Annotated in this window: 51 protein-coding genes, 2 tRNA genes and 1 rRNA gene (2 of these 54 running past the window's edge); 45 read left to right on the plus strand and 9 right to left on the minus strand. The window is 35.4% G+C overall.

Features of this window, described 5'->3' with window-relative positions; genetic code table 11:
* Nucleotides 1-718, plus strand: the final stretch of a protein-coding gene (locus IPN70_04035) for a type IV secretion system DNA-binding domain-containing protein (protein ID QQS61028.1). 1,295 nt of this gene lie to the left of the window's left edge; only the last 718 of its 2,013 coding nucleotides appear in the window; the start codon falls outside the window, past its left edge; the stop codon is at nucleotides 716-718.
* 73 nt (nucleotides 719-791) lie between these two features.
* On the plus strand, nucleotides 792-1,073 hold the full coding sequence (locus IPN70_04040) for a hypothetical protein (GenBank protein QQS61029.1): 282 nt from the start codon (nucleotides 792-794) through the stop codon (nucleotides 1,071-1,073).
* Between the two features lie 141 nt (nucleotides 1,074-1,214).
* Here IPN70_04040 and IPN70_04045 read toward each other — a convergent pair whose 3' ends face one another.
* On the minus strand, nucleotides 1,215-2,360 hold the full coding sequence (locus IPN70_04045; GenBank protein QQS61030.1) for a L,D-transpeptidase family protein: 1,146 nt from the start codon (nucleotides 2,358-2,360) through the stop codon (nucleotides 1,215-1,217).
* A gap of 280 nt (nucleotides 2,361-2,640) precedes the next feature.
* On the opposite strand from IPN70_04045, the gene IPN70_04050 reads away from it, so the two are divergent.
* The 11 genes from IPN70_04050 to IPN70_04100 all read left to right on the plus strand — a co-directional run bounded on the left by IPN70_04050 (nucleotide 2,641) and on the right by IPN70_04100 (nucleotide 18,753).
* On the plus strand, nucleotides 2,641-3,594 hold the full coding sequence (locus IPN70_04050; GenBank protein ID QQS61031.1) for an NAD(P)-dependent oxidoreductase: 954 nt from the start codon (nucleotides 2,641-2,643) through the stop codon (nucleotides 3,592-3,594).
* Between the two features lie 220 nt (nucleotides 3,595-3,814).
* Nucleotides 3,815-3,888 (plus strand) — tRNA-Glu (locus tag IPN70_04055).
* Between the two features lie 115 nt (nucleotides 3,889-4,003).
* Entirely contained in the window at nucleotides 4,004-5,074 is a 1,071-nt protein-coding gene (locus IPN70_04060) for a polyprenyl synthetase family protein (GenBank protein ID QQS61032.1), read from the plus strand.
* A gap of 23 nt (nucleotides 5,075-5,097) precedes the next feature.
* On the plus strand, nucleotides 5,098-5,826 hold the full coding sequence (uppS, locus tag IPN70_04065) for a di-trans,poly-cis-decaprenylcistransferase (GenBank protein QQS61033.1): 729 nt from the start codon (nucleotides 5,098-5,100) through the stop codon (nucleotides 5,824-5,826).
* A gap of 116 nt (nucleotides 5,827-5,942) precedes the next feature.
* Nucleotides 5,943-7,520 carry a D-aminoacylase gene (locus IPN70_04070; GenBank protein QQS61034.1) on the plus strand — a complete coding sequence of 526 codons (1,578 nt, stop codon included), beginning with the start codon at nucleotides 5,943-5,945 and terminating at the stop codon, nucleotides 7,518-7,520.
* A 14-nt stretch (nucleotides 7,521-7,534) separates the two neighbouring features.
* Nucleotides 7,535-8,938, plus strand: a complete 1,404-nt coding sequence (gene murD, locus IPN70_04075; GenBank protein ID QQS61035.1) for a UDP-N-acetylmuramoyl-L-alanine--D-glutamate ligase — start codon at nucleotides 7,535-7,537, stop codon at nucleotides 8,936-8,938.
* Between the two features lie 365 nt (nucleotides 8,939-9,303).
* Complete coding sequence (locus tag IPN70_04080) at nucleotides 9,304-10,455, plus strand: ATP-binding protein (protein QQS61036.1); 1,152 nt, start codon at nucleotides 9,304-9,306, stop codon at nucleotides 10,453-10,455.
* A gap of 222 nt (nucleotides 10,456-10,677) precedes the next feature.
* Nucleotides 10,678-11,823 (plus strand): hypothetical protein, encoded by a 1,146-nt coding sequence (locus tag IPN70_04085; protein ID QQS61037.1) that lies wholly within the window; start codon nucleotides 10,678-10,680, stop codon nucleotides 11,821-11,823.
* Nucleotides 11,824-11,873: 50 nt separating this feature from the next.
* Entirely contained in the window at nucleotides 11,874-12,236 is a 363-nt protein-coding gene (locus tag IPN70_04090; GenBank protein ID QQS61038.1) for a four helix bundle protein, read from the plus strand.
* A gap of 415 nt (nucleotides 12,237-12,651) precedes the next feature.
* On the plus strand, nucleotides 12,652-13,629 hold the full coding sequence (locus IPN70_04095; GenBank protein ID QQS61039.1) for an RNA-directed DNA polymerase: 978 nt from the start codon (nucleotides 12,652-12,654) through the stop codon (nucleotides 13,627-13,629).
* Between the two features lie 282 nt (nucleotides 13,630-13,911).
* Nucleotides 13,912-18,753, plus strand: a complete 4,842-nt coding sequence (locus IPN70_04100) for a fibronectin type III domain-containing protein (protein ID QQS61040.1) — start codon at nucleotides 13,912-13,914, stop codon at nucleotides 18,751-18,753.
* Nucleotides 18,754-18,997: 244 nt separating this feature from the next.
* On the opposite strand, the gene IPN70_04105 is transcribed toward IPN70_04100, so the two are convergent.
* From IPN70_04105 to IPN70_04125, 5 genes are all read right to left on the minus strand, one after another.
* On the minus strand, nucleotides 18,998-19,318 hold the full coding sequence (locus IPN70_04105; protein ID QQS61041.1) for a hypothetical protein: 321 nt from the start codon (nucleotides 19,316-19,318) through the stop codon (nucleotides 18,998-19,000).
* A 268-nt stretch (nucleotides 19,319-19,586) separates the two neighbouring features.
* Nucleotides 19,587-19,658 (minus strand) — tRNA-Gln (locus IPN70_04110).
* A gap of 4 nt (nucleotides 19,659-19,662) precedes the next feature.
* Entirely contained in the window at nucleotides 19,663-21,348 is a 1,686-nt protein-coding gene (gene dnaX / locus IPN70_04115) for a DNA polymerase III subunit gamma/tau (GenBank protein ID QQS61042.1), read from the minus strand.
* Between the two features lie 84 nt (nucleotides 21,349-21,432).
* Nucleotides 21,433-22,050 (minus strand): GtrA family protein, encoded by a 618-nt coding sequence (locus IPN70_04120; GenBank protein ID QQS61043.1) that lies wholly within the window; start codon nucleotides 22,048-22,050, stop codon nucleotides 21,433-21,435.
* A gap of 33 nt (nucleotides 22,051-22,083) precedes the next feature.
* A complete protein-coding gene (locus IPN70_04125; GenBank protein QQS61044.1) occupies nucleotides 22,084-22,941 on the minus strand; it encodes a hypothetical protein in 858 nt (285 codons plus the stop codon).
* Nucleotides 22,942-23,872: 931 nt separating this feature from the next.
* Between IPN70_04125 and IPN70_04130 the strand changes: the two genes are divergently transcribed.
* Nucleotides 23,873-25,383, plus strand: a 16S ribosomal RNA gene (locus IPN70_04130).
* Between the two features lie 226 nt (nucleotides 25,384-25,609).
* Here IPN70_04130 and IPN70_04135 read toward each other — a convergent pair.
* A complete protein-coding gene (locus IPN70_04135; GenBank protein QQS61045.1) occupies nucleotides 25,610-26,338 on the minus strand; it encodes an orotidine 5'-phosphate decarboxylase in 729 nt (242 codons plus the stop codon).
* A 140-nt stretch (nucleotides 26,339-26,478) separates the two neighbouring features.
* Between IPN70_04135 and IPN70_04140 the strand changes: the two genes are divergently transcribed.
* The 7 genes from IPN70_04140 to IPN70_04170 all read left to right on the plus strand — a co-directional run bounded on the left by IPN70_04140 (nucleotide 26,479) and on the right by IPN70_04170 (nucleotide 35,115).
* Nucleotides 26,479-27,252 (plus strand): PD-(D/E)XK nuclease family protein, encoded by a 774-nt coding sequence (locus IPN70_04140; GenBank protein ID QQS61046.1) that lies wholly within the window; start codon nucleotides 26,479-26,481, stop codon nucleotides 27,250-27,252.
* Between the two features lie 628 nt (nucleotides 27,253-27,880).
* The gene (locus IPN70_04145; protein QQS61047.1) at nucleotides 27,881-28,309 is read left to right on the plus strand and encodes a hypothetical protein; all 429 of its coding nucleotides are present in this window, start codon (nucleotides 27,881-27,883) and stop codon (nucleotides 28,307-28,309) included.
* A 372-nt stretch (nucleotides 28,310-28,681) separates the two neighbouring features.
* Nucleotides 28,682-29,473 carry a hypothetical protein gene (locus IPN70_04150; protein ID QQS61048.1) on the plus strand — a complete coding sequence of 264 codons (792 nt, stop codon included), beginning with the start codon at nucleotides 28,682-28,684 and terminating at the stop codon, nucleotides 29,471-29,473.
* A 186-nt stretch (nucleotides 29,474-29,659) separates the two neighbouring features.
* On the plus strand, nucleotides 29,660-29,884 hold the full coding sequence (locus IPN70_04155) for a hypothetical protein (GenBank protein QQS61049.1): 225 nt from the start codon (nucleotides 29,660-29,662) through the stop codon (nucleotides 29,882-29,884).
* Nucleotides 29,885-30,076: 192 nt separating this feature from the next.
* On the plus strand, nucleotides 30,077-30,538 hold the full coding sequence (locus tag IPN70_04160; GenBank protein QQS61050.1) for a MarR family transcriptional regulator: 462 nt from the start codon (nucleotides 30,077-30,079) through the stop codon (nucleotides 30,536-30,538).
* A 15-nt stretch (nucleotides 30,539-30,553) separates the two neighbouring features.
* Nucleotides 30,554-31,699 carry an efflux RND transporter periplasmic adaptor subunit gene (locus tag IPN70_04165; protein ID QQS61051.1) on the plus strand — a complete coding sequence of 382 codons (1,146 nt, stop codon included), beginning with the start codon at nucleotides 30,554-30,556 and terminating at the stop codon, nucleotides 31,697-31,699.
* A 5-nt stretch (nucleotides 31,700-31,704) separates the two neighbouring features.
* On the plus strand, nucleotides 31,705-35,115 hold the full coding sequence (locus IPN70_04170; GenBank protein ID QQS61052.1) for an efflux RND transporter permease subunit: 3,411 nt from the start codon (nucleotides 31,705-31,707) through the stop codon (nucleotides 35,113-35,115).
* Between the two features lie 433 nt (nucleotides 35,116-35,548).
* Here the strand turns inward: IPN70_04170 and IPN70_04175 are convergent, their stop codons facing one another.
* Complete coding sequence (locus IPN70_04175; protein ID QQS61053.1) at nucleotides 35,549-36,514, minus strand: RluA family pseudouridine synthase; 966 nt, start codon at nucleotides 36,512-36,514, stop codon at nucleotides 35,549-35,551.
* A gap of 61 nt (nucleotides 36,515-36,575) precedes the next feature.
* Between IPN70_04175 and IPN70_04180 the strand changes: the two genes are divergently transcribed.
* The 8 genes from IPN70_04180 (at nucleotide 36,576) to IPN70_04215 (ending at nucleotide 43,452) form a co-directional block, all read left to right on the plus strand.
* The gene (locus IPN70_04180; protein QQS61054.1) at nucleotides 36,576-37,508 is read left to right on the plus strand and encodes an L-lactate dehydrogenase; all 933 of its coding nucleotides are present in this window, start codon (nucleotides 36,576-36,578) and stop codon (nucleotides 37,506-37,508) included.
* 88 nt (nucleotides 37,509-37,596) lie between these two features.
* Nucleotides 37,597-37,980: a hypothetical protein gene (locus IPN70_04185; GenBank protein QQS61055.1), complete on the plus strand. Its 384-nt coding sequence runs from the start codon at nucleotides 37,597-37,599 to the stop codon at nucleotides 37,978-37,980.
* 86 nt (nucleotides 37,981-38,066) lie between these two features.
* Nucleotides 38,067-38,297, plus strand: coding sequence for a hypothetical protein (locus tag IPN70_04190; GenBank protein ID QQS61056.1), 231 nt, complete (start codon nucleotides 38,067-38,069; stop codon nucleotides 38,295-38,297).
* 287 nt (nucleotides 38,298-38,584) lie between these two features.
* Complete coding sequence (gene aspS, locus IPN70_04195; protein ID QQS61057.1) at nucleotides 38,585-40,369, plus strand: aspartate--tRNA ligase; 1,785 nt, start codon at nucleotides 38,585-38,587, stop codon at nucleotides 40,367-40,369.
* A gap of 191 nt (nucleotides 40,370-40,560) precedes the next feature.
* Entirely contained in the window at nucleotides 40,561-41,241 is a 681-nt protein-coding gene (locus IPN70_04200) for a hypothetical protein (GenBank protein QQS61058.1), read from the plus strand.
* A gap of 177 nt (nucleotides 41,242-41,418) precedes the next feature.
* Nucleotides 41,419-41,994: a dCTP deaminase gene (dcd, locus tag IPN70_04205; protein QQS61059.1), complete on the plus strand. Its 576-nt coding sequence runs from the start codon at nucleotides 41,419-41,421 to the stop codon at nucleotides 41,992-41,994.
* 47 nt (nucleotides 41,995-42,041) lie between these two features.
* Nucleotides 42,042-42,449, plus strand: coding sequence for a hypothetical protein (locus IPN70_04210; GenBank protein ID QQS61060.1), 408 nt, complete (start codon nucleotides 42,042-42,044; stop codon nucleotides 42,447-42,449).
* Between the two features lie 4 nt (nucleotides 42,450-42,453).
* Nucleotides 42,454-43,452, plus strand: coding sequence for a thymidylate synthase (locus IPN70_04215; GenBank protein QQS61061.1), 999 nt, complete (start codon nucleotides 42,454-42,456; stop codon nucleotides 43,450-43,452).
* Between the two features lie 122 nt (nucleotides 43,453-43,574).
* On the opposite strand, the gene IPN70_04220 is transcribed toward IPN70_04215, so the two are convergent.
* A complete protein-coding gene (locus IPN70_04220; protein ID QQS61062.1) occupies nucleotides 43,575-44,111 on the minus strand; it encodes a hypothetical protein in 537 nt (178 codons plus the stop codon).
* 294 nt (nucleotides 44,112-44,405) lie between these two features.
* Here IPN70_04220 and IPN70_04225 point away from each other — a divergent pair, with 294 nt between their 5' ends.
* The 16 genes from IPN70_04225 to IPN70_04300 form a co-directional block, all read left to right on the plus strand.
* The gene (locus tag IPN70_04225) at nucleotides 44,406-44,936 is read left to right on the plus strand and encodes a hypothetical protein (GenBank protein QQS61063.1); all 531 of its coding nucleotides are present in this window, start codon (nucleotides 44,406-44,408) and stop codon (nucleotides 44,934-44,936) included.
* A 178-nt stretch (nucleotides 44,937-45,114) separates the two neighbouring features.
* Nucleotides 45,115-45,849 (plus strand): 3'-5' exonuclease, encoded by a 735-nt coding sequence (locus IPN70_04230; GenBank protein ID QQS61064.1) that lies wholly within the window; start codon nucleotides 45,115-45,117, stop codon nucleotides 45,847-45,849.
* Nucleotides 45,850-46,116: 267 nt separating this feature from the next.
* Complete coding sequence (locus IPN70_04235) at nucleotides 46,117-46,386, plus strand: hypothetical protein (protein QQS61065.1); 270 nt, start codon at nucleotides 46,117-46,119, stop codon at nucleotides 46,384-46,386.
* 211 nt (nucleotides 46,387-46,597) lie between these two features.
* Complete coding sequence (locus IPN70_04240; protein QQS61066.1) at nucleotides 46,598-47,059, plus strand: hypothetical protein; 462 nt, start codon at nucleotides 46,598-46,600, stop codon at nucleotides 47,057-47,059.
* Nucleotides 47,060-47,357: 298 nt separating this feature from the next.
* Nucleotides 47,358-47,795 (plus strand): MgtC/SapB family protein, encoded by a 438-nt coding sequence (locus tag IPN70_04245; GenBank protein QQS61067.1) that lies wholly within the window; start codon nucleotides 47,358-47,360, stop codon nucleotides 47,793-47,795.
* A 9-nt stretch (nucleotides 47,796-47,804) separates the two neighbouring features.
* The gene (locus IPN70_04250) at nucleotides 47,805-48,428 is read left to right on the plus strand and encodes a threonylcarbamoyl-AMP synthase (protein ID QQS61068.1); all 624 of its coding nucleotides are present in this window, start codon (nucleotides 47,805-47,807) and stop codon (nucleotides 48,426-48,428) included.
* Between the two features lie 29 nt (nucleotides 48,429-48,457).
* Nucleotides 48,458-49,423: an NGG1p interacting factor NIF3 gene (locus tag IPN70_04255; protein ID QQS61069.1), complete on the plus strand. Its 966-nt coding sequence runs from the start codon at nucleotides 48,458-48,460 to the stop codon at nucleotides 49,421-49,423.
* 6 nt (nucleotides 49,424-49,429) lie between these two features.
* Entirely contained in the window at nucleotides 49,430-50,155 is a 726-nt protein-coding gene (locus IPN70_04260; GenBank protein QQS61070.1) for a TIGR00730 family Rossman fold protein, read from the plus strand.
* Nucleotides 50,156-50,191: 36 nt separating this feature from the next.
* The gene (locus tag IPN70_04265; protein QQS61071.1) at nucleotides 50,192-51,274 is read left to right on the plus strand and encodes a mechanosensitive ion channel family protein; all 1,083 of its coding nucleotides are present in this window, start codon (nucleotides 50,192-50,194) and stop codon (nucleotides 51,272-51,274) included.
* Between the two features lie 345 nt (nucleotides 51,275-51,619).
* A complete protein-coding gene (gene mraZ / locus IPN70_04270; protein ID QQS61072.1) occupies nucleotides 51,620-52,054 on the plus strand; it encodes a division/cell wall cluster transcriptional repressor MraZ in 435 nt (144 codons plus the stop codon).
* Between the two features lie 25 nt (nucleotides 52,055-52,079).
* Nucleotides 52,080-53,051 carry a 16S rRNA (cytosine(1402)-N(4))-methyltransferase RsmH gene (gene rsmH / locus IPN70_04275; GenBank protein QQS61073.1) on the plus strand — a complete coding sequence of 324 codons (972 nt, stop codon included), beginning with the start codon at nucleotides 52,080-52,082 and terminating at the stop codon, nucleotides 53,049-53,051.
* A gap of 20 nt (nucleotides 53,052-53,071) precedes the next feature.
* Complete coding sequence (locus tag IPN70_04280; protein QQS61074.1) at nucleotides 53,072-53,428, plus strand: hypothetical protein; 357 nt, start codon at nucleotides 53,072-53,074, stop codon at nucleotides 53,426-53,428.
* Nucleotides 53,429-53,482: 54 nt separating this feature from the next.
* Nucleotides 53,483-55,252 (plus strand): penicillin-binding protein 2, encoded by a 1,770-nt coding sequence (locus IPN70_04285; GenBank protein ID QQS61075.1) that lies wholly within the window; start codon nucleotides 53,483-53,485, stop codon nucleotides 55,250-55,252.
* Nucleotides 55,253-55,259: 7 nt separating this feature from the next.
* Nucleotides 55,260-56,549 (plus strand): hypothetical protein, encoded by a 1,290-nt coding sequence (locus IPN70_04290; protein ID QQS61076.1) that lies wholly within the window; start codon nucleotides 55,260-55,262, stop codon nucleotides 56,547-56,549.
* A 77-nt stretch (nucleotides 56,550-56,626) separates the two neighbouring features.
* Complete coding sequence (locus IPN70_04295) at nucleotides 56,627-57,550, plus strand: FAD-dependent oxidoreductase (protein ID QQS61077.1); 924 nt, start codon at nucleotides 56,627-56,629, stop codon at nucleotides 57,548-57,550.
* A 39-nt stretch (nucleotides 57,551-57,589) separates the two neighbouring features.
* Nucleotides 57,590-57,671: the beginning of an RpiB/LacA/LacB family sugar-phosphate isomerase gene (locus IPN70_04300; protein QQS61078.1), read on the plus strand. Its footprint extends 1,097 nt past the window's final position; only the first 82 of its 1,179 coding nucleotides appear in the window; it begins with the start codon at nucleotides 57,590-57,592; its stop codon lies beyond the right edge, outside the window.

Consider the following 57,671-nt stretch of genomic DNA (forward strand, 5'->3'; position numbering starts at 1 on the left):
CCCCTCAAAAAGAGAAGAACCAAAAGAGAGAAAATTTGAAATGAAAAGTAATCCCCCTCATTTTGCAAAAGCATCTGTTGAGGAAAATGAAGTACCTACTCATCCTCTCGTTACACCACCTATTGTCGTACAAAAAGAGCTTTTGCATGAAGAGATAACTCTTCCTCAAAGAGAAGCACAGCCAAATGAGCAAAATTTTGAAAAACAAGTGGAGAGGGAGCAAGTTTCTAAAGAAGTTAGCCCAAAAAATATTTTGTCCGAAGAACATAAAACACATCCTCTTCAAGAAGAAAAAACAGTAAGAATTCTTTATGATTCTGTTTGTGAATCTTGTGGTGTTCCTATTCAAGTTCCTTTCAAACCAGATGTAACAAGACCTACTTTTTGTAGAGAACATTTGAAAGAACACCAGAGACAAACAGCACTTGCTCGAGGAGCGACAAAGTCTCACAGTAGACCCCGCATTGTTCAGCAATCTGAGCCTCCAAGAAAAGAAGAAGAAATTACTTTAGAAAACAAGAACACTTCTTCCAAGGTGTATACTTCAAGTGAACCGGCAATGTCTCTTTCTCAAATGCAATATGTAGCACCAAAGAAGTTTCGATCATTACAGAAACCAAATTCTAATGATATTCGAACATTGCTTGAGAGCCTTAAGCGAAATGGACCCCAAGAAAATGAAGATACAGATTTTTCTCAAAAGAAAAATTCTGAATAGTACTTGTAGAAGAAATTTTGAAAAAACTATTTTGTTTTTTTAGCTTATTTTATTTGATGATAGAAATTGATGTATGTATCTAAGAAGTTATGAGAATTTAGAGCAAAACGAGCGAAGAAAATTAATGGCTGAAATTGAAAATGAATTAGTTATAATAGAATCTGATTTGAAACGAAATGCGAGAAAAAAAGAGGATCTTCTTTTGGAAAAAAGGCGTTTAAATGATCAGATTTTGGTACTTCAAGCTCGTTTAGAAGATCTTTCAAAAGAGCTTAAAAATAGTTTGAAAGAAGAATTTTACTTTCAAACTGAAATTGATCGATTAAAGAAAAAGAGAAACGTTGTAGGGAATTAGATTTCTTTAACTTCGAGTAAAAATTTTAAAAATCTTCGAAGAGGTGTCGATATATTTTAAAATAATTTTGGTAATTTACAGCCGAAATTATGAAATTTTGAGTGATAGAAGAAACCATTCTCGCTTTAAAGAGAAGGGTTTTTAGTATATGATCACGGGCATTCCAATATATGACCATTCATAAACCTTTTGAGCAGGGCCAACTCCCAAACGAACACAGCCATGAGAAACGGGTATTCCAAGATGATTCGCCCCTTCTTTATAACCTCCTGGCCATTCTGGAAGTTCATGAATGCCATACTTTCCATCCGGAGTTATCGCCATCCAATGAGGCATAAAAAGAGAATATTGTTTTGACCAGGGTCTAGGGAACTGATTGTGAATAGCAAATGTTCCTTTGGGCGTATCCATACCTCTTTTTCCAGAAGAGATAAGATAGGAGTCAACAAAACTTCCATTTTCAAAAAGTGTCATTATTTGAGCGCTAATATTAATATCAATATATTTTCCTTCTAATACTTTCGGATTGGTATATTTTCTTACTTCAGAGAGGCGATCATTGAGATTCAAAGACCATGTGGAGGGGCGAGGAGGGAGTGTGGTAAAAGAAAAAGTAGTAATCTTTTTTTGATATTCTTCATTTGGGAAATCAATAGGATAAGCGACAACATCCACAGTATATGGCACACCACTTTCGAATGTTTCTTTTGGTAGTATTTCAAATCTTGATCGATTGTCATTGCTTTGATAGATAACCTGACGCTTGGGATTGAGAGAAAAGTCTATCCAAAAATCTCCAGCACCGCGATCAAGTTTAACGGATAAAGGGTCTTCAATTCCCACAACAACATCTGTCGCATTATTTTCAGGCCAAACTTCTTCCACTTTCGGATAAGGAATAGTTTTAAAAGAAAGTGTCTTTCCTGGAAATGTCGACATGAATTTTGTTTTTCCTTCGGGGAGGGTTATGGTGTAGTCCATTTCTGGTTTCCAAATAGATTTTGGTTTTATGACGAGGGTGTTGTTTTTTTCCCATGAAACAAAAACATTTGTCTTGGGTGTAATGCGAAGAGATTCTCGAAAATTTTCTGTCGTTATTGCTTCTGTAAAATGAATAGTTATCGATTCGGTAAGACCTAGATACGAAGGCATGTCTTTAAACTCAGCAATAACGTTTTGAGCTGCTGAATAAGAAAAAAAACCAAAAATAAAAAGAAATATCAATGAGGGTGTACCAAGAATAAAAAATAAAATTTTTTTGAGAAGAACGTTTGCTTTTTTTGTCATGGAAACGATGTTAATATAAATCTTTCTCTAGTATATCAATTTGCGGTTTCTTTGAGAAGGTGTCATTTTTAAAGAGAGTTTGTTACACTAAAATAGTATAAGGGAGCTATTGCCAATCTCCATTTTTTATTACAATCTTCAAATTTTTACTACAAATTCGGTAAAAATTTGACAGAATATCCAGATATTCCTTACAAATTTTTACAATTTTCGCAAAAAAATTTGAAAATTTCATATACGAAAGGAGATTGCCAATAGTCCTATAAGAGAATAAAATAATATGCAATCAGTACTTATTCTTGGTGCCAAAGGAATGTTAGGACAGGAACTTGTTAAATCTTTTTCTAAAAAAGAATCTTACGAGGTTATTGCTTGGGATAGAGATGATTTTGATGTGAGTGATGAAAAAATTCTTCGCGAAAAAGTTTCAGATCTCTGGCCTGATATTATTCTTAATGCTTGTGCTTATAATGCGGTAGATGTGTGCGAAATTGATGATGAGGAATATGAAAAGGCCAAAATTCTTAATACACATGTTCCTGGTGTCTTAGCAGAAATCGCTAAAGATCTTCGTTCCATTTTTGTACATTATTCGACTGATTATGTTTTTGATGGAAATCGCCCTCAGTATCGTTTGGGAGGTCGGGCCCCTGGATGTTGTGGAAGTGGCTGTTCTGGTTGTTCTTACAAAAGTCCGAGTGGAAAATTTGATGGGTACAGAGAAAATGATTTACCCAATCCGCTTTCTCGGTACGGTATGACAAAATATGAAGGAGAGCAAAAAATCGAGAAAGTAGGGGATCAATATTATATTTTTCGACTTTCTAAACTTTTTGGAAAGTCTGGTTTTGGAAATTATTCAAAACAATGTTTTTTTGAAAGTATCGAAAAATTGGCAAAAACTCAAAATGAAGTTCGAGTTGTTGATGGAGAAATAAGCTGTTTTACCTATGCTCCTGACCTTGCTTTACAAACTGAAAAAATACTTTCTTCAGGTTTGGCTTTCGGAATATATCATCTTGTGAATAAAGGAGAAGAAACGTGGTACAGTGCTACGAAAAAACTTTTTGACGAAATGGGTATTCATACAAAACTTACAGCGGTATCCCCAAATGAATTTAAAAGGAATGCTACTCGTCCTGAAAGGTCAGTTCTCGTTTCAACAAAAATAGAGGCTATGCGAAATTGGGAAGAGGCATTAAAGGATTATATAAAGGAAAATAAGAAGGTATAATAATACTTTCCCTAAAATTAAACCGTAAGAGACTTATCGTAGAGGTTACAAGGTATACGGAGATTTTTTTAAACCCTTTTATTTTTAAAAGTTTCGAAAAATTTTTTAAGAAAAATCTTTATTTTTTTCGTTTTACGCTCTGTAAATTCTTTTTTAGAACTTTTCTCTTGCGAGTTTTTTCTTTTATGTTATACTTTCGCAAGTATTGAGTGAGAAAAATGCCGCCATCGTCTAGCCCGGTCAGGACGCCAGGTTCTCATCCTGGTAACAGGGGTTCGAATCCCCTTAGCGGTACAATGCGGCAATAAAATTGTTGTATTTTTAGAATAAAGTGTTATTATTTTGGAATTTTTTAGAGAAAACAAAAAATCTAAAAGATCAATTTTAGTGAAAAATCGAACGAATTTTTATGAATATTCATGAAGAATTAGCTCTTTTTAAAAAGAGGTTGGATATTGAATTGAAACTGTTTCTTGATCGGGAAATTGCTTTAGCAAAGAAACAAGACCATTTAGTTTCTCTCGCATTAATACAGGCGAGAGAAATTCTTCTTTCAGGCGGAAAGAGAATTCGTGCTGCTATGATGTATATTGGATATCTTGCTGCAGGAGGAAAAAATACTGAGGAAATAATAAAAGCTTCGATGAGTATTGAACTTGTCCATGCTTTTTTACTTATTCATGATGATGTTATGGATCGTGATGATGTTCGGCATGGGAAGAAAACTATCCATGCTCACTTTCGCGAATACGGAATAAAATATTTTCCAGAAAAAGATACGACTCATTTTGGTAATATTATGGCAATATCTATTGGGGATATTCTTACGGCTTATGGAGGTCAATGCATTTTTTCTTCTACGTTTGATCCTAATGATATCGTAATAGCCCTCAAGCGACTTCAGTCTATTGTTCTTTCAACGGTTATTGGTCAAATTAAAGATGTGAAAATGGGATTTTCTTCTAAAATTGCAACTGAAGAAGAAATTCTTCTGATGTATGAACTTAAAACAGCGAGATATACTTTTGAAGGACCTCTTTGTTTGGGTGTCACTTTGGCTGGAGGATCACAAGAGCTTCTGGATGATATGAAAGAATATTCAATTCCTATGGGTATAGCGTATCAAATACAAGATGACATTCTCGGTATTTATGGCGAAGAAACTTCTGTAGGAAAAGTGATGGGATCTGATTTGGAAGAAGGTAAAATGACTCTTCTTGTAGCGGGAGCTCATCAACGAGGAAATAAAAATCAAAAAAAAGAATTGAAAAGCCTTTGGGGGACAACTCTTACTCAAGAGAAGCTCTGTCGTATTCAGCAATTATTCAAAGAAACAGGCTCCTTTGACTATGCAAACAATCTTCAAGAAGAATTATTACAAAAAGCACGTCAAGTAGTGCAAAGAATGGTAACTCAGGATACGTATTCTCGAGATTTTCTTTTTTCAGTAATTTCTTATCTTGCAGAAAGAAAAACATAGTAATGAATAGGCAATAAATATATATGGAAAAAAAGGAGCACGTTCTTCCTATATCTGTCGTTCCCAATCATGTGGCTATCGTTCCAGATGGCAATCGTCGTTGGGCAAAAAACAGAGATCTTCTTCCTTGGGAGGGTCATCGTTTCGGTGCTGAGAATACAGAAAAGCTTATAAAAACTGCAAATAATTTAGGAATAAAATGTCTTTCTTTTTGGGGATCATCGCAAGATAATCTAACAAAGCGACCAATTCGAGAGAAGAAAGAGCTTCTTGATGTCTATAAAGTATACTTCGAGCGATTGTTAAGAAGTGATGAAATTCATAAAAATGGTGTAAGGATTCGTGTCTTGGGTGAATGGGAAAAACAATTTCCAGAATCTCTCAAATCACTTCTTTTGGAATGTATAGATATAACGAAAGAGTATACTGATCGTATGCTTAACTTTTTTTTGGCTTATAATGGTGATAGAGAGATGCTTTTTGCTATACAAAAAATGATAGAAGATGGTATATCTGCACGAGATATTCATCCTGAAACTATAAAAAAATATCTTTTTACAAAAGATATTCCTTCTGTTGATTATCTTGTTCGAACGGGAGGAGAGCCTCATTTAAGTGCTGGTTTTATGATGTGGGAAGTAGCAAATGCTCAACTTTTTTTCTCAGATACCTGCTATCCAGATTTCGGGCCGGAAATGTTTACGGAAGCTATAGAAGAATTTTCACGGCGAAAAAGAAGACTAGGTGCTTAAATTAAAGAGAGACCATTGTTAATTTCTGTTTTTTCCCACAATTTTCAAACTTCTCTTGTAATGGGATGAAAAATTGATGAGACAGTAAGATCTTTATAAAAAATAAAATTAAATATATGTACGACATTCTTCTTCGCGGGGGTTTGGTATACGATGGAACTGGAGCAAAACCCGTTCGTGCTGACGTGGCAATCAAAGATGGTTTTATCCATGAAATGGGGGAAATTTCAAAAAATCAAGCAACAAGAGAATCTATTGATGTCGAAGGAAAGGTTGTTTCTCCAGGATTTATCGATGTAAATAATCATAGTGATACACACTGGAGAATGTTTTTTGATCCAAAATTAGAAAGCCTTCTTTCTCAAGGAATAACAACCATCATTGGAGGCTCTTGTGGTTCATCTCTTGCACCACTGCTCAATGAAAAGGCCATAGATTCTATACGAAAATGGATTGAAGTTCGATCTGTTCATGCAAATTGGGGACATCTTTGTGAATTTTTCTCTTACCTTGCTCTTCGTGGCATTCCTCTCAATTTCGCTACGTTGGTGGGACACAACACTCTTCGACGTGCTTTAGTTGGAGATGAAAATCGAGCCTGTACAGAAGAAGAGTTAGCTCAAGCAGTGCGGGCAGTTCAGACTTCTCTTCAAGAGGGTGCTCTTGGATTATCTTTTGGTTTAGCGTATACACACGCAAAGGCTGCGGATGAAAGAGAGATACAATCTCTTATGAAAGCAGTTTCTGCGAAGGGTATTATAACAGTTCATCTTCGTAATGAAGGACCTTTTATTCAGGAATCTTTGGGGGAGATGCTGGAATATGCAAAAAACACTCAATCCCGTTTGCATATTTCTCATCTTAAAGTGATGGGAAAAAGAAATTGGCAAAGTTTTGATGGAGCGCTTTCTCTCTTAGATACTGCATCTCAAGAAGGTGTTGATGTGAGTTTTGATGTATTTCCTTATGATTTTTCTGGATCCGTTCTCTATACATTACTCCCTGATTGGGTTTGTGAAGGGGGAAGAATGCCTATGCTTGAAAGATTGCGAGATTTCCCCACAAAAAGACAAATTGTTTCTGAGATGAAACAATCTTCTTTTGAATTTGAAAAAATGCATATTTTAAGTGCAACATTTCTCAATCAATCACTTACAAAGAAAAACATTTCAGAAATTGCAAAATCTAGAGGTATCGAGTCAGAAGAGGCCTTTATTGAAATTCTTCTTGCAAGTGAAGGAAGAGCGCTGGCACGAATGAATGTTCTTAGTGAAGAAAATATGGAAAAGGCTATGAAACATCCTCTTTCTATGATTTGTTCTGATGGTTCGGGATATAGTTTGAAACATAAAATTATTGGGGAAGAAATTCATCCTCGAAATTTTGGAGCATTCCCGAGGTTCCTTGGTCATTATGTGCGAGAGAAAAAACTCCTTTCTCTGGAAGAAGCTTTGTATAAAATAACGGGATTTCCAGCGAAACGTTTCGGTATTTCTCAGAGGGGAGTCTTAAAAGAAGGAAACTATGCAGACATTGTTGTATTTGATCCGGATAAAATACGAGATGAAGCTACCGTACAAAATCCTTATCAGTATGCAAGTGGGATTGAATACGTTGTGGTAAATGGAGAGTTTGCATGGAGGGATTCCCAATGTGTTGCGAAAAATTCTGGATTGATTGTTAAACGGAAATAAAGAATATACAGAGTATGTCTTGGAAAGAACAATTCTCGGGAAAGAAAATAACAGTATATGGTTTGGGTCTTCACGGAGGAGGTGTAAGTACCGTTCGTTTTTTTGCAGAGGCCAATGCTAAAATAACAGTTACGGATCTAAAAACAAAAGAACAGCTCGCACCGTCTTTGGAGCAATTAAAAAAATACAAAAATATTCAGTATGTACTCGGAGGACACCGAGAAGAAGATTTTATTTTTGCTGATCTGATTATAAAATCCCCAGCTATTCCTTGGGAAAATAACTATATTCGTCTAGCTTTGGAAAAGAATATACCCGTAGAAATGGATTCGAGTTTGTTTTTTCATTATAGCTCTTCTCCTATTATTGGTGTTACAGGAACGAAAGGAAAAACAACAGTATCTCTTCTTACAAGTAGGCTCCTTGAATTGGCAGGAGAAAAAGTTGCTCAAGTGGGTATAGGGCAGGTTCCCGTTTTGGATGTTTTAGGAGAAATTGAAAAATATTCTGTTTGTGTTTTTGAACTTTCAAGCTGGCGTTTGAGTGCTTTCAACAAGGTGAAATTCAAGAAGAGTCCTCATATAGCGGTGTTTAAAAATTTTCTTCCTGATCATTTAAATTATTATTCTTCTATGGAAGAATATTTGGAAGACAAAAAAAATATTTTTCGTTATCAAAATGAAAATGATTGGCTTCTTCTTAATTATGATGATGATGTTGTAAGAGAACTCTCTAAAGAAGCGCGATCAAAAATTATATATTTTGGATTTTCTCAACCAGAAGAGGGAAAGTTTGTGAGTATTGAAGGGGATTATCTGGTATATGGAGATGGTGAAAAAACATACCGTATTGTGGAGAGTCGAGATCTTACCTTGAGGGGTAATCATAATGTTCTTAACGTTATGGCAGCTGTCGGTGCTTGTATAGCGTATGGAATGTCTTTGGAAGATCTTCGAAAAAATATACCTTTACTTGAAGGCGTTCCTCATCGGCTTGAATTTGTAAGAGAGATGAGAGGGGTTAAATTTTATAATGATACGACAGCCACTATACCTGAAGCGACTATATCTGCACTTCATTCTTTTACTCAACCCGTTATCCTTATAGCAGGGGGATCTAATAAAGGCCTTCACTATGAAGGTTTTGCAAAAGCGCTCCTTCATAAAGCAAAGGCAATTGTTTTTCTCTCTGGTACGGCAACACAGGATATGATAAAGGCGCTCGAAGATAATAGGCAAGAAGGAGAAAAGAAGTTTATAGAAACACAATCGATAACAGAAGCAGTAACGCAAGCTTTGAGCCTAGCAGAGACGGGGGATATCGTAGTGTTATCTCCAGGAGCAGCGAGTTTTGGTATGTTTGAGAATGAATTTGATAGGGGAAATAAATTTCGTCAAGCGGTAAGAGATCTTCATTAATTTTTTTTAAGAGAATAGAATCTTTTCCATCTTTTCGACTGATGAATCTTCGAGGAGTGGAGACTTGGTCCGCCTTTGGCGGAAATCTCGCGGAGACGGAAAAAGAGTCCTTGCGAGGAGTCCGCGAAGTGACGAAGCAATTCAGAGTATATTCGAGAAAAAAAATAGAGGGTATATATTTCAAAAAAATAAAGTCTTCACCGTATAATCCTGGATTGCCACGCAGAGCCTCGAAACGACGGAGGGAAAGATCTTGCAAACAGAAAAAAGAGAGAAAAAAAGAGGATATTTGCTTATTTTGTTAATTTTGTGTATTGTAAATACATAAATTAATGTAATAATTTGTATTATAAATACATAAATATATGATAAAGCGATTTTTTAGCCCTCTCGAGCCATTATTATGTCCGAATAAAGTATTGGTACTGTATGGACCACGAAGAGTTGGAAAAACAACACTTCTCAAGGAACTTCTTGAAAAAACTTCTTTAAAGTATCGTTTTGATAGTGGTGAAAATTTACGAGTTCAAGAACTTTTTGCTTCTGGTGATTTTGAAAAAATGAAAGAATATGTTGGTGATAATGAGCTTATTGCTATTGATGAGGCTCAGCAAATACCTTCTATCGGAATGGGATTAAAAATCATAGTTGATCAGATTCCTAGGATAAAGATTATTGTGACAGGTTCTTCGAGTTTTGAATTGTTTAATCAAATTGGAGAGCCTTTAGTGGGGAGAAAAAACACTCTTACTCTTTATCCATTCGCTCAAGTTGAACTTAAAAATGAATTCAATATTTTTGATCTTAAAGAAAGACTTGAAGAATTCTTGATTTATGGTTCCTATCCAGATGTTTTTCTTGCTCCGAGTAAACAGGAAAAAATAATATTTCTCAATGATATTGTAGATTCTTATTTATTAAAGGATATTCTTGCTTTAGATGGCGTAAAAAAATCTCGAGTCTTAGTTGATCTTGTTACATTACTTGCTCTTCAAATTGGGAGCGAAGTTTCTCTTAACGAACTCGCACAACAACTCAATGCTAATGTGCGGACTATCGAAAAATACCTCGATATACTAGAAAAGGGCTTTGTTATTACTTCACTTTCGACCTTAAAACGTAACCTCCGAAATGAAGTAAGGGGAAAGCGAAAATATTATTTTCTTGATCTTGGTGTTCGTAATGCATTACTTTCACAATTTAATGAAATTGCTTTACGAAATGATGTAGGAGCTCTTTGGGAAAATTTTCTCTTTATTGAACGATTGAAAAAATGTTCCTATCAGAAAATTTTTGCCAATCGATACTTTTGGAGAACGTACAATCAAAAAGAAATTGATCTTGTAGAAGAACGTGGAGGTGAGTTTTTTGCCTACGAATTCAAATGGAGTATGGACAAAAAACAACCACCAAAAGAATTTATAGAAGAATATACGCAATCTCATTTTGAAAATATTACTCGAGAAAAGTATTGGGACTTTATCGCGGGAGAAAATGAAGACAAAGAGGGTGTATAAGAGAGGATTTCCCCGTTCTTTCGAGTGATGATGTTTTGTTTTTTCTGTCTTTGCGAGCGTAGCGAAGCAATCCAGAAATTCGGATGGACCGCCACGTTGCGGACTCCTCGCGGAATCGGAGATCCAGCATTTCACAAAAAACACAAAACATCCTATACTAAAAAAAGAAAAAAGATTATTTCACAAACAAAAAAAAGAACATTTATTATACAATAAAATAGTATGATGTTTACGAAAAAAAATACTCCCCCCAAACTACAAAGAACTCTTGATGGAATACGAAAAGAAAAAAACAATACTTATTCTATAAAAGAAAAAAAAGAAATCTCTCTTTCTTCTTTTTTTTCTTTCCTCTCCAAAAAAAGAAAACTCACTTCTACTTTCCTCTTAACCATTCTTATCTTAGGAGGAGTCTCTTTTTTCTTTTCAAAAAATATAAAAGGAGCAACGTATGGATGGATTCAAAGTAGTTGGATAGGAGGAGTAACAGTAAATACTGCTACACATACCAATAATCAAGAAAACTGGACGGAGTTTGCTTCGAAAGATACAAACATTGATACAACATCTACTCCTGGAGAAGTAAAAATTGTGGGAGTAAATAATAGCTGGATACAAACAAGTGATGCGGATTTCAATGCGGGAACGAATGACGGTATTGTGGTGAGTGGAGGAGCTGTTTCTTCTCTCCGCCCTCCTGGAGCAAGTTGTACAAGTTATACGCAGTGTACGAGTTATTCTTGTACTGGGAATCTTTGTGGATCGGATAATGGCTGTGGCGTGGCTCAGGATGCGGATGGCAATCGTTATGGATCTATCTGGGTGGGGACACAATGCTGGCTCAATAGAAATCTTAATGTAGGAACGATGCTTGCAAGTGCAAGTACCCTTCCTACCAATAATGGAACGATAGAAAAATGGTGCTATGATAATAATAGTGCGAACTGTATTTCAGAAGGGGGTTTGTATCATTGGAGCGAAGCAATGAGTTGGGTAACGACAGAGGGAGCTCAAGGCATCTGCCCCACAGGTTGGCACATACCAACGGATGCAGAACAAAACACGCTTGATCAGTACCTCAAAGACACGCTTGCAACCTGCAATGCTTCACGTTCAGGAGCGTATGATTGTATCAGTGCAGGAACCAAGCTCAAAGTAAATGGAATATCAAATATGAATATACCGCTCGCTGGTAACCGTCTTACCTCCGGCACGTTTGTCGTTCGAGGGGCGTACACGTACCTTTGGTCTTCGTCAGTTTCAGGCTCGGATGCTTGGTATCGTAATTTGAATTCTGGGTCTGATGGTGTCGGTCGCGGTCCTTATTCCCAGGCTTACGGGTTTAGTGTCCGTTGTCTCAAGAACTGATATATTTTCTTTTATTCTTTTTTTATTTTATTCTTTTTCCGAAAAAAAATATGGCAATGCATCATAATCTCCCAGTATATCGAGCGAGCTATGATTTTCTTAGAGATTTTTTTCTTTTTTCCAAACATATTCCAAAAGAGTATAAATATACCGTTGGGGAGAAAATAAAAAATGAAGCCGTTGAAATGACTCTTTGTATTGTGGAAGCAAATGCATCCAGAGAAGGAAGAAAAGAAAAAATTCAAAAAGGAATCCTTCATTTAGAACGAATACGGCTTCTAATGAGGCTTTTAAAAGATACTAAAAATATAAGTTTAAAATCTTTTGCTCAATTATCTTTGGATCTAGAGACAGCCAGTAGACAACTTACAGGATGGAAGAATTATCAACAAAATGGCCAGAGTCGCGAATAGTCAAGGCTTTCGCGAGTGCGCCAAAATCAGTTCCATAGCCCTCTCGTTTTTCGGGAAATATAAAAATGAGGAGTAGGAATAAGGTATTCCATTGGACAAAAGCGTGTAGCATTTGTTCAAGAGTAATAGTGGCTATTTGACATAACGCTCGCTGGTAACCGTAATACCTCCGGCACGTTTGACAATCGAGGGACGAACACGAACCTTTGGTCTTCGTCAGTTTCAGGCTCGAATGCTTGGAATCGTAATTTGAATTCTGGGTCTGCTGGTGTCAATCGCAATCCTAATTCCCAGGCTAACGGGTTTAGTGTCCGTTGTCTCAAGAACTGATACGCGATGATGTATGAAAAAAGAGGATGTGGAGATTTATATTTACATCCTCGTCTCGCGTTTTTTTGAATCCCAATATTTTTCTATGAATAAACAAGAACTTTTTGAAAAAATTCTTTCTGCCTACTATGACGCTCGAAAGAATAAAAGAAAAAGTCACGACGCAATTTTTTTTGAGATGAATTATGAAAAAGAATGTATGCGATTGTGTGAAGAGCTTATGGATAGAACGTATAGAATTTCACCCAGTTCTTGTTTTATTGTGAACAGACCAGTAAAAAGAGAAATTTTTGCCGGAGCTTTTCGTGATAGGGTTATTCATCATTTTCTTTTTAATGCTGTAAATCCCTGGTGTGAAACAATGTTTATCCGTGATACGTATAGTTGTCGAAAAGGAAAGGGAACCTCCTATGCCGTATCTCGTGCAATACATTTTCTTCGCTCTGTTTCAAAAAATTATTCTTCGGATGCTTGGGTAATACGACTAGATATAGCGGGGTATTTTATGTCTATTCGAAAGGATATTTTATTTTCTATCTTTGTAGATCTTTTAGAACGTCATCGAAACGCTATGTTATATGACTTTGATCTTCTTTTTTGGTTAGGACAAAAAATTATTGATAATAATCCAATTTTTTCTGCTAAAGTGAAAGGAAAGAAAGAGGATTGGGTTGGGTTGCCGAGAAATAAAAGTCTTTATTGGGCTGAAAAAGGTTGCGGATTACCTATCGGAAATTTAACAAGTCAACTTTTTGCAAATGTATATTTGAGTGATTTTGATTACTATGTTCGATCTATAGTTTCTCGTCTTGGGGGATGTTATGGGCGATATGTAGATGATATTCTTATTTTTATACCTAAGAATAAGAATATTCGGACAGTTGTGCAATTACTCGAACAGCATCTTTTTAAAAAAAGACGGCTTTATATACATCCGAAAAAAATTTTCACACAACCGTATAAAAACGGTTTTTCTTTTGTTGGTAGATATATCCTTCCTTATAGAATATATATAAAACGAAAAACAAAACAGAATATGAAAAAAATTTTATTAAGAAGATGAATACAATTTCAAAACGAAAGACAAAATAATAGAACTTGTGAAATTCATTCATTTCATGCTTGTTGGATATCGTATGAAGGTATATTTGAATATTGTAATGCTTATAAAGTAAGAGAAAGATGGACTTGTGTTTATAAAAAGAAGAAGAAAGAATTGGAATTGATAGAAATGAATACTATAAGAGTGTAACTGATGCAAGTCATTGGGTTCTTATTAGAGGGAAATAAAGAAGATTTTTTGAAAATTTTTTTGAAAATAAAAACTATGGTATACTTGGAGGGTATGAAATTTCTCAAACAAACAGCACAAAAAAGGAAAATACAGTTTTTTGTAGGAATGTTTTTTGTGGTGCTTGTGAATGTTTTTTCTGTGGGAGAGGCGAAGGCATATACTTTTGATACTAACTGGATATCGCCGATCAGATCGTATCCAACAGCGGTTGGTTTTGGCACTCTTTCTTGGACGGAAACTCCTGCTGTGGATGCAAGTGCTTTGATGTATATTCGTGCAGGGAATACAGCTATTCCTGATGGTTCATGGACGGATTGGACGGCTATTTCCAATGGAGGGAATCTTGCTGTCTTGGGGGTCAAAAAATATGTGCAACAAAAAATTAATTTCTTTGGAAATGGCTTAGCTGTTCCTGTTATTTCCGACATTACTTTATCTACGTATTCTGGAGAGCTTTTTTCTTCGTCTTATGATACTAAAGCTTCTCTCAATCAAATCCTTTCTTTTCATTGGAATGCATTAGAATCTGGCTGGGGGAATACGGCGTTTCAGATACAAGTTTCTCGAGACAAAACAACATGGAATTCATGGTGTAGTGGAATGGAAAATCCAAGCGGAAATTGTGATACTTCGGTGTGGTTTGAAAATGATTCTGGAACGAATGAATCGACGGTTGTGATGGATAATGCACAGTATCGTTATATTCGATATAGACTTTTTTTTACAGGAAATACTGAAAATACGGCTTCCATAGGGGATGTTCGTATAGAGTATGATAAAAAAATATACCAAACACATTTTACCAGCCCCGTCAAAGACTTTCTTTCCCCCTCTCTTTTCCAAACGCTTTCTTGGAATGAAACTCCGGGACTTGAAGCAGCACTCACTATGAATGTCCGATCAGGAAATACTCCAACACCTGACGGAACATGGTCTTCATGGATTCCCATTTCCAATGGGGGAGATATATCCCAATTTACAGGCAATCGCTATCTTCAGTATGAAGCAACGTTTTCTTCGTATGATGTAGATACATCAGTTATTCTTTCCGATGTAACAGTTGCTTACTCCCAATACCCCGTAGGCTCCTATCTTCTCACCTCTTCCCCCTACAACTCCACCGATACTGCGAACCTCCTCTCTAAAATAGAATGGAATGAAACCATTCCTCCTCAAACAAATATACGTTTCCAACTCCGAACCGCACCAGATCTAACAGGATCTCCTGATTGGAACAATGGTTCCAAATGGTGTGGACCTACAGATTGCGCCCTCACAACAAATAGCAATGACTTTGCTTCGAGTTTTTACGAAACAACACCACAAGGAGAATCTACCAATCCCATACATCTAGAAGGAAACAATGATCAATGGTTACAGTATGCTACCTGGCTTTCTAATGAAAACACCGGAGCCACTCCAACACTTTCTCAAGTAACGCTTACCTATCTGGTAAACGCTTCTCCTATGATTCAAAATGTAACTGCTACTCCCAATACAGATAAAACAGTAGATATCACCTACGAAGTCAAAGATCCTGATACAACTACAGGAACCAATACTCCAGGATTTATTACTCCGAGCTTTTCCTATTGGGATGGAGATTCATGGGAAAGCATTGCTTCTAATACTCTAGCTCCCGAAGATGTACAAAACAAAGCAGTGAATCAAGATTCGTACACAACACACACAGCTACCTGGACTCCTTCACTTTCTCACTCAAATCTCTATCTTTCTGGATCAGCCAAGATTCGTGTCACTATAGGGGACAATGAAGGAGCAAATAATACAGCAAATGCAGAATCCAATACCTTTACATTGGATACAAAGATTCCAGAGAACCCTTCTCTTTCTATAGACGCATCCACTCAAGATCTTCTTGATACCAACACCACATCACTCCTTACTCTTTCTGTATCTGAAGACTCTCAACGATTCATGAAAGTTTCTCTTTTTCCTGATCTCTCTGATACTGATTGGGAACCCCATACTCTTAACAAAACTATCAAACTCCAAAGTGATCCTGATACCGTCTACGCACAATTCAAAGATCAATACGGAAATGAAACACAAATCATTGCTACTGAGAGTATAGAGACTCCTTCTCATATCATGACACAAGATACTTCTAATCTTTATCTTACTCCTCCTGAATATCGAGTCTTTCTTAGTTTCAAACCATCAGAAATCTCTTCTCAAGAATTCTCTCGTTATGAACTCTTCAGAAAAGAAGAAGGGGGTTCTTATGGTACTGACCCTCATGATATACGAACAGTTCCTCAAGAAAACTTTCTTACTGATTCAGGAGGAGGTGTTGATCCTAATACTCTCTATACGTATAAAGTACGAACCAAAGATACACTCGGAAATATTTCTTTCTTTTCTCAAGAAGTAACTGCCAAAGCAAATGGCATCCAAGATGCAGGAGAGGGTGGTGGTGGAGTTGATGATAGTTCTCCTTCTATTGCCAACGTAACCGTAGAATCTAAAGACACCACAACCGTAACTATCACATGGGAAACAGATGAACTCTCTGACTCTCGTGTAGAATATGCAACCACTCCCAACACCTATACCAAACAAACAGGAGTCTCTACCTATGCTGACACCCAAGCACAATCAGGACTTCATAGAGTCACTCTTACCAACCTCACACCAAACACTCCCTACTTCTTTAGAGTTGCCTCTACTGATCCTCAAGGCAATACCGGAGTCAATGACAATAATGGCAATGGATATGAAGTCACAACGAATCCTGGACCTTCTATCAGTGGTGTAGCGGTATCAAGTGCTTCTAACACACAAGCAACCATATTCTGGAATACGAATGTCCCTGCAGACTCTGTACTCCATTACAGTGAAAACAAGAATGGATCTCTTATCGATCCTATCACTCTCTCCGGATCAAGTGTTCTTACAAAAAATCATCAAGTAACCTTAGATGCTCTTACTCAAGGAACCACCTACTATTTCTACGTTACCTCCACCGACTCACAAGGAAACATTGCCAATGACAATAATGGAGGAAACTATTTTCAATTCTCTACAACACTCGACGAAACACCTCCTACCATAACGAATCTTCAAACATCTCTTATCTCAAATGACAAAGCAGTTATTACAGCAAACACAGATGAAGAAGCATCCTTCCTCCTTCAGTACAGAAAAAAAGGAAGCCTTACCTTCACACAAACAGAACAAGGAACAACATACGATAGATCTCACTACAGGGTACTCGATACTCTTACTCCTGATACAGAGTATGAATATCAAGTGAGTGTTAAAGATATCAATCAAAACGAATCACAGAGTGATATACAAACAATGAAAACAACCTTAGATCCAGAATACAATCATGCACCTCTTTCAAAGATTCATACTATCAGTGATCCTCCTAAAGTACTCACTGATCAAAAAGCAGTCATAACCTTCCAGACGGATCAAGCAGCAAACTGCATCCTTGAATATGGAACCCAATCAAGAAACTACCAAGAAGTTCCTCAAACAGAAGCGACAGGAATCTATGACACACTCCATTCCCTGCATCTTGGAGGACTCATCTTTAACACAACCTACTTCTACAAACTTCTTTGTGAAGATAATCTTGGAACCCTCATAGAGAGTGAAGAAAAAAGCTTCACAACAAAACTCAAACAAGTAGACAGTGGAAGTGAACAAGCAGAATCTACTCCTCCCTCTATCTCAGGAGTCAAAGTCAAAGACATTACAGGAGAGAGTGCAGTGGTGAGTTGGGAGACGGATGAAGTTTCAAACTCACAGGTGAGGTATGGGACGACGGAGGAGATGGAAGAATTAAGAGGAAATGCTTTGATAAATACAGACATCGCTAAATTCTCAACAGCCCATTCTGTAACCTTGCGAGGACTCATTCCTTCAACAAAGTATTTTTTCAGTGCAAGCTCATACGACACCGCCGGAAACATAGGCACCTCCTCCCAACAAACCTTCCAAACGCAATCTCCTTCTTCCATCTCTTCCATTAAAGCTTCTTCCAAACAAATAGGGGAAACAACTATCACATGGAAAACTTCCACTCCCACTACCTCTATTGTTGAATATGGAAACACAGAAAACTATGGACAAACAAGAAAAAGTGAAGAACTCAAAAAAGATCATGAAATTATCATAAACAATCTTTTAGAAAACTCTACCTACCACTTCCGAGTAAAAGGAGAAGATGAATCAAAAAATCTCTTCTCTTCTTCCGACTCTACCTTTGAACCAAAGTCTCCACCACAAATCAAAGAAATCAAGATAGAAGTTCTTTCAGACAGAGAAGCAAAAGTAAACTTCCTTACTGATACTCTTACCGACTCTCTTGTAACCTACAAAAACAAAAACAAAGAAGAAGATCAAAAGAGTGAAGGAAATCCCTCCCTCCTCCAAACTCACTCCCTCACCCTCAAAGAACTCACTCCTGGAGAAAACTACGTTCTTACTGTACGAGTCAGAGATGATATGGGAAATGAAACTCTCTCTGATGAGATAGAATTCACTATGCAAAAAGATGAAACTTCTCCTACAGTAGAAAGAGTCTCTACCGACTCCGCTCTTTCACAAAACGGAAAAGTACAAATGATTATTAACTGGCAAACAGATGAAGATGCTTCTTCCTCCCTCATCTACAAAGAAGGAAGAGCAGGAGAAGAAAAAACAGTGAATGTAAGTTCTTCCCCAACAAAGAATCACATCATTGTACTCACCTCTTGGAAACCAGGAACTCTCTACTCTTACAAAGTCATAGTAAAAGATCTGAGTGGGAATGAAACCATAACCAAAGACTACATCACCCTTACACCACAAACAAAAGAATCTGTTGTAGAACTCATCATAAAGAACTTCAAAGAAATCTTTGCTTGGACGGGAGGGTAGGAGGGGAGGGGAAAACTCTCTGAACTCATAAAAAAAGAGAGATCGTCAAAACAATCGTGACTGGTTTTCTCTTACATTAAAATTATCAAGATATAATTCTTGCGGTGACGGAGGGAGGGAGGTTCCTATAAAAAAGTGTATTTGATGTAACTAATGACTTTACTCGACTTTAATAAAAGAGTATTACCCAAACGACAAGAGAACTAAAAATTTGCTGAGGCTCTGGGACAAAGTTGGAATTTTATTAAGAATTTATAGATTGCTCAATTGCAGCTTTAAGCTCTTCGGGGACATCCGTTCCTATGCGATAGACTTTCCCATTTTTCATAGTTATCTCAACCGCATAAAGACCGGAAACACTGTAAATCCACATATATGGCCAGAACCAGATTTTTATTCCCCATCCGTAGTACCAGTGATTCTTTACTGTTTGAGTTGAATCTATCTGATCAAGTGCAAATTTCTTGGCAAAAATTCCGTAACCAAACCTGATCCGAAGATAGCTTTCATCGATTGACACTTTCAGTGTGGCAAATGATCCAAGAATAAACAGAATCAATGCCATTATGGCAGAAACGGCAAAATTTGTTCCGGAGTCGACCGAAGGAGCCTCGGCTCTAGCCGTAATTTGAGCCCATGTAAAAAGTACTAGTATGGCTAGTGTAACAACTAGCATTAGGTACCCAATTTGGGTGTGTTTGTACGAAGTCATAAATCTATGAGTTTATTTTTCCAGACTACTACTTTACCGGCAGATGGGTCTTTCCTTGTTTGATCCTTTTCATCATAACACAAACAAAAAAGCCCTTAAAGGGACTTTTTATTTGCGTATGCTGGGCCGGTAGGATTCGAACCTACGCATGACGGGACCAAAACCCGTTGCCTTACCGCTTGGCTACGGCCCAAAATTTATGATGTTTCTACAAGAGAACCCCCAAATATTTCAAGAGCGTCTGTAAGTGTTTCTTTGGAAGTATTCTTGTATTCAGAATCAGATTTACTTAATCTTTCATACCCAGATTCTTTATCGGTGAGACAGAGAATTATAGCGGGTAATTTTGCAAGTTTAGTAAGTATTGCCTCTGCTGTCAAACGATTCTTTGCATCATTGATTTTATCACGATGAAGAGCGAATGGTGTTGTGAGTATAAGGGTTTTTTCTTCCATCCGAAGGGGAAGTGTATTGGAGAAAAGAAGGGAGAAAGAAATATTTTGCTGCTTTGTTTCCAAAAGAAAATCACTCCAAACAGAGTGGGCTTTTTCCAAAGAAAAGACTAATTTTTTGGGTAATTCTTCTTTTATCTCAAGAGAATCATCTGTATGTTTTTCCTTCTTACTCTTTTCAATTTCTTTAGGGGTAATTATATTTTTAGAAGGAGTACTTATTTCTGAAGGAATTTCTTTTTTAGGAATTTCTTTTACATCTTCTATTTTTTTGGTAATTTTTTCTTGTTGGGGTAATGATGTATTCTCTTTTGGGATTTCTTTTTCGAAAGTTTCCTTTGAAAAGTTGGAGGAAGAAATTTTTACAGAGGCTATTTCGAGTGGTAATTGCGTTAAGAAGGAATCCTTTGTTTTTATCTGAGCAATGGAAAGAATTTCTATAACCTCAAGAAGCCTTTCTATATCAGTCTTTTTTATTATAGTATCGATACATTCACGATACGATGTACCCGGAGAATATTCTGGGTCAATATATTGGGATCCAAGTTTAATATGAAGTGCTTGACGAAAAAAATAAATAAGATTTTTTAAAAAAACTTCATAGTCCCTTCCTTTTTTTGTGAGATGGTCTATAAGAGAAAGATTTTCAGCACTCGATTTGAAAAAAAGAGCGAAAGCAAAATCAGATATTATGTGGAAATCGCTAATACCAAATATTTCCTCAATAGCTTCTTTGGTAAAAGATTTCTTTTTTCCTAATGGGATAATTTGAGAAAAGAGGGATTCAGCATTTCGCATACCTCCTTCGGAAAGAAGGGCGATAACACGAAGAGCTTCTTCCTCAATAGAAACATTTTCTTTTTTTGCAATAAAGGAAAGTTTTTCAACTATGATATCTGTAAGAATTCGAGAAAATTCAAATTCTTGACAACGAGAACGAACCGTAGGAAGAACTTTGTGAAGTTCCGTGGTCGCAAGAATAAAAATAATATGCTTAGGAGGTTCTTCTAATATTTTAAGAAGAGCGTTCGAAGCTCCTTTGGAAAGCATATGAACTTCATCAATAATATATATTCTATAAAGAGATCCACTCGGAGGAATGGTCATTTCTTTGCGAAGTTCTCGAATGTTTTCTACTCCAGTATATGAGGCGGCATCTATTTCGACTACATTGAGAGATATGCCTGAATTTATTTCTTTGCAACTCGGACATTCTTGGCAGGGCTCTAAATTTTTAGGATTATGACAATTGAGTATTTTTGCAAAAATTCGAGCAAGAGAAGTTTTTCCTGTTCCTCTTGGTCCAGTAAAAAGATAGGCATGCCCAATTCGATTTTTTTGTACAGCCAAAGAAAGAGCTTTAACGATATGAACTTGTCCTTTTACTTCGGAAAATGAAGAGGGTCGGTATTTTTGATAAATATTAGCCATAGAGGGAATGCTTTTTTGGAGAAATCTTTCTCTAGTATACGAGGAAAGATTTAAAAAGGAAAGATAAAAATATCTTATGCCAAGTTATTTTTTGAAAACAAAAAATTTATACCCAAAGAAATTCCAAGAAATAACAGCAATAGATGCTATCGCAGCTGAAATATTTGCCCAAACTATTGAATTCATTGTCCCACTACCAATAACATTTACCATTAAATGAGAAATACCCACATTGAGAAGCGCTCCAATAAAACTTACCATAAGGAATTGAGAAAATTCATTTTCCATTTTTTTCGTATTTTTACTTTCAAAAGACCAAAATTTGTTCCAAAAATAACTATTGATTACTGCTACAACGAAGGAAATAGCTTTAAATCCTGTAAACCCAATTCCATTTGAAATATGAGATACAAGAATAAGAAGATTGAGTACTCCAAAGTCTATAGAAAAATTAGCAGCTCCAACAGCTCCAAACTTAGCAAGTTGAAAAAAAAAGTTTGCAATATATCGAGAAAGAAGGTATCCGATCGCAATTCCCAATACTGAAAATAAGGTAAATCCAATAAGAATAAGAAGAGGATTTTCTGTAAGAGGGGAATTAAAGTTTTTAAGGGTGAAAACGGCCATGAGTCCGAATATACCACCATTGATACCTCCAAAAATAAGGTCTTTAAGACTTAGTGGAGAAGTATTTTTTTGCATAGTATCGGGAGAATAGAATTGAGAGAAGGTGGATTACTTTTGTTCGCTATCATTTTCTGGATTTTTTCTTAATTCTTCTTCAATTTTTTCAATATCTTTTTTCCATTCCTCAAGGAGTTCAAGTGAGGAGGTTGTATCAGCGACTTCTTCGTCGGTTGTGTTTGTATGAGAATCTGAAGAAAAAGAAATTTCTTCAGCAGAGGAGATTTCTTCCTCTTCATCATCATACACATCTTCTTCTGGTTCTTTTCGATAGGTTTTATAGGCAGGTTGTGGCTGAGGTTGTTGAGTTTGTTGAAAAATAGGGGAATCTCTGTCGAGAACTATAGGTCGTTCCTTAGCTTTGGCTACAATATTCTCAATAGCTCCCCAAGAAGAATCAATATCGCGAGGAAGTACTATAGCAGCCTCATCTCCTGGTTCGGCCCGAAAATAAGTAACAGATGCAAGAAGAACGCGAAAAGGTCTTCCATTGGCAATTACATAATAATTACCTGTCTCGTCTTGCATAACGATACCTAAAGCATGTCGTCGTTCTACAGGACCAACTTGTTTATAGATAAAAGAACCTTCTCCTGTTATAGTAAGTTTTAGGAAGTCACCTTCGACAAGTTTTGATTTAGAAGCATAGTTTGCAGGAACAGGATATTGTTTTCCATCTGTCCCAAACATAATTTGACCATCAAAAGTTCCTTGAACAATGGTAGTACCATCATCAAAACCTTCTATTTTATGACGTCGGCCAACTTTTTTCTTTCCTTCTAATTGTAAAAGCATTGCCTTAGCGCTTTGAATAGTTTTTTCTGCGCTCGTAATCATATCCCGAAGAGAATCTATTCTTTGAGATCGTTGCTGTTCATCTAATTGGGTGGTGTCGTTTGTATTTGTCATACTTTTTTGATTATCAGGCGACGAAAAAACATCGCCGAACTTTTTGTTTTATAAATTGATTACATTTGAGTATAGCATGCTTTTTTAATTTGGCAAGTTTTTTACAGTTCCTCATTATGCTAATCGAGGAAGGATAAATTTTTTCGGTATTTCTTATACTATAGTATATACGAGTTTATCGACGAGTATCTTTCAAATAAAATTTTGGAGGTATTTATAGAGAAAGAAACTACTTAATTATAAAAAGAATTTTTTTAATTTTTTATTTTTACTTTTTAAAATGAAGTGAAAAAATGAAATGAAAAAAAACATAACTATTAATTTTTTATGGCAGATCTTTAGGCACTAGAATAAATGTATAGAATTTTCCTTTTTATTTAAGGAAAATTAAAAATATTTTTTTTCTATTCTTTATGTTGTATTTTGAAAAGAGAATAAGAAATTATAAAGCATAAAAGAGTTCTAATTAAGAAACAAAATATGTATTTTTTTGAGAAAAAAATACGCTTTATTGAAAGATTTGTAGAAGATCTTGACAAGTGTTTGAGAGTCTGTATACTGGGAAAAGCATTGAAGTAGCGGTCCGACTGGACCCATTTACAACACAAGGTACTTGAGGTGTAAGTATCGAAAAGGAGAACACATGAATTGCGTATCTATTTATTTTTATTTTAAAAATAAATAAACGAAGTGATGTGTCCTTCTTTTACGAGAAGCGCCTCACGGCGTTTCTTTCTTTTTTGAAGAAAGAAATTAGACACAAGAACATTAACAATTTTTATCATCATCACAATTTTGTGCGATTAGTCCCAGAACTTTACTTGAGTCTTTTCAGAGAAGTTAGTCAAGTAAAGGGAAGGTTCTCTTCGTCTAAGTTTTACTTGGACGTCGTAAACTTTGTTTTTCATAAGATTTTTCTCAAAAATCTTTTTTTATAGAGAGTTTGATCCTGGCTCAGGATGAACGCTGGCGGCGTGGATAAGGCATGCAAGTCGAGAGGGTTTAGACCCTCGGCAAACGGGTTAGTAACGCGTGGGAACGTGCCCCAAAGTCATGAATAACTCGAAGAAATTCGAGATAATACATGATATGCTCTACGGAGTAAAGATTTATCGCTTTGGGAGCGGCCCGCGTCCTATCAGCTTGTTGGTAAGGTAATGGCTTACCAAGGCTACGACGGGTAGGGGGCGTGAGAGCGTGACCCCCAACATTGGCACTGAGACACTGGCCAAACACCTACGGGTGGCTGCAGTCGAGAATATTCCACAATGGACGAAAGTCTGATGGAGCGACGCCGCGTGCGGGATGAAGGTATTCGTATTGTAAACCGCTTTTCTGTGAGAAGAATTTCGATGACGGTATCACAGGAATAAGAGGTTACTAACTCTGTGCCAGCAGTAGCGGTAATACAGAGACCTCAAGCGTTATCCGGATTTATTGGGCGTAAAGAGTGAGCAGGCGGATATGTTAGTCGGACGTTAAATTTTCGGGCTCAACTCGAAACTCGCGTTCGAAACGGCATATCTAGAGAGTGTGAGGGACCAATAGAACTCATGGTGTAGTAGTGAAATGCGTTGATATCATGAGGAATACCTAAGGCGAAGGCATTTGGTTGGCACATTTCTGACGCTCAGTCACGAAAGCACGGGGAGCGAATAGGATTAGATACCCTAGTAGTCCGTGCCGTAAACGATGCATACTAGGCATTGGGGAAATCGACCTCCTCAGTGTCGAAGCTAACGCGTTAAGTATGCCGCCTGGGAAGTACGAGCGCAAGCTTAAAACTCAAAGGAATAGACGGGGATCCGCACAAGTGGTGGAGCGTGTGGTTTAATTCGATGGTAAGCGAGGCACCTCACCAGGGCTTGAAACTGAACTGCAATATCTGGAAACAGGTATGCCTTCGAGGGTGTTCAGCAGGTGTTGCATGGTTGTCGTCAGCTCGTGCCGTAAGGTGTTCCCTTAAGTGGGGTAACGAGCGCAACCCCTATTGTATGTTATACATGTCATACAAGACTGCCCAGCCTAGAAATCGTGAAACTTTACATTTTTTGTAATGGTTTTCGTGATTTGTAGGCTGGGAGGAAGGAGGGGATGACGTCAAATCAGCATGGCCCTTTGACGCCCTGGGCGACACACGCGCTACAATGGCCGATACAGAGGGTTGCCAAACCGCGAGGTGGAGCTAATCTCAAAAAATCGGTCTCAGTTCGGATTGGAGTCTGCAACTCGACTCCATGAAGCTGGAATCACTAGTAATCGGGAATCAGCCACGTCCCGGTGAATGCGTTCTCGGATCTTGTACTCACCGCCCGTCACACCAAGAGAGCTGGCAACACCAGAAAGCCCCGTTTTATACCGGGGATTACGGTGGGGTCGGTGATAAGGGTGAAGTCGTAACAAGGCATCCGTAGCGGAAGCTGTGGATGGATCACCTCCTTTCTAGGGAGATAATGGTGAACACTTACATATTCTTTATTGGGTATGTAAGACCAACCTACGGTCGAGAGAGTCCCGTGGGGCTGGTCGCACAAAGTTGTGATAAACTTTTTTTGAAAAACAGGGAGAAAATCTCTGTTTTTGTTTTTCTTGAAATATAAAAAAAGAAACGAAATAATGTCGTTTCTTTTAAAAAAAGAACTATACAAAAAGAGGATTTTTGTTTTTATTATGAAAAAGAGAAATTCGGAATATCTTTAGAGATATCCTCGAGATGTTGCATAGGATCGACCGAGTGAATAATTTCTTGTCCAACCATTAAAATGCAATGTTCTCCTCCATTTTGATATATTTTTCGAAGAGAAAGAATTCGATTACTCTGATGAGTTCTTTTATCCGAATAGTTTTCAAAAGGGACGAGAAGAAGAAAATCCTTTTCAATTCCTGGAATTTTTCGAATACCAAGAATTTCTTTTGGAGGACAGATAATACCCTCAAATTGTGATCGAAATGCAATTTTGGCAAGGCGTTGAATTTGAATTTCGGTTTTTGGAAGAAATCCAATTTCGTTGAGATCTTGAGGATCTAAATTTGATAAAACCGTTTCGGCTATAAGAAGAGGCTTAATACTATGCTTCATAGTATTAACATAATTTCTTATAGCATGAAGACCTTTCGTTGAACTGAAAGCACTTACACTTAGCATCCAAATTTCGAGATGAGACAAAGAATGGATGGCTCTTACCATGGTCTCAGGTATATCATTAAATTTGAGGTCAAGAAATATTTGAAACCCTCTTTTGGTGAGGTGTTTTATTATATCAGGCCCTGTTCGGACAAAAAGACTCAATCCTATACGAAGACCTATTTGATTGGGATCAATATACATTGCAAAAGCTAAAGCTTGCGTTTGGGTGTAAAAATGATCAAGATCAACGATGATTTTAGGGTTATTCACGAGAGTATCTCCCTGCTATTGTTTAAGGAACTTGTATATGCTTTTTTAGCATAATGATTACTATAAAGGAATGAACGTATATTGCAAGGTTTTTTTTGGGATGATACTGTTTTAGAATACTATTAAAAAATATAAGAAATATGTCAAAATATTATAGAGCAAAAAGGGTAAAAAATCTTTTTGATCCTGAATCGAAAAAACCTTTTAAAATAAGTCGGTCGAAAATTGATCTTTTTTTGAATTGTCAACGATGTTTTTATCTTGATAGACGTTTGGGAGTGGGAAGACCTCCAGGATTTCCCTTTCAGCTTAATTCTGCAGTAGACCATCTTCTTAAAAAAGAGTTTGATGAACATCGAGTTAAAAAATCAATTCATCCTTTAGCTGAAAATTATGAATTAAACCTCATCCCTTTTTCACATGAAAAGATAGATGAATGGAGGGAGAATTTTAAAGGAGTGCAATTTCTTCATGAAGAAACGAATTTCAAAGTTACTGGAGCAGTAGACGACCTTTGGATAGACGATGCGGGTGTTATTTTTGTTGTAGATTATAAAGCAACAAGTAAAGTGGGTGAGGTAAATATTAATGCTGAGTGGCAAATTGGATATAAAAGACAGATGGAAATATACCAATGGCTTATGAGAAAGAATGGTTTTGAAGTTTCTAACACAGGTTATTTCGTCTATTGTAATGGAAAAACTGATAGAAAAGCATTTGATGGGAAATTAGAATTTGATATAAAAATTATTCCTTATACGGGAAATGATTCTTGGATAGAAGATGTTCTTTTAGAATCTCATGATTGTCTTATGAGAGGCGTGTTGCCAAAGGCTTCTCGAAATTGCGATTATTGTGCGTATATAAAAGCTGTAAAGCAATCCGAACAAGAAGATTTTGTAGAATATATTTAATAAAGTTTTTCTTAATAAAAAAACTATCTACGTTGAGATAGTTGTGTGTGGGGTGTTTATAAAATTATTTTTTGAGAGGGAATTCTCGAAGGGTTTGGGTGATGAGAGAGGATGTGAAAATTGAGAATTTTCTTAGAAAATAATTTTATGAACGTAAAGAACTATCTCTAGTATAATCTCATTATTTTCCTTGTCAAATATTGCTAAAAATACGAGAAGAAAAAGAAAATCGCCTAGAGAAGAAATCTTCAGCATAAGCGATTTTTTTTGGGATTACCACCATAGGTAGTGCGCTCCTAACATAAGGTAGGTAGCACTCGCTAAGAGTGCTATGAGTGTGAAAATCCAAACACAACAAAATTTTTTGTACCTGGACCCTCAGAAAGAACCTTTAAAAGGATAGACATAGTCTCTCTCCTTGTTTTGTTTAAAGAACTTTCAACTCCCATATTGTACCATATTTTAATATCTCTGTCAAAATAAAATTCTCTTTATAATCATAAAATAAGCTTTATTTTAAATAAAAAACGTTCTTTTTCGGACGGTGCATAACTCACCCTTTACAACTTGACAAAAAGAGAGTAAAACAGTCTTTGTAAGAGGTTCTTTTTAATTAGGAGTACTTCAGATGAAACGTTTGATGTTTGATGAATACATGAGGAGTCTTTGGCGGATTCCTGAGGTTCACTTTCTATATCTTATTTTTCTTGCTCAAGACTGGAGAATTTTGAGTCAAGAGAATAGGGAATATGCATGGAAGCGACTTGGGAAAGAACCGGAAATTCTTGACCTTGTGGATCAATGGATTGATCATGGTGGGCTTGAGCATTTTCAACGAGCACACCATCGGCTTTACGAACTTGCGAGAGAAAGAATAACTGAATCACATTTTATTCAGTTTCAAGTCTTCTTTACACTCTCGCACATACCTCTCAGAGAGTTAGCAAAACTTTCTGATGAGAATCCAGATAGTCTTTTCCAGCACTATGAGTGTTGGTTGTCTTCTCAAATGAGAAGAAGATTCTCTGGAATCGTTGCTCAGTATACTCTGAAGTGAGGTGCTAAACTAATGAAAAGCGAAAAAGATATTGAATTCTAAAAGACGGTAAATGTTTTTATACATTCCGTCTTTTTTCTTTTTAACAATAGATGGATGAAGTTAAGAAGAATGAGTTTTTAATACAAATTTTTATAAAATATCTAAAGAAAAACAGGTATAACTATTTATTTCAAAGGAAATTCGGTTATAATTCTTTGATGGTATAAACATTGTTGATATTGACAAAAAAGGTAAAACATTGAAAGATTATATGTTCGAAAGTTCTTTAAGAAGAAAAATTTTTCGGTCAAATAGACTTGCACGAATCCAATCTGCGAGTCTTGGGGCCGAAAAAAAGGCTAATCTAAAATTTCCTCGGAGATCAGTATCATGAAACTGTTGTGTACACTTTTTCTTTTCATCTGCAGTATTGCTGTAAATGGAGCAAATGCTAATTCTTTCGATTGGCATTCTACGTCAGCACCTCTATTTCGTGTGGCTGGAACAGAGTCTTTTGGAGTTATTTCAATCACTTCCAATTTCCCTGTTTCTCACCTTCGAAGAATTCATATGAATGGAGCTGTTATCCAATCGATGGATTTGGTAAAGGGAGTAAATAATGAGACGAGACCACCGACAGGAACTCCTATTTATGAAGGGGGACGATTTGGTGGAATCTTTGGAAGTCCTGCTATAGGTTCGATCTTTATGGGGACAAAGAAGATCGAAGGGGGCGTCGTTTTTTTTGGAGGATGGGCATGTACTTCTCATTGGATATGTACCTACGGAGTATATAAAATTGGATGTAAAGATGAAGTTTGTTCTGGATATACACCTGTACAAAAGGTGAGAGAGTATGCAAATCCTGTGAGTACGAGAGAGGCGTGGATAGATCTTTTGACTCTATCTTCAGACCAAAAAACTTTGGCTTGGCGACGGATAGAGCGAAATAAATCCGATGAAGGAAATCTTGTGACTGAACTTTGGAGAAAAGTTGAGAATGCAAGTCCTGTAAGGATCGCCGTTAATAATGCCGGAGGAGTTTCTTTGGCAGGAAGTCTTGAAATTTTTCCTGGCGTTAACGGGCAAATAACTATCGTCGCACCACCTGGAAATGACACTCTAAATGGAAAAGCGGCCTTGTATTCGACTGCGTATGGATGGCGTGCATTAGCCCCATAAAGAGAAAGTGTTCCTAATAACTCACATTTTTTTCTGTAAAAACAGAATGAATGTGAGTTTTTTTATGGAAAAATTTTCTTTTCATTGGTATTTTTCTTTACTTTTTTATTTTTTATATGGTATAGAGAAAGAGTCACTTGCGTGTAAGTGGTACCACCAAAGAAATCCAAAAGGGAAGATTTGTCAATGAAAAGATCAAGAAGAGTAATGATGGTTATGTTTGATAAGATTCCGTGTGTAGTGAAGAAAGTAGGATGGGCGTACCGATCATCACTCACCGTGAAGTTCTTTGATGAAAGTGGAGAGAAAGAAATTTCTCCAGAGATGAAAATTTCAGTTCAAGGAGAAATCATTGAACATGAAATTCATGAATTATCAGGATGGATGTTTATCGTGTACCATCCTCGATAATATTTTATAAAGCGATCATTTTACATAAGATCGCTTTTTTAATTGAAAAAAATACATATATTTGTATAGAAAGATTTTTTGAAAAATGTTTATAAGATGGCTTTAAGTATGTATTTTTTTTAAAAATTATTTGACAAAAAATAGTTTATTGGTAAACTATTTAAATGGTTGAATAGTTTTTGAAAATGTTCTATGACAAGAAAATTTTTGTTTTCAGGGGAGACGCTTATTCAGACAGCTCATCGACTAGAAACGCTCGCTGAAAAATGTGTTTTTATTCCTATGAAAATGTCTCTTATAAGCTTTCGAATATTAGAAGCTATTGCAAAAGAAGATATTTATATTGCGAGTGATTTGCAAAATTTATTGAAATCGAAAAAATCTAATATTGCGCAAAGGGTACAGATGTTAGAGAAACGAGGATTTCTTCGTCGAGAACGTTCAAAAGAAGATGGAAGAAAAATTATTCTTTTTATTACGCCAAAAGGGAAGAAAAAAGTTGAAGATGTGAGAATTCGATTTGAGAAAGCCCGTATTTGTTTGGAAAGTTTTTTTTCTAAAGAAGAATTAGAAAGTGAATTAAAATTTTTTCAGAAATTAAATTCTTTTTTGGATTTACAAGAAAAGTCATTGAGTAAAATATTTGAGAAATAAGTGAACATAAGAAATATGAAAAAATCTATTCGTTTTATTTTGGGTGTTCTTCTTCTCATTGGAGTTTTTGGTTCTGCGATATATTTTTCTCCAAAACAGGAAGTTTCTCAAGAGCAAGACACAACAACGAAGTCGATTGTTGTTACTACGCAGTCAATAGAAGAAAGTCGTGTATTTCCTCAGCTAGTTACGTATCCTGCTACTGTCATTGGAAACCAAGAATCCGATATTGTTGCTAAATCAGCAGGAACTATTTCCGTTTTGAATATTTCGTTAGGGGACCATGTTCTTCCAGGATCTTTTTTGACAAAAATTGATGATACAGGAAATTCTCGTTCTTCTAACGTCGAAAATTTTCAGAGTAAAGAACTTCAGCAAGCTAATATCAATAAAGAAAAAGCTCAAAAATCTGTTGATATTGCTGAAAGAAATTATCAAAGTCTAAAAAAGATTTATGAAGAACAAGAAGATGATGACACTCTTTTAAAAACAGTTACAAAAGATCAAGTAAGATCGGCAAAACTTCAGATTGATATGACAAAACTTGAAAAAGAAAATGCCGAAATTGCTCTTCAGAGTTTATTAGATAATCACCTTGTCACAAGCCCCCTTGAAGGCTATGTGACGAATATTTTAGTTTCTGTTGGGGATTATGTTACTCCCGGAGAAACATTGGCCACGATAAGCAAAACAAAGAGTGCGAAGCTCCGACTTTATGTAGATCAAAATCATTTTACTTTTTTTCAAAAAGGTACAGTGTTTAGTTTTATGGATGGAAATAGAAAAGTGTATAAAGCACGTGTGGAAAATATCTCACCACAAGCAGATCTTATAACACGACGTTTTCTCGTAGAAGCTTCTCCTGAAGAAAAAACAGAAGAGTTATTATTGGGAACTATTGTTTCGGCAGAATTTTCTTTTGAACAAAAGCCTCAAATGGAAGAAAATATCCTTCTTCCTATTTCTGCAATTACATTTGGACAAAATGAAAATAATATTTTTATCGTAGAGAATGAACGAGCTCGACGCGTTGTTGTGGAAGTGTCTCGTGTAGTCGGAGAAATGGCTGAAATAAAAATAGATCTCCCTCGAGATGCAAAGGTTATTGTTTCTGGAAATAAATTAGTACGGGATGGAGATAATGTCTCTCTCTCGAAATAATATATATGGAAAAAAAATCCCAACAATTTTCTTCCGACTCTCTTTATCTTAAACAGTTAGAGTTTCGTCCAGAATTACGAAAAACATGGCTTAATTTTTTTGTAGAGAACTTTCGCGTTGTTACTCTTCTCGTACTTCTTATTTCTTTTTGGGGAATATATGCTTTTTTGAATTTGCCTCGAGAATCAAATCCGGAGGTAAAAATTCCCGTTGCGGTTATTACCGTTACCTACCCAGGCGTTTCTCCAACAGATATGGAGGAATTGGTGACGAAAAAAATCGAAACAAGTATTTCAAGTATAAGTGGTATAAATAGAGTTACTTCAAATTCTTCTAACTCTTTTTCTTCTGTAGCGGTTGAATTTGAAGCAAATCAGGATGTGGATGATTCTATTCGAAACTTGCGAGATAAACTTGCAACTATTCGTTCAGATATTCCTGAAGAAGCGAATGATCCCCAGCTTATGGAGATTTCTTTTGATAATACTCCCGTAGTTACTTTTGCTCTTACTGGACCATACGATGATTTCTCTTTGCGTACTTGGGGAGAAAAAATTCAATCTGAATTGGAAAAAATTCCTGATGTTCGAGAGGTGACTGTTTCAGGGGGAGATCAAACAGAATTTGAAGTTGCTTATGATCCTCAAAAATTAGCATTTTTTGGTATTAGCGTGGATCAGGCAAATCAAACAATAAGTGGAACAAACCGTGCTGTTCCTGCTGGAAATTTTGAAGGAAAGGAATTTAACTATCCTGTTCGTGTGGAAGGGCGATTTTTTGATGTGAAATCTATAGGAGAAATTCCTTTGTCCCATACGCAAGACGGGGCTATTATTTTTGTAAAAGATGTAGCAACTGTTTCTGAAAAAGCTATTGAAAAAACGATACTCTCTCGAATTTCTGCAGGAGGAGAAGAACCAAGTAGTGCTGTTATTATTCAAGTGGTGAAAAGAACAGGGGGGAATATTATTGATGTAGTGAGTGAGTCAAAAAAGCGTATAGACTCGATGATAAAAACCTTTCCTTCGGGTGTTGCTTATGAGACGACATTGGATATGTCTGAGCAAATTAATGAAGATTTTTCTCAGTTAACGCACGATTTTTTCTTAACAGTGGGATTAGTTTTTTTCATTCTTTTTCTTTTCGTTGGTCTTAAAGAAGCTCTTGTGGCGGGCATTGCTATTCCATTAGTTTTTTTCATTACTTTTGGAATAATGCTTTCTTTGGGAACTTCTCTTAACTTTCTTTCTCTTTTTTCTCTCCTTCTTTCTCTTGGTCTCTTGGTAGATGATGCCATTGTTGTTGTTTCAGCTATAAAACAATATATGCGTACGGGAAAATTTACACCAGAGGAAGCTGTTCTTTTAGTTTTAAATGATTATAAAATAGTTCTTCTTTCTACAACGCTCGCTACAGTATGGGCTTTCTTACCATTACTTATGGCCAGTGGAATGATTGGGGCATTTATTAAATCAATTCCTATTACAGTATCTATAACATTATCATCTTCTCTCTTAGTAGCTATAGCGATCAATCCTCCAATGGCAGCATTGTTGGAACGTGTTCGTTTAACGAAAGGAGTCTTTTTTTCTTTCTTTTTCATTCTTTTTGGAATGGGTATGTTTGGGGCGACACAAAATGTTCTTTGGGGGTATGCTCTCGCTCTTATTTCTTTCATTCTTTCCGTGGGAATGCTCCGATGGTATTTTTTCAAGGGAGTTCGAATCCTTAAAATGAATCAAGATCTTGTAGATAAAGAGTCAATAGATGATGACCTCATAAAAGAAAAACTTGCCTATCAAGGAAATAGAGAAGCGCATAGTTCTTTTAAAGATCGCCTTATTCATGGCATTATTTCATTCGATCACATCCTTCCTTTGTATGAGAAATATCTTCGTAAAGTGCTTTTGACAAAAAAACGTCAGATGCTTTTTCTGGGAGGAGTTTTTGTAATATTTGTTCTTTCTGTGTTATTACCCGTTACTGGCGTAGTAAAAACGGAATTCTTTCCAGAATCCAATGGTAATACTCTTTCTATTTCATTTCGAGCTCCAGCAGGAGTTGTTATCGACCAGACAGATAAGGTGGTTCAAAAAGTTGAAGAACGACTTCTTGGTTTTCAGGAAATAGAGAATTTCTCTACTTTAGTAGGAAATCCAGGAGCTTCTAGTGGTGGTGGGGTGTCTCAGAATACGTCGAATGTTGCTTCTATTTCTGTTCAATTAGTTAATCCCGAAGAGAGAGAAAAAACATCGGAACAAATTGCGCAGAGTATCCGTGATACTATCAAAGATATTCAGGGCGCAACTATCGTAGTAGAAGCACCAAGAGGAGGACCTCCTTCCGGAGCAGCTTTTCAGGCTGAAATTATAGGAGATGATTTACAGACATTAGATAAGATTGCTAATGATCTCAAGTTAATTTTGAAAGAAATACCTGGCGTTGTGAATAGCGATATTTCTCTGAGGGATTCTTCTGCGGAATATACTTTTTCTTTAGATACATCTAAAATGGAGCTATATAATTTGAATGCTCTCTTAGTGGGAAGTACTCTTCGAACAGCTATTTCTGGAACAAAAGTCACTACGGTTATTCGTGAAAATAAAGATATTGATGTGGTTGCACGTTTTGATGAAACGAGGATACCAACATTAGATGCTATACAGAATTTACAAATTCTTAATACACAAAAACAACCAGTATTTTTAAAAGATGTAGCTACTATACAACTTATTCCTTCGGTGGATTCTATTTCTCGTATTGATCAAAAAAGAACGGTTCTTCTTACCTCGGGAGTAACAACGATGATTAGCTCTACACAACTCGTAAAAGTTTTTCAAGAGAAAATGGCTAAAGAATATACACTTCCTGATGGATATTCTATTTCTTATGGTGGAGAAAATGAGCAAAATGCAGAATCGGTACTTTCTATTATTCAAGCAATGGCTATCGCAGGAATATTAATTGTTTCAACCTTAGTAATTCAATTTAATTCCTTTAGAAAAGCATGTATCGTTTTGGTAACTTTACCTTTGGCGCTTATCGGAGTTTTCGTTGGAATGGCACTTCTTGGAGTGAATCTGAGCTTTCCTGGACTCATTGGAATCCTCGCGCTTTTTGGTATCGTGGTAAAAAATGCCATTATTCTTATTGATAAAATTAATCTTAATTTAAATGCAAAAATTTCTTTTTCTGAAGCAATTGTTGATGCGGGAAAGTCGAGATTAGAAGCTATTATGATAACTTCATTTTGTACTATCGCAGGAATCCTTCCTATTACACTTTCCAATGAAACGTGGATGGCTTTGGGATCGGCGGTTATTTTTGGACTTTCGGTATCTTCTTTTCTAACGCTCTTTGTTGTGCCAGTCCTTTATGTCGTTGTGGCGAGTAGAAAAGAAAAAATGATTTTATGAGAAAGGTAAATCTTTAGAGAAGAATGTCTCTAGAAAATTTAAATTTAAAGAAATACTTGGATAGAAAAACCCCTCTTTAAATTTTGAGGGGTTTTTGTGAAAAATGAAAGTAAAAAAGAGGAGAACCTTTTTATTTAACGACTATTGGCGATCCCAAATAATACAAGCGCTAAAAACAAATAGAGAAAACCAAAGGTAATAGCGATTAAAGCCATATCAATGAGTTGAAGTATTTCCTGCATAGTGTTTAAATTATGGATTCTTAGAGAGTATCTTTTTCAAACTGAACCAGATAAGATACATTAAAAATAATAATTTGTCAAGTTTTTTTAAAAGTGAATAGGGAAGATGGGCCTATGGGGGGAAAAGAAAAACAATCCTTTCGCTATAAAATGTTTTTAGAGAAAAGGAGATATTTTTTGTGGAAATATTTTTAAGAAGATATTTTTAAATTTTGAAGAAAAGTTTCGAAGTCTGATGGGATAGGGGTGGTAAAAGAATATTTTTCTTTTTCGAAAATAAACGATATTTTGTAAGCGTGTAAAAGTTGTCGTGGTGCACTTTGATCGTTTTTAAATTCTTTTCGTTTATAAAGTTTATCACCAACTACTGGATGTCCAATAAAGGATGCATGAATACGTATCTGATGCATTCTTCCTGTCTTTGGATAAAATTTAAGAAGAGAGAAGAATTTTGTAGCTTTGAGAGAGGATGAAAATTTTTTGATGATTTGATACTTTGTGATCGCCTGTCGAGGAGTTCCTTTCCACTTTGCACGACCAGTTGGTATAGTTTGTTTTCGAAAGTTGGCAGAACGTGCGATAGATTGATCTATAATTCCTTTTGTTTCTTTTGGAATGCCATAGACAAGAGCAAGATATTCTTTCTGAATATTTCTTGAGGCAAAGAGGCTTTTGAATTTTTTGAAGGAATCATTCGTTTTCGTTATAACAAGAATGCCTGAAGTATCTTTGTCGAGTCTATGAACGATTCCCGGACGAGTTAAATCTTCACCCACAGTTAAAATATCCGGATATTGAGCAGCAACCCAATTAACAAGAGTGTTTTCTTTTTCAGTACTCGAAGGATGAACCTGAATACCTGGAGGTTTATTAATGATGATAAAAAATTCATTTTCAAAGAGAACAGGGATTTTTAGAGTAAAGTTTTTTTTAATAGTGTGCGGGGACACATCTTCTAAAAAAGCAACTTCGAGGAGATCATCTTTTTTTAAGATATAGCTAGGTTTTTTCTTTTCATGATTGATTTTTACAGCCCCTTCTCTTATTTCTTTGACAAGGGATGATCGAGATCGATCAGGATAATGAGTGTGTAAAAAAACATCGAGACGTTGTCCAATGTTTTTGTCGATAGGAATAAAGATGGAAGATTTTTTCATAAGAGAGTATTATGTTTACTGTAAACGGTAAATGATAACCTGTAAACCTATTTTTTTAGATATGAATAAAATAACGATAGTTGGAGCGGGGGTGGTGGGGGCCACAAGTGCTTATAGTCTTATTGCTAAAGATGTTGCTGAAGAATTAGTCCTTGTAGATATTAATAAAGAATTAGCGGAAGCTGAGGCTATGGATTTACAGCATAGCGTTTCATTTTTTGGTTCAACGCAGGTAAGAGCTGGATCTTATGAGGATTTCTCAGATAGTCAAATCGTAGTATTCTGTGCTGGATCTGCTCAGAAAGAAGGGCAATCACGATTGGATTTAATTCAGGATAATGCCAGAATAGTACAAAAAGTTGTCCCTGAAATATTTTCTCGAAATCCAGACGCTATGCTGATAATGGTTACAAATCCCGTTGATGTTCTTACTTATCTAGCAATACAAATGTTTCCAGAAAAAAAGCGACAAATAATAGGAACGGGAACAATGTTGGATAGCTCTCGCTTTCGATATTTATTGGGAGCAAAACTGCGTGTAAATTCTAAGAGTATTACTGCTTATATTGTAGGAGAACATGGAGATTCTGAAGTGCCGTATTGGTCGACAGCTACTACAGGATCTATGAGTCTTGATACTTGTCGATTACTTACAAAAGAAGAAAAGGACGAGATATTTTCCCAGGCAAAAAATGCAGCATATGCTATTATTAAAGGGAAGCAAGCAACCTATTATGCGATCGGTGCTGTAGTATCTCACTTATGTAATGTTATTATTAAAGATAAAAGAGTCATACTTCCAATTTCACATTTTATAGAGGGTGAATTTGGTATATCGGATGTATGCTTGAGTATTCCTGTTGTGGTTGGAAAAGAAGGTGTTGCGGGGCATTTGTGTGTGGTATTTTCGGATGAAGAATTGACGTTACTCAAGAAATCAGCAGATACACTAAAAGAAGTCATTGCTTCTTTGGACTTAACATCAAAAACATAAAAAATATTTTCAAATAGAGGTTTTGTGAATAGGTTTCCTGTAAGAGGAGATGATTCTCGTTATCTTTTATAAGTAATAGTATAAAAATATGTCTGATCAAAAAAAGGTTATCATCTTTATGGGAATTGCTTTAATTTTTTTTGGGATAGGATCATTTTGGTTTCTTAGTTTTCCTCATAAAGCGCAAGAACCTTCCTCGGTGAAAGTGAAAAATAATCAAACTTCTATTACGAATTTTGATGAATGTGTTTTAGCGGGAAATCCGATAATGGAATCCTATCCAAGAGGATGTATGACTCAAGACGGGCGTTCTTTTGTGGAGATTCTAACAGAAGAAGCTCAGTTACCATTGGTAGGGAATGATAGAGATGAATATGGTTGTATTGGTTCTGCTGGGTATACTTGGTGTGAAGAAAAACAGAAATGTCTTCGAACGTGGGAGGAGGATTGTTTTGATGAAGCTCATAAATAGGATCTAGAGAGACCTTTGGAGTAGCGATAATACTTTTAGGGAGTAAAAGTATTTTTGAAGAGAAATAATTTACTTAGTATAGAAAAATGAAGAAATATATTGCATTTAGTTTAGGATCCTTTCTCCTTTTATTTTTAGAAAAGAGTTATATTTTTTCTTTGGGAAAAATAATACATACATATTTTCCATGTGAACAAAATCTCGGAAATTCTCTTCCTTGTTATTCTGGATACGATTTCTATTTTATGGCCATTCTTTTGATAATCTTTATTGTTTCGATGATAGGTCTTTCTGTTGAAATATATAAAAAGGCATAGTTCTTAGAATAGAAGAAGGCATTATTTGATTGAGATGGGTAGAATATAATAGATTTTATTTTTTGAAGTATATCTGAAAGATAGTGTTAAAATTTGAAAATATCTCACAATTTTTATAGGGCTAAAATGAATATTTTTAAATTGAGAAAAGGGAAAATGGTTATGTTCCTTGTCGAGAATAAATTTTTTATTTGCCAAAAGTTAGTTTATTGCGTATACTTTGTCGAGAATATTTTGTTGTATAAAAGCGTTATGTCAAATAAAATGACAGGCGCATTTCAGCTTTTATGAGAACACATACGTGCGGAGAATTACGTGCAAACGATGTAGGGAAAGAAGTAACTTTAACTGGTTGGGTACATAGAAGACGAGACCATGGAGGAGTTATTTTTGTAGATCTTCGAGATAGATACGGACTTACTCAAATAAAATTTGATCCAGAAATACATGAAGTATCATGGAAGAACGCAGAACATATTCGAAGTGAATGGGTTCTAAAAGTAACTGGAAGTATTTTGAGTCGACCTCAGGATATGATTAATCCCAAAATTGATACGGGCTCTATTGAAATTGGTGTAAAAGAATTAGAAATTCTCAATGAATCAAAAGTTCTACCATTTGAAATTGATGAAGAAAAGGCTGAAGAATCAAATGAAAATATACGTTTACAGTATCGTTTTTTGGATCTTCGTCGTCCAGCATTGCAAAAATTATTGAAACTCAAAGATCATTATATTCGACATATGCGTGAATATTTTCACACACGTGGTTTTATCGAGGTGCAAACGCCAATTTTGGCGAATTCTTCTCCGGAGGGAGCTCGAGATTTTCTCATTCCTTCTCGGCTTCATCCAGGAAAGTTTTATGCACTTCCGCAAGCACCTCAGCAATTTAAGCAACTTCTTATGGTAGGAGGTGTGGATCGATATTTTCAAATAGCACCCTGTTTTCGAGATGAAGATCCTCGTATGGACAGGCACTATGGAGAATTTTATCAATTGGATATGGAGATGAGTTTTGTAACTCAGGATGATATTTTTCAAATCATGGAACCATTGATGATAGAATTAACAGAAAATTTTTCAAATAAAAAGGTTACACGCCTTAATCCAGATGGACGCTTCATCAAACTTGCATGGAAAGAAGCTATGACTCGTTATGGTATCGACAAGCCAGACCTTCGTTTTGATTTGGAAATTTTTCCAATAACAGAAATGGTTTCCGGTTGTGGTTTCTCGGTTTTTTCTCAGGCTATTGAAAATGGCGGTGTTGTTCATGCTATGAAAGTGGATGAAGGTTCAAAATTGAGCAGGAAAGATATTGATGAGCTCACGGAAATTGCTAAAACAAAAGGCGCTAAGGGCTTGGCCTATATTATTGTAAGAGATGGCGGAGAACTTCAGTCGCCCATTGTAAAGTTTTTAGGAAACGAATTAGCCAAAGAGATTGTTCAAAAAGTTAAAGCTAAAACGGGGGATATTATCTTTTTTAGTGCGGATTCTTGGAAAACAGTCTGTTCAGCTTTGGGTGCTGTGCGAAATGAGTGTGCTCAGCGTTTAGGTCTTAAAGATAATACAAAAGCTGTGTGGTGCTGGATAGTGGACTTCCCTATGTATTCTCATTCAGAAATTGAGCCGGGAAGACTTGATTTTGAACACAATCCTTTTTCTATGCCTCAAGGTGGAATGAAAACTCTGGAAGAAAAAGATCCATTGGATATTTTGGCATATCAATATGATTTGGTTCTTAATGGATTTGAAGCTTCTAGTGGTGCTATTCGAAATCATGATCCAAAAATTATGTATAAGGCTTTCGAAATAGCTGGATATACTAAGGAAGAAGTTGATAAAAGGTTCGGAGCACTTATTCGAGCATTTCAGTACGGAGCACCTCCTCATGGAGGAAATGCTCCTGGAATTGATCGAATCCTTATGGTCCTTCATGATCTTGATTCTATTCGTGATATCTATGCTTTTCCTAAAGATGGCCGAGGAAGAGATCTTATGATGAATAGTCCTTCGGAAATTGATAGTAAGCAGCTTCGGGAAACAAATATACGTTTAGCGAGATAGCATTAGGTATCTTGTAGCTTGCGAAATAATGCATGGCATTGAAATTTGAATTTCTTTTTATTTCGCTTAAAAAATAAAATTTCTAAATAAGATGATTCTTTTAAGAAATACTCTATCTTATGGTAGAAGGGTATGTTATGAAAGAGGAAATGAAAACCTTTTGTAAAAAATAATTGAGTAAATGAAAATATATGGAGCAAAAATATGAAATAGAGATAAAAACTTTATTAGGATCAAAAGAATCAGCGGATATTTTTTTGGAAAAATTGAAAGAAAAATTTTCAGAAATGAAAGAAATAGGAAAAAACAGTCAATTAAATCATTACTTTTTTGGAGGAGATAAAGAAAAAATTATTCTAGAAATAGGATCAATTTTAGCATCTGGTGATAGTGATCGATTGAGATTTCTTTTGGAAAAAGCCTCACAGATTTCCATACGGACTCGTAAGGCGGATGAAAAAGTTTTATTTGTACTCAAAGCCTCGATTGATGATACAACGAGTTCCAATGGAACAGCGCGGGCGGAACTAGAAGGGGAAGTTTCTCTGTCTCTTCATGAATTAGATCAAAAACTTTTGGAATGTGATTGTAAAGTTCAAGCAAAATGGTCTAGAGATCGTCGAGAATATTCTCTTGGAGAAGGTACGATTGTTTGTATTGATCGAAATGCTGGCTATGGATATTTAGCTGAATTTGAGAGGATCATACAGAATCCAAATGATGCTGAAAAAACGAAAGAAGATTTGAGAAGGATTATGTCTGAAGTTGGAATTGAAGAGCTTCCTCAAGATCGTTTAGAGAGAATGTTTGCTTTTTATAATGAGCATTGGGAAGAATATTATGGAACAGAAAAAACATTTACTCTAGAATAGTTTTTTAAGACAAATACATTTTTTTGATTGAGAATGTAAATGAATAATGCTTAAACAATAACTGAGTAAATATTCCTTTAATATTTTGAATGAAATTCTTTATATTTTTGCTAAAAAAGGAAATTTTGTGTAGTATTTTTTTGGAATTTATTTTTTTAATTATATTCTTTATAAAGTATGTTTCTTTCTGACTGTGATATACAAAGAGGGGTTGAAGACGGCTCTATTGTAATTAAGGATTTTGAAAAAAAACGTTTACAACCAGCGAGTTATGATGTTCTTTTGGGAAATGTTTTTCTTATAACCAGTTCTCATGAAACGAAAGCAATAGATCCCGTTCGTGGTATTTTTCCTAAAAATTCTGAGATTCAAATACCTGATGGAGAGGAATTTATTCTTCATCCTAGAACGACGGTATTGGGTACTCTTAAAGATTATGTAGGTTCTCGTGAATATCTTATTCAGATATCAGGAAAAAGTTCTTTAGCGAGGATTGGTTTGGTTGTTCATAATACTGCTGGAATTATTAATCCTGGTCATTTTCTCCATATAACATTAGAGCTTGCAAACTTTAATATCGCACCTATCATTCTTCGTCCGGGTATGGCAATTGCTCAATTAACTTTTAGCATGCTCTCAACGCCTGTTTCAAAAGATTATTCTCAAACAGGACGATTTAATGGTAATAATTGGAAAAAGAATTTTATCAGCTCTACAGAAAGTTCAAAAAAGAATTCAAAAAAGAAAGTGTAATGTTTTTAGAATAGTAAGACGTTTTTATTTTATATATTTTTGTTTTTATGGAATTAAAGAAATATCAACATAAAGATTATACTATTTCTTGGAATCCTGAGGAGAAGATAATTTATGTTAAATTCTTAGAAACTTTTTCAAAAGAAAGTGCTAAAGATTTTAAGCGCGATGCTTTGGAATTAGGAATGACTGTGAAAGGAATGGAGAAGACGGTCAAAGTTCTTCATGATCTTCGAGAAGTGTCTGACGATTATGACCATCTCGATGTTTCTGGTGAAATGCTTCTTGTGGATGCTATGGAATATGTAGATAAGATAGCGTCATTTGGACTTGGGAGAGCTATTCGAAAGTCTTCATTGGGCGTCTTTGATACGGTTCACTTCTTGACACAAGGCAAAGAAATGCGTTTTTATGAAGATGAGAATTCAGCTAAATCGTGGCTCATGAAACAATAAAGATATGCAAGAGAAAAATAAAAAACACGAAGAATATCAGTATCTTGATTTAATGGAAGACATTTTAGAAAATGGTGTTAAGCAGGTGGATAAGGGTACTGGCGCTGTAACGCATAGTGTTTTTGGAAGACAAATTCGCTTTGATCTTTCTCAAGGATTCCCTCTTCTTACAACAAAAGAGGTTTTCTGGAAAGGTGTACTCTTTGAGCTCCATTGGTTTCTTTCGGGACAATCGAATATTCGTTATCTTGTAGAGAATAATGTGGGAATTTGGAATGATTATCCATACAAAATATATCTGGAGAAACAATCAAAGAGAAAGAATCTTTTGAAACTTACTAAAAAGGCATTTATAGAAAAAATAAAAACTGATAAACGATTTGCGGATACATATGGAGAGCTCCCAAAAATCTACGGAGAATTATGGAGGCGATGGCCAGCAAAAAATGGGCGAACGGTAGACCAAGTTCGTTGGATTGTGGAAGAGATGAAAAAGGATCCTGATTGTCATAATACTTTGGTAAATTCTTGGAATCCAGAATATCTTTATGATATGGCAATGCCAAAGGAGGCTTGTCGCTTTCCAATTTGCCATAATATGTTTCAGGTAAATGTTAAGAATAAAAAACTTTCTCTTCAGCTCTACCAAAGAAGTGCCGATATATTTTTAGGTGTTCCTTTTAATATAGCGAGCTATGCACTTTTGGCTCATATTTTAGCAAAAGTTACTGGTAATGAAGTTGGAGAATTTATTCATACTTTTGGAGATGTTCATATATACGCTAACCATATGGATCAGGTAAAAGAACAATTGAAGCGAAAGCCTTTCCCTTTCCCAAAAATTTCTCTAGATGATGTTGTACGAGATATTGATGACTTTCTTCCTCAATATGCTCATCTTGAAGGGTACATTGCTCACAAGGCAATTCGTGCCGAACTTTCTCCAGCAGGAGGCGTTTCTACGAAAGACTTCAAAAAAAATTGGAAAAAATATACAAAATAATCTTTCGTGACATTGCTACATTTTTTGCTTTACGAAGTAGTATTTTTAAAAAAAGACACTCAAAATTTGAGTGTCTTAAAGAGAGATTTGGATAGAACTTTAGACTTTCTTCTATCGCATTATTATTTGGGGGGAATTATTTGGTTGAGGACCGCTATAATAGGTCGCGCATTTTCTCTCACAAACCTCGAGATTTCTCTTGAGGCTGATTGAGAAATATCTTTCCCGAATGCATTTGATTGTTCGTATTCATTACGTTTTTCTTTCCAGAAACGAAGAGTTTGAATCCCCATTCCAGAATTACCTTTTATAAAGATAGTTTCGGGAGTGGGAATTTTTTCTAATTCTATACCTTTTGGTTGGAATACGTTTTTATTTTGCTCTACGTCGATGAGGAAGCCTTGGAGAACTTTTAAGTTTTTTATGGTTTGATGGAACTGCCCATAATTAACTTCTTCGAGTTCGAGAATGAGGTTTTTAATTTTTCTATCTTGCCAAAAATGTAAGGCAGTGAAGAAAAGAAGAATCCCATCAAAAGGATTCATTCGTAAGACTTGAGAAAGATCCTCTTGGAGTTTTCGAAGCCTTCCTTTTTCGGAAACACATTTTTTGAGAGGTTTTTTATAAAGGGAGCGCATCCATTTTTTGCAAGTACTCATTTTTTTTACCTATGTGCTTTGCTTTGGAGATATAAGAAATTATTTTTATAATTTCTTATGAACTTTGAACGTGAAAAAAAAGAACTTCGCTAAGAAGAATTCTTTTGGTAAAGAAATCCTTTCTTAACGTTTCAACTTATAACATAAAGATAATTATTTGTGAAGCTTTTTTGTAAAAATATGTCAGGAGTAGGGTGTGTTTAGAATAATGAGATATTGACAATAGTATAAAATAATGGTAATTTTTGAACGTCTTATTGGATAGTCCATAAGATAGTGAGAAAGGACAGAAAAATGAAAAAAATAGTAGCAGAATGTGCAGAAATTCCAGATGAATACTTTCATGAAAAAGGTGACTCTGGAAAATGTCACTCCATTCCAAACGATGGATTTGGATTGGAAGAAGAGAATTTCTTTTTTAATGAAAATAAAAAAAAAGCCTTCCCGATTATGGATCCTTGGATGTTCCTTCCTCAAGAAGAAAAAGAAAATGAGGAACAAAAGAAATATCCGAGAAAAATGATTCTGGGAATTGTGGGTATCATTCTTTTTTGTGTGGGCATTCTACTTTTTTCAAGAGTGCTCGGTGTTGATGGAGTAGATATTCCTGACACACTAACACAAGAAGAGCGGGAGCTGGTACAACCAATAATGGAGGAAGAAGATTATCTCGAAGATCCAAATCTTCCTTTACCAGAACCCTGTGTCTATGGAGATTGGGAAAATAAATTGATGTGCCCATCTCCAGAGAGGAATCAATTCCTCGAAGAATTTGAGGAAAAATCATACAAGATTCCCTCCCGTCCGGTTATTCGGAGGGTGTAAAACAATTTTTTTGTATAGAAATATGACTTATATAAGGCTTTTTCTGTACGAATTTTCATAGAAAGCACTTTTGTTGTTATTACACATAAGTGCTTTTTTCTTTTCGTATTACCTTATTGAAGATATAATACATAAAGAAGAAATTAAACAATTACTATTTCAATAAAAATTGACACATATGGCAAAATCAAAACTTGTTTTTTTGGATACGGAAACAACGGGACTAGGATTGAATGATAGACTTTTTCAAGTAGCTTATAAATATAATGGTGAAGTATTCAATTCATTTTTTAAACCACCAGTTCCTATCTCGATAGATTCTATGGTGATATCACATATTACAAATGAAATGGTTGAAAAAGAAAAAACTTTTTTGGATTCAGAAATGAAAACATCAATACAAACACTTCTTGAAGAAAATATTTTAGTTGCTCATAATGCTTCATTTGATATAAAGATGCTTGAAAAAGAGGGTATAAAAATAAATCAATATATAGATACGTATAAAGTTTCTTACTATTTGGATTTTCAAGGGGAAATTCCGAAGCATAGCCTTCAATATTTGCGATATTATCATAACTTGAATATTTTCGATGTTATCGCACACGATGCTTTGGGGGATGTTATGGTTTTAGAAAAACTTTTTGATTTTTATTATTCTTCTTTACTCAGAGAGAAAAAAGAGGAATCTCTCGTTTTTAAAGAAATGATGGATATTTCTTCTCGAGCTCTTCTTATGAAAAAATTTACATTTGGTAAATATAATGGAAGAGAGGTATCTGAGATTGCCAAAGAAGATCGTAATTATTTACGTTGGCTTTTAAATGCAAAAATAATGCAGAGAGAAAATGATGAAGAAGATGATGAGAATTGGATTTATACATTGGATTATTATACACAAGAAGAAAAATAATTTTTAAGAAAGTTGAGTAATAACTTCTTTAAAATATATTTTTTAACCCATTACATGAGTAGAGAAATTTCTCGTTTGACATTCTCTATAAAGAGAGTATATTTTCTCGACTATACGACAAGGGTCTTATAGTGAGTTCTTCTCGAAAATGTTTACATTATTGTATTTTTTGAAACTTTTCTAAGCTCTGTATAGAGGCTTAAAAAGAATGAAAATTATATAATAATTTTTTCTTAACCAACTTTACAAGGTGAGGGGAGGTTGAAAATGAAAAATGAACATAGTCTTGTTGTTGCAGAAATGATTAGGGGATGGGTTGTGTATGAGGGAGAATATTACAGATTTATTCCCAATGCATTCGCCTCAAACGTGAAATTTTGTCTTTTGGGAAATGATATTCCCGAGGAGGCTCATCTTTGTTGGTATGAAGCTGAAAAGCTAAAATATATCCACGAAGAATGGCTTCAGACATGCGGTTATTTTTCTTATCGAAAGAAAGATCATAAAACGATTCACTGCAGGACATGCTGTCAATAATACAATACATAAGAATTTAGTATTGAAGAATACTTTTTTCTTAAAAAGATGCGTTTTAGGCACTTAGTTATTTGAAAAAATAATTCAAGTGCCTTTTTGATTATTGACAAGAAAAAAAGTATGAAGTAGATTTTTTTCGTTATGTGAATATGCATAATAAACAGTAAAAAGTTTTTTCTCAGGTAAGCTTTTTAGGCTATAAGAGGTTCAAATGAAAGCACTATTGGGTAAAAATAATGGTGTTCAGACTCATGTTATTTTCCATTTGGGGATTGATGTTGAAAGAGAAACTATGGAATTGGAAGATCTTCTCAATCAAATTTCACAGAAAGAAAGAGAAATATCTCCTCAATGCAATGTTTTGGCTCATGCTGCACATCTCGCTGTTTCAGGTTCTTTTATACAGGTTGAATCCAACTATGCATGGAAAAAACATACTTTTCACTATAAGTATATTTGGATCATTTCTATTTTTTGGCGGGGATGTAGGGTGGGTAACTGGGTAATTGATCATCACCCTCATTTCAGAAAAATAGAAATGCGAGAAATGGCCATGGAAGTCCGTAGACTGCTTTTCTGTTGGAAGATGGAATGGATTCCAAATAATCACCTCAATGGAATTGAGCATGACAATCTCTTTATCTTGGAGGGAGAAAGTAATCTTTCTTCTTGAGAGTGAGGATTGTTGAGAGTTACAGTGCACCCGTTGATTATATATAATATAATCCGGGTGTTTTTCTTTTTAAAAACTCTTAGAATATCTATTATTTTTTTGAAAATGAAAAAACCCTCAATGCGAGATTGTATTTGGCTCCCGAAGAAAATATATCGGAAAAATATTTTTTCCCTGTAAATCCAGGTGGGTGCCATTTTTTTCAACAATCTTTTCTGAAGGTTTCTTCTTCTCAAGTCTAACACAATGTGATACTGTTTGTATAGGTTTAAATTAAAAAGATAATATACAAGGTTTTATGTTTCTTCCCATTCTCACTTCTCTTATTTTCGGTGCACTTTTGGGCTTGGAAAGAGCTATAGCTGATAAAGGTGCAGGGATGCGAACGTATTCTTTGGTAAGCATGGGCTCTGCTTTATTTATTCTTATTTCAGAAGAAGTGATTGAAAAATATACGTTATCAGGAAATGTTGATTTTGATCCTTTGCGTATGGGAGCCGCAATCGTAACAGGAATTGGTTTTGTTGGTGCAGGACTCTTTATTTTTCGTGAAAACAAAGTTCGCAATATTACTACGGCTGCAGGATTATGGGTGAGTTCGGGAATAGGAATCGCTTGTGGTTATGGAATGTATGAGCTCGCCGCTCTGGTAACGGGATGTACTTTGTTTGTTTTTACCATACTTTGGTTTTTGGAAAAAAAAATTACAAAAGTATCAGACCGAATACTACATTAATTTTGAATTATGAAACTATTTCATCTTGATCAGTCTGCGGTGGCTGAAGAAGTTTCTCATGGGGAAATTGCCATCATTCCTTGTGATACGATATATGGAATAGTGACTTCAGTATTTTTTCCTCATAGCGTAGAACGATTGTACAAAATTCGTTCACGAGATTTTCAAAAACCTTGCATTGTTCTTTTGGCTGAAAGAGGAGATATAAAAGAATTTATTTCCGAAGAAACAGAAAGGGTATATGCAGAATTATTTTCAATGATTTGGCCTGGTCCTGTAAGTATAATTGTCCCTGTTGTGGAAAAAAAGTGGAACCACCTACATAGAGGAAAGGAAACATTAGCATTTCGTGTTCCTGATGATGAAAATTTGAGAAATTTTTTGAAACGATCTGGGCCAGTAATTGCTCCAAGTGCAAATAAAGAAGGAGAAAATACCGCAAGAACGATTCAAGAGGCTTTTGTTACTTTTGGAGAAAATGTTCCTTTCTATGTGGATGGGGGCTTACTTTCAGGAAAGTCGTCCACATTGATTTCTCTTTCATCTGAAGGTATACTAGTTTTACGTGAAGGTGTGCTTGCAGTTGAAGATATTCGTCGTATAACAAAAAATATTTTCCCTGTATCCTTATAAAATAGAAGATAATTAAAAAATATACAGGTATGATAACATCCGAAATATTTTCTCTTGCTGTAGAGCTGGGTATTCATAATGATTTTCGTTCAAAGAAAACTATTAAAGAAAGACTTTCTCGACTTAAAAAAGAATACGAAGCATTATCTGAAAAAGACCGGAGATTTTTTGATAAAGATTCTTTAGAGAATCCATATACAGATTCGGGAATTCATTATATGAGGGAGAAGAAAAGGAAAGTGTCACGAGTTCTTGCAGGTATTGATATTGATGGAGCTGAAATTATTTTGGCAGATATTCTTTCAAAAAATACTCCTGAAAATCCAATAGATTTGATCATTTCACATCATCCGATCGGAAGAGCTCTTGCTGGTTTGGATAGCGTTATGGATTTGCAGGTGAATATCTTCGAACAATATGGTATCCCTGTTAATATTGCAGAAGGACTTATGCATAAACGCATTAGTGAAGTGAGTCGAGGAATTCATCCCATCAATCACTTTCAAACTATTGATATGGCACGTTTGCTTCAGAAAGATCTTATTAATGTACACACACCTTCCGATAATATGGTAGCGACTTTTCTTAAAAATTTTATCGAGAAAAGAAATCCAAGATATGTAGGGGATATAGTAGACGCCTTTATGGATATTCCAGAATATCAAGAAGCAAGGAAACAGGGCGTTGCCCCTAAAATATTTGCGGGAAGGAAGGAAAATCGCGTGGGAAAGATTGCTATAACGGAAATTACAGGAGGAACCGAAGGAAGTCCAGAAATGTATCGTCACATAGCAAATGCGGGGATTGGTACGATTATTGCGATGCATCAAAGTGAAAGACATAGAAAAGAAGCTGAAAAATCACATATAAATGTTATTGTTGCTGGACATATGTCCTCAGACTCTATTGGAATGAATTTATTTTTGGATGAGCTGGAAAGACGGGGGATAGAAATTGTTCCTTGTTCAGGTCTTATTCGTTATTCTCGAAAATAAAAAAATATGGGGGTATATTTTGACAAACTTTTAAAAACCAATTCTCCTTCACCTAATAGTCAATCGCAAGATCCGGGTGCAAAAGCTCGATTAAATCGGATTATAAATGAGATGGAAAGGGGTCTTCGCTTCATTGAAACATTTGATGAATCAAGAGTGGTTACTTTTTATGGATCTGCTCGAGCAACTTCTCATGATTCTTGGTATCATCAGGCGTATAGTTTATCAAAGAAACTTGCTTTTGATGATAATCCAATCGCTGTCTGTACAGGTGGTGGTCCTGGAATAATGGAGGCTGGAAATAAAGGTGCATTTGATGCTGGAGGATATTCCATAGGCTTAGGCATAGAACTTCCAAATCTTTCGGAAGATCCTAATCAATATACAACACATCGAATGAACTTTTATTATTTTTTTGCAAGAAAAATGGTTCTTGTTCATATTGCACAAGCTCACATTTTCTTTCCTGGAGGAGTGGGAACTATGGATGAATTTTTTGAATTAGTGACGCTTATTGCTACAAAAAAAATCACGAATCATCCCATAATAGTTTTGGTCGGAGTAGATTTTTGGAAAGGTCTTTTGGACTGGATGAAACAAGTTGTTTATGCGAAATATCATGCTGTTTCGGAAGATTTATTTGACAAATTTTACATTACGGACAATATGGAGGAAGCATACAAACTTCTCGATACTATCCCATCCCGAATAGAAATAGCTGATGATGTATAAAAAGGATAAGAATGAAAAATAAATAATAAGAAATTTATGATACATTTTCTTGAAACTCAATTTTCTTTTTTCCCTTGGAATTCAGTTTATGGTGGTAATACCTTTTCTGAATATGTAGAATTTTTTCTTTTTTTTCTCTTCCTTTTGTTTTTTTGTGTAATCGGACAAAAGATTTTACTTTTTTTCTTTCAAAAATTAGCCCAAAAAACAAAAACAGGAATAGACGACGCGATCGTTCGAATTATAGAAATGGTGCGTCCTCCTTTTTCGGTTTTTTTAGCTTTTTATATAGCTATTGATTCTTTGGAAATTACAGGAATTTTTTCCAAAATTATTGATGCTGTGATGATTATTTGGGTGACATGGCAAATTATTTCTGCCATTCAAATTACTTTTGAATACGCTCTTAATTGGAACTCCGATTTTTTGAGGGATAAAGGACGAAAAAATGTTATTCTTTTATTTGTGAATATTGGCAAGGGAATATTATGGGCAGTTGGTTTTCTTGTTGTTTTGTCTAATCTCGGAGTCAATATAAGTTCTCTTATTGCAGGACTTGGAGTGAGTGGAATTGTTATAGCATTTGCTTTGCAAAGTGTGTTGCAAGACCTTTCTAGCTCACTTTCTATTTATTTTGATAGACCTTTTGAGCCAGGTGATTTTGTTGTTGTGGGAGGGTCCTATACGGGAACTGTCCAGCATATAGGAATAAAATCAACGAGAATAAAATCTATACAAGGAGAAGAAATTGTTATTTCGAATAAGGAACTTACTTCGTCGGTTATTCAGAATTATAAAAAAATGGAACGAAGAAGAGTTGTATTAACTTTTGGTTTGTCTCATGATACAGAAACGGAGAAAATGAAAACCATTCCTTCTCTTTTTGAAGAGATCTTTTTATCTCTCGATAGGGCCACTTTAGATCGTGTTCATTTTAAAAGTTTTGATGAAAATGCACTTCTTTTTGAGGTGGTATATTTTATCGAAAGCAGAGAATATCCACTCTATATGGATATTCGTCAGGAAATAAATTATCGTTTGAAAGAAATCTTTTCTGAGAAAGATATTTCTTTTATACTTCCTTCACAAAAAATATTTCTTAAGCACGAGGATTCCTAGAAATAAAGAATGTCTTTCCTAGTAGAGGAGATATTTGTAAAATTTAGCTGGTAAAAGTAAAAAATAAACTCTTCTTTTTTAGAAGAGTTGTTTTTTTTGAGGACTATTGTCAATCTTTGTTTTCTCTGTTATTTCGAAATTTCTCCTGCACATTGATCAAAATTTGACGGATACATTTAGATATTTTTTGCAAATTTTTACAATTTTCGTAAAAATTTTGTTATGAAAGGAAGGCGCTATAGTAGCCTCATGATCGGTGGATAACTTTTTATTTGCATAAGTGTGGTTTTGTGGAGTACAATGGTTGCAAGTGGTAAAAAGTGGGGAAATTATAATAGATACTCTATGTTTATAGGTGAATACTCACACACCATTGATACAAAAAATAGACTGGCGTTTCCTTCGCGCTTAAGGGGCGAGCTTGGAAGTCGTGCAGTGCTTACTCGCGGTTTAGATAAATGTCTCTTTGTATATCCATTGATAGTATGGGAGAAAATAGCGAAAAGTATGGGATCTTTCCCCATAGGAGATCCTGAAACGAGAAGTTTTGTTCGATTGTTTCTTGCGGGTGCAGCTGATGTGGAGGTTGATGGACAAGGAAGAATTCTTCTTCCTGAATATCTCAGGCGGTATGCTGAATTGGAAAGAAATGTTACCGTGACTGGCTTGTATGATCGTGTAGAAATTTGGGATGAAAAAAGATGGAATACTTATCGAGAAGATGCAGAAAAGAATACTGATGGAATAGCGAAAAAATTAGGAGAATTAGGCTTGTACTGAAAAGGGTCAGAGATTATGGAATGATATGAAAGAGCGAATACATATACCGGTTCTTTGGAAAGAAGTTTTGGAAAAAGTTTCTCCCCAAGTAGGGAATGTTGTTGTTGATGCAACGCTCGGCTCAGGTGGATATACTCGATCTCTCTCTCAATATATTGGTTCTGAGGGTATTCTCATTTCCTTTGATAGGGATAAAAAAGCAATTGATGATTTTAAGAAATCTTTGGATCTCCAAATATTTCCTGAAATGATTCATCGAATAGAGGGGGATAATATGTTTCTTATTCATGCGAATTATTCAGATATTGAAAAAGAGCTTAAAGAAAGAAATATCCAAAAAGTTGATAGTATCGTTGCTGATTTAGGAATTTCTTCCGATCAACTTCTTGATAAAGAAAAAGGATTAAGCTTTCTCGCAGACACTCCTTTGGATATGAGACTTGATATTCAAGAAGAGGTGGAAACTGCTTTTGATATTATTAATTCATGGGGAGGGGATGAATTAATTCGAATTTTTCAAGTAAATGCTCAAGAAAAATTTTCTAGAAAGATTGTTGAAAAAATTATTGAAAGAAGAAAAAGAGGTTTTATTGCAACAACGAAAGACCTTTCTGAATTGATTGAATCGGCTGTTCCTAAAGGATTTTATAGAATTCATCCTGCTACAAAAGTTTTTCAAGCATTACGCATGGAAGTGAATAAGGAAGAGTATCATTTAAAAGTATTTTTGGAGAAAGCCATAAAAATCCTTCGACCAGGAGGAAGGCTGGCAATAGTGAGTTTTCATTCAGGAGAAGATAGGTTGGTAAAGGAAAGTTTTCGGGTAAATGCGAGGGGATGTATTTGCCCGCCAACATTTCCTTTGTGCCGATGTTATCAAAAGGCAAGAATAAAACAGATACATAGAAAGCCCATCTGCCCAAGTGAAGAAGAATTGAAAAGAAATCCAAGATCTCGAAGTGCAAAACTTCGTGTTATTGAGAAGATAGAAGAATAAAATGTGTAAACAAGATCAAGATGAAAATAAAAGATGAGACAAAAATAATTCCTGAAAAGAAAAGAAAACATTTTTTTCTTCGAGGTTTTTTGATTTCTGGTGTTATTTTTCTTGTATTCTCTGCAATGTTTCATATTATGGCAATTAATGCACTTGCCACAAAGGGATACGAAATGCGTTCCATTGAAAGTAGACTAGAGGAGATTTCTGAGAAACATAAACAAGTACATGTGCAAGAAGCTCAATTAACTTCTTTGTACCGAATTCGTCGCATTGGGGAGCGCCTCGAGCTTGCTTATTCAGATATTTCCCCAGAGACTGTTTATGGTGTAGAAAGCTTTGCGTTTAAAAGCTTATCTTTTTACAATACTCAATAGAATTATTTTTTGATAATTCTCCTGAAAAAGCTTGATTTGATTGATTTTTGGCTTATGGCTTTATTCACAAAGAATGATTCTCATGAAAAAAAAGTTCGTAATACTGAAACATGGCGAATGAATCTTCTTGCATTTTCTTTTTTACTGTTTTTTTTGGTTATTGTGTTTCGTCTGTACGTTCTTCAGATAAAAGACGCTTCTTTTTATGCGGAACTTGCAAAAAATCAACACGCTGTGAGTTCGGATCTTCTTCCGAAAAGAGGAGAAATTTTTCTTCGTGAAAAAGATCAGCTTTATCCTTTGGCAGTGAATCGAGTATATTTTACGGTGTATGCTGTACCTAAGGAAGTAAAAAATGTAGAAGAAACAACTCGTTTTTTAGGGGAAGTTTTTGGGCAGGACAAAAATGATTTTAAAAAATTTTTTGAAAATGAAAATGATCCTTTTGAAGTTATAGAAAAAAAAGTTAGTGAAGAAATATCAACAAAAATTAAAGAAAGTAAGCTCCCAGGTCTTTACACGGTAAATAAACTTTTTCGTTATTATCCTGGAGAAGAGTTAGCTGCTCAAACGGTAGGTTTTGTTAGTGGAGAAGATTCTTCTGTTTCTGGAAAATATGGGATAGAAGCTTTTTTGGAAGAGGAATTAAGGGGGAGCGTAGGATCTATTCGACAAGAAAGAGATTCTCGAGGACGTTGGATTTCTATAGCGGATCGCGAATATTCTCCCGCAGTACATGGTTCAGATATCGTGCTTTCTCTAGATGCTGGTGTTCAATATCATATTGAAAGAGTTCTCCGAGAGCGTGTTCTCAAGCACGAAGCTGATGGTGCTAGTGCTATTGTTTTAGAAGCAGGTACGGGAAAAATTCTTGCTATGGCTAATGTGCCAACTTTTGATCCTAATGTTTTTTCTGATATAAAAGACCTATCATCTTTTATGAATACCTGCGTTTCAAATGCTTATGAATCAGGAAGTGTTTTTAAACCCCTTACTTTAGCTATGGGTATTGATGCTGGAAAAATTACTTCTCAAACAACGTATACAGATACGGGAGCTGTTACGGAAGCGGGATATACTATAAAAAATTCGGATGAGAAATCTTACGGAAATCAAACCATGAAAGAGGTATTGGAAAAATCTTTGAATACAGGTACTATATTTGTTCAAAAACAATTAGGAAATGTTTTATTTCGTGACTATGTGAAACGCTTTGGTTTTGGAGAAAAAACAGGAATTTGGCTTCCAACGGAATCAAAGGGAAGTATAATGAATTTGGAAAATACAAAAAGTACTATCAATTTTTACACGGCGTCATTCGGACAAGGTATTTCTATGACTTTGCTTCAGTTAGCTTTGGCATATGATGTTATTGCTAATGGTGGTATCTTAATGAAACCTCAAATCGTAGATCATTCTATTCAATCTGATGGAACGAATGTTCCTTATCAACCTGAAGAAGTTCGACGGGTAATCTCTGAGGGAGCTGCTAAAGAAGTAAGAGAAATGCTCTATTCTGTAGTAAAAAATGGACATGGAAAAAAAGCTGATGTTCCTGGCTATCGAGTTGGAGGAAAAACAGGAACGGCGCAAGTTGCAAAAAGTGATGCGAGGGGTTATTCAGAGGATGAAACCATTGGTTCCTTTGCGGGCTTAGCTCCCATAGAAGATCCACGATTTGTCGTTGTGGTAAAGATACGAAATCCAAAAGATGTTATTTGGGCTGAATCAAGCGCTGGACCAGCATTCAAAGAAATTATGCAATTTCTCTTAGAATATTATAATGTGGAACCTACAGAAATTTTGGAAAATAATAAAGAATGAAAATTGTATGAAAAGAAGAATTCTTTTTTGTATATTAAAATATTTAGCAAAAATAATTATTTGGCGTTACCGACCAGTGATAATTGGAATTACAGGGTCAATAGGAAAAACAACAACAAAAGATGCTGTTGCTTATGTCCTTTCTGATAAATATCGAATTGGAGCGACACGGAAAAATTTCAACAATGAAATCGGGCTTCCTTTGACAGTACTGGGAGAGAAAACAACCCCAGGAAAAACTTTTGTTGGTTGGTGGGGAGTTTTTTTTCGAGCCCTTTTACACATATTCTATAGCCAAAAATATCCAGAAGTACTCGTTCTTGAAATGGGTATTGATCGTCCTGGGGATATGAAATACCTTCTTTCTATTGTTCGTCCAACTATAGGAATTGTAACAGGTGCATCATCAACTCATTTGGAATTTTTTAAAACAATAGAAGCGATTGCTTGGGAAAAGGGTCTTTTGATACGATCTCTTTCAAAAAATGGAACAGCTCTTTTGAATACAGATAATATGTACTCTTGGTCAATGAGAAAAGATACGGCGTGTCGGACAATTCTTTATGGTTTTTCCAAAAAAGCTACTATACGAGCTTTTAATAAAGCACTTTTATTCGAAGGGGATCAAAAGGGTGTTACCTTTAAATTAGAATATAAAGAAAAAGTTATCCCTATACGATTAAAAAATGTAATCGGTATTCATCACATCGGAGCAATTCTTCCAGCAATAGCTATTGGAGAGCTTTTGGAAATGAATCTTCTTGAGATAGCTAAAAAATTAGAATCCTTCATTCCTCCACCAGGAAGATTTCGTTTGATAAAAGGAAAAAATAATTCATTTCTTATTGATGACACCTATAATGCTTCTCCAGCATCAACTCGCGCAGGAATTATTTCGTTGGGAGATTTTAAGAAAGAAGAAAAAATATTGGTTTTGGGAGATATGTTAGAGCTTGGAGAAGAAGAGAAAAATCTTCATAGCTCTTTATGTGAAGATATTCTTAAAATAAAACCGCATAAGATTATTCTTGTGGGAAAACGTATGAAAATACTTTTTGAGTCTTTGCAATGTTTTGATAAAGAAAAAGATATTTTTCATTGGGTGGAAACTCCTTATGAAGTTTCTGCTCTCATTGTGCCTTTCTTGCATGAAAATTCTCTTATTTTTATTAAAGGATCTCAAGCAATGCGTATGGAATTAGTCGTCGAAGAATTAATGGAAAATCCTCAAGATGCAAAAAAACTTTTATGTAGACAGAATAAAGAGTGGAAAGAAATCCCATTTTTAAAACCATAATAAAGAATTTTTTGTTTTTTCCTTTTTGTGGTGTACAATAAAAAGAGAAAAAATATAAATGCATAGTACTATTTTTTATGTTTGATGTTGTTGTTATTGGAGGTGGTCCTGCTGGAGTAGCTGCTGGAATATATTCGGCAAGGAAGCAAATGAATACTTTATTTCTTTCTGAGTCTATCGGGGGGCAATCCTCGGTGAGTGCGACTATAGAGAATTGGATAGGAGATATTTCCTTGAAAGGTTTTGAGTTTGCTCAAAAATTAGAATCTCATCTTCGTGCTCAAGAAAGTATCGATATTCGCCTTATGACGCGAGTAGAAAAAATAAAATCTTTTTCAAAAGGATTTTTAGTAACTACTCAGAAAGGGGACGTATTTGAAACACTTTCTGTTATTATCGCAACGGGAGGAAGTCACCGACATCTTAATGTTCCTGGAGAAGAAAAATTTATAGGAAAAGGTGTTGTTTTCTGCTCTACTTGTGATGCTCCTTTTTTTCGAAATAAAACTGTCGCTGTCGTGGGTGCTGGTAATAGTGGCTTGGAGGCATGTCAAGATCTTTTTCCCTATGCAAAAGAAATTTTTCTTCTCTCAAATACAGATCATTTGGGTGGAGACGTTGTAAATCAAGATGTTGTAATTGGAAATAATAAAGTTACTTTGGTGTATAATAGTGTAACAAAAGAGATTCTTGGGGATACAGTCGTGACGGGTATTCGGTATGAAGACACGGTGACGAATGAAGACAAAATACTTGACGTAGATGGTGTTTTTGTAGAAATCGGAATGGTTCCAAATTCTCTTTTTGTAAAGGATATGCTAGAGGTGAATTCGTACGGAGAAATAGTTATCGATCATCGTACTATGGCTACATCAGTTGAAGGAATCTTTGCAGCTGGAGATGTGACGGATATTATATATAGACAAAACAATATTGGGGCGGGTCAGGGGTCTATAGCTGCTTTATCAGCATATGATTGGACAAAGAAAAAGCAGAGATAAGTATTTTCGTTTTTCCTTCATAAAATGAAATAAAAAAACATGAAAAAAGAAGATAAAATTTTAAAGAGAAGGCCAGAATACCGGACAATTTTTATTGGTTCCGATCATGCTGGGTATGAGT

It is taken from the genome of Candidatus Moraniibacteriota bacterium (genome assembly GCA_016699795.1).
In the GTDB taxonomy this organism is placed as follows: domain Bacteria; phylum Patescibacteriota; class Minisyncoccia; order Moranbacterales.

Excerpts from the sequence above, each read along its gene's own strand:
- IPN70_04175 (QQS61053.1), bottom strand. The coding sequence starts at position 36,514 with ATGAAAAAATCTTCCATCTTTATTCCTATCGACAAAAACATTGGACAA.
- IPN70_04095 (QQS61039.1), top strand. The coding sequence starts at position 12,652 with ATGAATAAACAAGAACTTTTTGAAAAAATTCTTTCTGCCTACTATGAC.
- IPN70_04280 (QQS61074.1), top strand. The coding sequence starts at position 53,072 with ATGAAAATAAAAGATGAGACAAAAATAATTCCTGAAAAGAAAAGAAAA.
- IPN70_04230 (QQS61064.1), top strand. The coding sequence starts at position 45,115 with ATGGCAAAATCAAAACTTGTTTTTTTGGATACGGAAACAACGGGACTA.
- IPN70_04125 (QQS61044.1), bottom strand. The coding sequence starts at position 22,941 with ATGACAAATACAAACGACACCACCCAATTAGATGAACAGCAACGATCT.
- murD (QQS61035.1), top strand. The coding sequence starts at position 7,535 with ATGTCTTGGAAAGAACAATTCTCGGGAAAGAAAATAACAGTATATGGT.
- IPN70_04160 (QQS61050.1), top strand. The coding sequence starts at position 30,077 with ATGACAAGAAAATTTTTGTTTTCAGGGGAGACGCTTATTCAGACAGCT.
- IPN70_04240 (QQS61066.1), top strand. The coding sequence starts at position 46,598 with ATGAAAGCACTATTGGGTAAAAATAATGGTGTTCAGACTCATGTTATT.
- IPN70_04170 (QQS61052.1), top strand. The coding sequence starts at position 31,705 with ATGGAAAAAAAATCCCAACAATTTTCTTCCGACTCTCTTTATCTTAAA.
- IPN70_04295 (QQS61077.1), top strand. The coding sequence starts at position 56,627 with ATGTTTGATGTTGTTGTTATTGGAGGTGGTCCTGCTGGAGTAGCTGCT.
- IPN70_04210 (QQS61060.1), top strand. The coding sequence starts at position 42,042 with ATGGAATTAAAGAAATATCAACATAAAGATTATACTATTTCTTGGAAT.
- IPN70_04155 (QQS61049.1), top strand. The coding sequence starts at position 29,660 with ATGAAAAGATCAAGAAGAGTAATGATGGTTATGTTTGATAAGATTCCG.
- IPN70_04060 (QQS61032.1), top strand. The coding sequence starts at position 4,004 with ATGAATATTCATGAAGAATTAGCTCTTTTTAAAAAGAGGTTGGATATT.
- IPN70_04225 (QQS61063.1), top strand. The coding sequence starts at position 44,406 with ATGAAAAAAATAGTAGCAGAATGTGCAGAAATTCCAGATGAATACTTT.
- IPN70_04245 (QQS61067.1), top strand. The coding sequence starts at position 47,358 with ATGTTTCTTCCCATTCTCACTTCTCTTATTTTCGGTGCACTTTTGGGC.
- dnaX (QQS61042.1), bottom strand. The coding sequence starts at position 21,348 with ATGGCTAATATTTATCAAAAATACCGACCCTCTTCATTTTCCGAAGTA.
- IPN70_04290 (QQS61076.1), top strand. The coding sequence starts at position 55,260 with ATGAAAAGAAGAATTCTTTTTTGTATATTAAAATATTTAGCAAAAATA.
- IPN70_04165 (QQS61051.1), top strand. The coding sequence starts at position 30,554 with ATGAAAAAATCTATTCGTTTTATTTTGGGTGTTCTTCTTCTCATTGGA.
- IPN70_04215 (QQS61061.1), top strand. The coding sequence starts at position 42,454 with ATGCAAGAGAAAAATAAAAAACACGAAGAATATCAGTATCTTGATTTA.
- IPN70_04080 (QQS61036.1), top strand. The coding sequence starts at position 9,304 with ATGATAAAGCGATTTTTTAGCCCTCTCGAGCCATTATTATGTCCGAAT.
- uppS (QQS61033.1), top strand. The coding sequence starts at position 5,098 with ATGGAAAAAAAGGAGCACGTTCTTCCTATATCTGTCGTTCCCAATCAT.
- IPN70_04070 (QQS61034.1), top strand. The coding sequence starts at position 5,943 with ATGTACGACATTCTTCTTCGCGGGGGTTTGGTATACGATGGAACTGGA.
- IPN70_04145 (QQS61047.1), top strand. The coding sequence starts at position 27,881 with ATGAAACGTTTGATGTTTGATGAATACATGAGGAGTCTTTGGCGGATT.
- IPN70_04105 (QQS61041.1), bottom strand. The coding sequence starts at position 19,318 with ATGGCATTGATTCTGTTTATTCTTGGATCATTTGCCACACTGAAAGTG.
- IPN70_04220 (QQS61062.1), bottom strand. The coding sequence starts at position 44,111 with ATGAGTACTTGCAAAAAATGGATGCGCTCCCTTTATAAAAAACCTCTC.
- IPN70_04185 (QQS61055.1), top strand. The coding sequence starts at position 37,597 with ATGTCTGATCAAAAAAAGGTTATCATCTTTATGGGAATTGCTTTAATT.
- IPN70_04200 (QQS61058.1), top strand. The coding sequence starts at position 40,561 with ATGGAGCAAAAATATGAAATAGAGATAAAAACTTTATTAGGATCAAAA.
- IPN70_04250 (QQS61068.1), top strand. The coding sequence starts at position 47,805 with ATGAAACTATTTCATCTTGATCAGTCTGCGGTGGCTGAAGAAGTTTCT.
- IPN70_04085 (QQS61037.1), top strand. The coding sequence starts at position 10,678 with ATGATGTTTACGAAAAAAAATACTCCCCCCAAACTACAAAGAACTCTT.
- dcd (QQS61059.1), top strand. The coding sequence starts at position 41,419 with ATGTTTCTTTCTGACTGTGATATACAAAGAGGGGTTGAAGACGGCTCT.
- IPN70_04140 (QQS61046.1), top strand. The coding sequence starts at position 26,479 with ATGTCAAAATATTATAGAGCAAAAAGGGTAAAAAATCTTTTTGATCCT.
- IPN70_04040 (QQS61029.1), top strand. The coding sequence starts at position 792 with ATGTATCTAAGAAGTTATGAGAATTTAGAGCAAAACGAGCGAAGAAAA.
- IPN70_04100 (QQS61040.1), top strand. The coding sequence starts at position 13,912 with ATGAAATTTCTCAAACAAACAGCACAAAAAAGGAAAATACAGTTTTTT.
- IPN70_04255 (QQS61069.1), top strand. The coding sequence starts at position 48,458 with ATGATAACATCCGAAATATTTTCTCTTGCTGTAGAGCTGGGTATTCAT.
- IPN70_04265 (QQS61071.1), top strand. The coding sequence starts at position 50,192 with ATGATACATTTTCTTGAAACTCAATTTTCTTTTTTCCCTTGGAATTCA.
- IPN70_04180 (QQS61054.1), top strand. The coding sequence starts at position 36,576 with ATGAATAAAATAACGATAGTTGGAGCGGGGGTGGTGGGGGCCACAAGT.
- IPN70_04285 (QQS61075.1), top strand. The coding sequence starts at position 53,483 with ATGGCTTTATTCACAAAGAATGATTCTCATGAAAAAAAAGTTCGTAAT.
- IPN70_04150 (QQS61048.1), top strand. The coding sequence starts at position 28,682 with ATGAAACTGTTGTGTACACTTTTTCTTTTCATCTGCAGTATTGCTGTA.
- IPN70_04190 (QQS61056.1), top strand. The coding sequence starts at position 38,067 with ATGAAGAAATATATTGCATTTAGTTTAGGATCCTTTCTCCTTTTATTT.
- aspS (QQS61057.1), top strand. The coding sequence starts at position 38,585 with ATGAGAACACATACGTGCGGAGAATTACGTGCAAACGATGTAGGGAAA.
- IPN70_04235 (QQS61065.1), top strand. The coding sequence starts at position 46,117 with ATGAAAAATGAACATAGTCTTGTTGTTGCAGAAATGATTAGGGGATGG.
- IPN70_04090 (QQS61038.1), top strand. The coding sequence starts at position 11,874 with ATGGCAATGCATCATAATCTCCCAGTATATCGAGCGAGCTATGATTTT.
- IPN70_04050 (QQS61031.1), top strand. The coding sequence starts at position 2,641 with ATGCAATCAGTACTTATTCTTGGTGCCAAAGGAATGTTAGGACAGGAA.
- IPN70_04120 (QQS61043.1), bottom strand. The coding sequence starts at position 22,050 with ATGCAAAAAAATACTTCTCCACTAAGTCTTAAAGACCTTATTTTTGGA.
- rsmH (QQS61073.1), top strand. The coding sequence starts at position 52,080 with ATGAAAGAGCGAATACATATACCGGTTCTTTGGAAAGAAGTTTTGGAA.
- mraZ (QQS61072.1), top strand. The coding sequence starts at position 51,620 with ATGTTTATAGGTGAATACTCACACACCATTGATACAAAAAATAGACTG.
- IPN70_04045 (QQS61030.1), bottom strand. The coding sequence starts at position 2,360 with ATGACAAAAAAAGCAAACGTTCTTCTCAAAAAAATTTTATTTTTTATT.
- IPN70_04260 (QQS61070.1), top strand. The coding sequence starts at position 49,430 with ATGGGGGTATATTTTGACAAACTTTTAAAAACCAATTCTCCTTCACCT.